General features: G+C 61.7%; 58 protein-coding genes, 1 tRNA gene and 1 pseudogene (2 of these 60 only partly in view). 31 read left to right on the top strand and 29 right to left on the bottom strand.

The features are described 5' to 3' along the window. Positions 1 to 695, top strand: the 3' portion of a protein-coding gene (locus CIW50_RS09595; protein WP_149531004.1) for an NADPH:quinone oxidoreductase family protein. The gene continues 280 nt to the left of window position 1, outside the view; 695 of the gene's 975 nt are visible here — the last part of the coding sequence; its start codon lies off the left edge, out of view; its stop codon occupies positions 693 to 695. A gap of 6 nt (positions 696 to 701) precedes the next feature. Here the strand turns inward: CIW50_RS09595 and CIW50_RS09590 are convergent, their stop codons facing one another. The 8 genes from CIW50_RS09590 to CIW50_RS09555 form a co-directional block, all read right to left on the bottom strand. Then, a complete protein-coding gene (locus CIW50_RS09590) occupies positions 702 to 1,373 on the bottom strand; it encodes an alpha/beta fold hydrolase (protein WP_149531003.1) in 672 nt (223 codons plus the stop codon). A gap of 8 nt (positions 1,374 to 1,381) precedes the next feature. Then, positions 1,382 to 2,272 carry a crotonase/enoyl-CoA hydratase family protein gene (locus CIW50_RS09585; RefSeq protein ID WP_149531002.1) on the bottom strand — a complete coding sequence of 297 codons (891 nt, stop codon included), beginning with the start codon at positions 2,270 to 2,272 and terminating at the stop codon, positions 1,382 to 1,384. Positions 2,273 to 2,455: 183 nt separating this feature from the next. Then, positions 2,456 to 3,616 (bottom strand): M20 aminoacylase family protein, encoded by a 1,161-nt coding sequence (locus CIW50_RS09580; RefSeq protein WP_149531001.1) that lies wholly within the window; start codon positions 3,614 to 3,616, stop codon positions 2,456 to 2,458. Positions 3,617 to 3,627: 11 nt separating this feature from the next. Further along, a complete protein-coding gene (locus CIW50_RS09575; protein WP_149531000.1) occupies positions 3,628 to 5,151 on the bottom strand; it encodes a M81 family metallopeptidase in 1,524 nt (507 codons plus the stop codon). A gap of 30 nt (positions 5,152 to 5,181) precedes the next feature. Further along, positions 5,182 to 6,867: an ABC transporter ATP-binding protein gene (locus tag CIW50_RS09570; protein WP_502707420.1), complete on the bottom strand. Its 1,686-nt coding sequence runs from the start codon at positions 6,865 to 6,867 to the stop codon at positions 5,182 to 5,184. After that, positions 6,864 to 7,748 carry an ABC transporter permease gene (locus CIW50_RS09565; RefSeq protein ID WP_149530999.1) on the bottom strand — a complete coding sequence of 295 codons (885 nt, stop codon included), beginning with the start codon at positions 7,746 to 7,748 and terminating at the stop codon, positions 6,864 to 6,866. The genes CIW50_RS09570 and CIW50_RS09565 overlap by 4 nt, the downstream gene beginning before the upstream one ends. Before the next feature lie 13 nt (positions 7,749 to 7,761). Next, complete coding sequence (locus CIW50_RS09560) at positions 7,762 to 8,703, bottom strand: ABC transporter permease (RefSeq protein ID WP_149530998.1); 942 nt, start codon at positions 8,701 to 8,703, stop codon at positions 7,762 to 7,764. 246 nt (positions 8,704 to 8,949) lie between these two features. Next, positions 8,950 to 10,083 carry a M20/M25/M40 family metallo-hydrolase gene (locus CIW50_RS09555; protein WP_149530997.1) on the bottom strand — a complete coding sequence of 378 codons (1,134 nt, stop codon included), beginning with the start codon at positions 10,081 to 10,083 and terminating at the stop codon, positions 8,950 to 8,952. A gap of 330 nt (positions 10,084 to 10,413) precedes the next feature. On the opposite strand from CIW50_RS09555, the gene CIW50_RS09550 reads away from it, so the two are divergent. Beyond that, positions 10,414 to 12,033, top strand: a complete 1,620-nt coding sequence (locus tag CIW50_RS09550; protein ID WP_149531581.1) for an ABC transporter substrate-binding protein — start codon at positions 10,414 to 10,416, stop codon at positions 12,031 to 12,033. On the opposite strand, the gene CIW50_RS09545 is transcribed toward CIW50_RS09550, so the two are convergent. After that, a complete protein-coding gene (locus CIW50_RS09545; protein ID WP_149530996.1) occupies positions 12,030 to 12,260 on the bottom strand; it encodes a hypothetical protein in 231 nt (76 codons plus the stop codon). The two genes, CIW50_RS09550 and CIW50_RS09545, sit on opposite strands and share 4 nt — an antisense overlap. 169 nt (positions 12,261 to 12,429) lie before the next feature. Between CIW50_RS09545 and CIW50_RS09540 the strand changes: the two genes are divergently transcribed. Then, the gene (locus CIW50_RS09540) at positions 12,430 to 14,055 is read left to right on the top strand and encodes an ABC transporter substrate-binding protein (protein ID WP_149530995.1); all 1,626 of its coding nucleotides are present in this window, start codon (positions 12,430 to 12,432) and stop codon (positions 14,053 to 14,055) included. A 109-nt stretch (positions 14,056 to 14,164) separates the two neighbouring features. On the opposite strand, the gene CIW50_RS09535 is transcribed toward CIW50_RS09540, so the two are convergent. Next, positions 14,165 to 14,728, bottom strand: a complete 564-nt coding sequence (locus tag CIW50_RS09535) for a helix-turn-helix domain-containing protein (protein WP_149530994.1) — start codon at positions 14,726 to 14,728, stop codon at positions 14,165 to 14,167. A gap of 30 nt (positions 14,729 to 14,758) precedes the next feature. Further along, on the bottom strand, positions 14,759 to 14,935 hold the full coding sequence (locus CIW50_RS29010; RefSeq protein ID WP_172980282.1) for a hypothetical protein: 177 nt from the start codon (positions 14,933 to 14,935) through the stop codon (positions 14,759 to 14,761). Between the two features lie 122 nt (positions 14,936 to 15,057). Between CIW50_RS29010 and CIW50_RS09530 the strand changes: the two genes are divergently transcribed. The 8 genes from CIW50_RS09530 (at position 15,058) to CIW50_RS09495 (ending at position 22,953) form a co-directional block, all read left to right on the top strand. Further along, a complete protein-coding gene (locus CIW50_RS09530; RefSeq protein ID WP_149530993.1) occupies positions 15,058 to 15,405 on the top strand; it encodes a RidA family protein in 348 nt (115 codons plus the stop codon). Positions 15,406 to 15,563: 158 nt separating this feature from the next. Beyond that, positions 15,564 to 16,880, top strand: a complete 1,317-nt coding sequence (locus CIW50_RS09525) for an MFS transporter (RefSeq protein WP_149530992.1) — start codon at positions 15,564 to 15,566, stop codon at positions 16,878 to 16,880. Positions 16,881 to 16,965: 85 nt separating this feature from the next. Continuing rightward, positions 16,966 to 17,487, top strand: coding sequence for an MOSC domain-containing protein (locus CIW50_RS09520; RefSeq protein ID WP_149530991.1), 522 nt, complete (start codon positions 16,966 to 16,968; stop codon positions 17,485 to 17,487). Then, complete coding sequence (locus CIW50_RS09515; RefSeq protein ID WP_149530990.1) at positions 17,484 to 18,440, top strand: PDR/VanB family oxidoreductase; 957 nt, start codon at positions 17,484 to 17,486, stop codon at positions 18,438 to 18,440. Before CIW50_RS09520 ends, CIW50_RS09515 begins: the two co-directional genes overlap by 4 nt. Before the next feature lie 286 nt (positions 18,441 to 18,726). After that, positions 18,727 to 19,755, top strand: coding sequence for a 2-keto-3-deoxygluconate permease (locus tag CIW50_RS09510; protein ID WP_149530989.1), 1,029 nt, complete (start codon positions 18,727 to 18,729; stop codon positions 19,753 to 19,755). 1 nt (position 19,756) lies between these two features. After that, positions 19,757 to 21,007 (top strand): four-carbon acid sugar kinase family protein, encoded by a 1,251-nt coding sequence (locus tag CIW50_RS09505; protein WP_149530988.1) that lies wholly within the window; start codon positions 19,757 to 19,759, stop codon positions 21,005 to 21,007. Then, positions 21,004 to 22,005, top strand: coding sequence for a 4-hydroxythreonine-4-phosphate dehydrogenase PdxA (gene pdxA, locus CIW50_RS09500; RefSeq protein ID WP_149530987.1), 1,002 nt, complete (start codon positions 21,004 to 21,006; stop codon positions 22,003 to 22,005). Before CIW50_RS09505 ends, pdxA begins: the two co-directional genes overlap by 4 nt. 186 nt (positions 22,006 to 22,191) lie before the next feature. Continuing rightward, the gene (locus CIW50_RS09495) at positions 22,192 to 22,953 is read left to right on the top strand and encodes a DeoR/GlpR family DNA-binding transcription regulator (RefSeq protein ID WP_149530986.1); all 762 of its coding nucleotides are present in this window, start codon (positions 22,192 to 22,194) and stop codon (positions 22,951 to 22,953) included. A 242-nt stretch (positions 22,954 to 23,195) separates the two neighbouring features. Here CIW50_RS09495 and CIW50_RS09490 read toward each other — a convergent pair whose 3' ends face one another. After that, positions 23,196 to 24,512 (bottom strand): hypothetical protein, encoded by a 1,317-nt coding sequence (locus CIW50_RS09490; RefSeq protein ID WP_149530985.1) that lies wholly within the window; start codon positions 24,510 to 24,512, stop codon positions 23,196 to 23,198. Between the two features lie 158 nt (positions 24,513 to 24,670). On the opposite strand from CIW50_RS09490, the gene CIW50_RS09485 reads away from it, so the two are divergent. Beyond that, positions 24,671 to 24,901 (top strand): hypothetical protein, encoded by a 231-nt coding sequence (locus tag CIW50_RS09485; protein ID WP_149530984.1) that lies wholly within the window; start codon positions 24,671 to 24,673, stop codon positions 24,899 to 24,901. Between the two features lie 99 nt (positions 24,902 to 25,000). On the opposite strand, the gene CIW50_RS09480 is transcribed toward CIW50_RS09485, so the two are convergent. Then, positions 25,001 to 25,086, bottom strand: a tRNA-Leu gene (locus tag CIW50_RS09480). A 149-nt stretch (positions 25,087 to 25,235) separates the two neighbouring features. On the opposite strand from CIW50_RS09480, the gene CIW50_RS09475 reads away from it, so the two are divergent. After that, positions 25,236 to 25,652 (top strand): twin-arginine translocation pathway signal, encoded by a 417-nt coding sequence (locus CIW50_RS09475; RefSeq protein ID WP_149530983.1) that lies wholly within the window; start codon positions 25,236 to 25,238, stop codon positions 25,650 to 25,652. A gap of 9 nt (positions 25,653 to 25,661) precedes the next feature. Here CIW50_RS09475 and CIW50_RS09470 read toward each other — a convergent pair whose 3' ends face one another. Both CIW50_RS09470 and CIW50_RS09465 read right to left on the bottom strand, forming a co-directional pair. Then, positions 25,662 to 26,828: an FAD-dependent monooxygenase gene (locus CIW50_RS09470; protein WP_149530982.1), complete on the bottom strand. Its 1,167-nt coding sequence runs from the start codon at positions 26,826 to 26,828 to the stop codon at positions 25,662 to 25,664. 9 nt (positions 26,829 to 26,837) lie between these two features. Continuing rightward, positions 26,838 to 27,083, bottom strand: a complete 246-nt coding sequence (locus CIW50_RS09465; RefSeq protein ID WP_092146933.1) for a zinc-finger domain-containing protein — start codon at positions 27,081 to 27,083, stop codon at positions 26,838 to 26,840. 229 nt (positions 27,084 to 27,312) lie between these two features. Here CIW50_RS09465 and CIW50_RS09460 point away from each other — a divergent pair. From CIW50_RS09460 to CIW50_RS09445, 4 genes and pseudogenes are all read left to right on the top strand, one after another. Continuing rightward, positions 27,313 to 28,413 (top strand): annotated as a pseudogene (locus tag CIW50_RS09460) (hypothetical protein); the annotation flags it as partial. A gap of 174 nt (positions 28,414 to 28,587) precedes the next feature. Next, positions 28,588 to 29,340 (top strand): alpha/beta fold hydrolase, encoded by a 753-nt coding sequence (locus CIW50_RS09455; protein ID WP_149530981.1) that lies wholly within the window; start codon positions 28,588 to 28,590, stop codon positions 29,338 to 29,340. Between the two features lie 226 nt (positions 29,341 to 29,566). Beyond that, entirely contained in the window at positions 29,567 to 30,394 is an 828-nt protein-coding gene (gene cysE, locus CIW50_RS09450; RefSeq protein WP_149530980.1) for a serine O-acetyltransferase, read from the top strand. 155 nt (positions 30,395 to 30,549) lie between these two features. Beyond that, positions 30,550 to 30,768 carry a DUF3126 family protein gene (locus tag CIW50_RS09445; protein ID WP_068736180.1) on the top strand — a complete coding sequence of 73 codons (219 nt, stop codon included), beginning with the start codon at positions 30,550 to 30,552 and terminating at the stop codon, positions 30,766 to 30,768. Positions 30,769 to 30,846: 78 nt separating this feature from the next. Here the strand turns inward: CIW50_RS09445 and CIW50_RS09440 are convergent, their stop codons facing one another. Both CIW50_RS09440 and CIW50_RS09435 read right to left on the bottom strand, forming a co-directional pair. Beyond that, the gene (locus CIW50_RS09440) at positions 30,847 to 31,497 is read right to left on the bottom strand and encodes a response regulator (protein ID WP_068736182.1); all 651 of its coding nucleotides are present in this window, start codon (positions 31,495 to 31,497) and stop codon (positions 30,847 to 30,849) included. After that, positions 31,494 to 32,873, bottom strand: coding sequence for a sensor histidine kinase (locus tag CIW50_RS09435; RefSeq protein ID WP_149530979.1), 1,380 nt, complete (start codon positions 32,871 to 32,873; stop codon positions 31,494 to 31,496). The genes CIW50_RS09440 and CIW50_RS09435 overlap by 4 nt, the downstream gene beginning before the upstream one ends. A 194-nt stretch (positions 32,874 to 33,067) precedes the next feature. On the opposite strand from CIW50_RS09435, the gene CIW50_RS09430 reads away from it, so the two are divergent. The 3 genes from CIW50_RS09430 to CIW50_RS09420 are packed head-to-tail and all read left to right on the top strand — an operon-like array spanning position 33,068 to position 35,074. Continuing rightward, positions 33,068 to 33,829 (top strand): MotA/TolQ/ExbB proton channel family protein, encoded by a 762-nt coding sequence (locus CIW50_RS09430; protein WP_246664206.1) that lies wholly within the window; start codon positions 33,068 to 33,070, stop codon positions 33,827 to 33,829. Further along, positions 33,826 to 34,464, top strand: a complete 639-nt coding sequence (locus tag CIW50_RS09425) for a hypothetical protein (RefSeq protein WP_149530977.1) — start codon at positions 33,826 to 33,828, stop codon at positions 34,462 to 34,464. The genes CIW50_RS09430 and CIW50_RS09425 overlap by 4 nt, the downstream gene beginning before the upstream one ends. 4 nt (positions 34,465 to 34,468) lie before the next feature. After that, on the top strand, positions 34,469 to 35,074 hold the full coding sequence (locus CIW50_RS09420) for a hypothetical protein (RefSeq protein ID WP_149530976.1): 606 nt from the start codon (positions 34,469 to 34,471) through the stop codon (positions 35,072 to 35,074). A gap of 907 nt (positions 35,075 to 35,981) precedes the next feature. Here the strand turns inward: CIW50_RS09420 and CIW50_RS09415 are convergent. Continuing rightward, positions 35,982 to 36,695 (bottom strand): hypothetical protein, encoded by a 714-nt coding sequence (locus CIW50_RS09415; protein ID WP_149530975.1) that lies wholly within the window; start codon positions 36,693 to 36,695, stop codon positions 35,982 to 35,984. Positions 36,696 to 36,926: 231 nt separating this feature from the next. Between CIW50_RS09415 and CIW50_RS09410 the strand changes: the two genes are divergently transcribed. Next, positions 36,927 to 37,256, top strand: coding sequence for a DUF6949 family protein (locus CIW50_RS09410; RefSeq protein WP_092147243.1), 330 nt, complete (start codon positions 36,927 to 36,929; stop codon positions 37,254 to 37,256). Positions 37,257 to 37,304: 48 nt separating this feature from the next. Continuing rightward, positions 37,305 to 37,835, top strand: coding sequence for a gamma carbonic anhydrase family protein (locus tag CIW50_RS09405; protein WP_149530974.1), 531 nt, complete (start codon positions 37,305 to 37,307; stop codon positions 37,833 to 37,835). Positions 37,836 to 37,879: 44 nt separating this feature from the next. Here the strand turns inward: CIW50_RS09405 and CIW50_RS29860 are convergent, their stop codons facing one another. Both CIW50_RS29860 and CIW50_RS09395 read right to left on the bottom strand, forming a co-directional pair. Then, entirely contained in the window at positions 37,880 to 38,269 is a 390-nt protein-coding gene (locus CIW50_RS29860; RefSeq protein ID WP_149530973.1) for a hypothetical protein, read from the bottom strand. A gap of 11 nt (positions 38,270 to 38,280) precedes the next feature. Beyond that, the gene (locus tag CIW50_RS09395; protein ID WP_149530972.1) at positions 38,281 to 38,562 is read right to left on the bottom strand and encodes a hypothetical protein; all 282 of its coding nucleotides are present in this window, start codon (positions 38,560 to 38,562) and stop codon (positions 38,281 to 38,283) included. A gap of 108 nt (positions 38,563 to 38,670) precedes the next feature. Between CIW50_RS09395 and CIW50_RS09390 the strand changes: the two genes are divergently transcribed. The 3 genes from CIW50_RS09390 to CIW50_RS09380 all read left to right on the top strand — a co-directional run bounded on the left by CIW50_RS09390 (position 38,671) and on the right by CIW50_RS09380 (position 39,809). Beyond that, positions 38,671 to 38,976 carry a hypothetical protein gene (locus tag CIW50_RS09390; protein ID WP_149530971.1) on the top strand — a complete coding sequence of 102 codons (306 nt, stop codon included), beginning with the start codon at positions 38,671 to 38,673 and terminating at the stop codon, positions 38,974 to 38,976. Positions 38,977 to 39,132: 156 nt separating this feature from the next. Beyond that, a complete protein-coding gene (locus tag CIW50_RS09385; protein WP_149530970.1) occupies positions 39,133 to 39,501 on the top strand; it encodes a hypothetical protein in 369 nt (122 codons plus the stop codon). Positions 39,502 to 39,620: 119 nt separating this feature from the next. After that, on the top strand, positions 39,621 to 39,809 hold the full coding sequence (locus tag CIW50_RS09380; protein WP_172980281.1) for a hypothetical protein: 189 nt from the start codon (positions 39,621 to 39,623) through the stop codon (positions 39,807 to 39,809). Between the two features lie 48 nt (positions 39,810 to 39,857). On the opposite strand, the gene CIW50_RS09375 is transcribed toward CIW50_RS09380, so the two are convergent. From CIW50_RS09375 to CIW50_RS09360, 4 genes are all read right to left on the bottom strand, one after another. Further along, on the bottom strand, positions 39,858 to 40,670 hold the full coding sequence (locus CIW50_RS09375) for a dienelactone hydrolase family protein (RefSeq protein WP_149531580.1): 813 nt from the start codon (positions 40,668 to 40,670) through the stop codon (positions 39,858 to 39,860). A gap of 289 nt (positions 40,671 to 40,959) precedes the next feature. Further along, on the bottom strand, positions 40,960 to 41,583 hold the full coding sequence (locus CIW50_RS09370) for a transglutaminase-like cysteine peptidase (protein WP_149530968.1): 624 nt from the start codon (positions 41,581 to 41,583) through the stop codon (positions 40,960 to 40,962). Positions 41,584 to 41,913: 330 nt separating this feature from the next. Then, entirely contained in the window at positions 41,914 to 42,528 is a 615-nt protein-coding gene (locus CIW50_RS09365) for a PilZ domain-containing protein (protein ID WP_149531579.1), read from the bottom strand. Positions 42,529 to 42,677: 149 nt separating this feature from the next. After that, positions 42,678 to 43,235 (bottom strand): PAS domain-containing protein, encoded by a 558-nt coding sequence (locus CIW50_RS09360; RefSeq protein WP_149530967.1) that lies wholly within the window; start codon positions 43,233 to 43,235, stop codon positions 42,678 to 42,680. A 512-nt stretch (positions 43,236 to 43,747) separates the two neighbouring features. On the opposite strand from CIW50_RS09360, the gene CIW50_RS09355 reads away from it, so the two are divergent. Together CIW50_RS09355 and CIW50_RS09350 are read left to right on the top strand one after the other, a co-directional pair. After that, positions 43,748 to 44,521, top strand: a complete 774-nt coding sequence (locus CIW50_RS09355) for a rhomboid family intramembrane serine protease (RefSeq protein WP_172980280.1) — start codon at positions 43,748 to 43,750, stop codon at positions 44,519 to 44,521. Positions 44,522 to 44,758: 237 nt separating this feature from the next. Further along, entirely contained in the window at positions 44,759 to 45,187 is a 429-nt protein-coding gene (locus CIW50_RS09350) for a CBS domain-containing protein (protein ID WP_149530965.1), read from the top strand. Positions 45,188 to 45,198: 11 nt separating this feature from the next. Here CIW50_RS09350 and CIW50_RS09345 read toward each other — a convergent pair whose 3' ends face one another. Continuing rightward, entirely contained in the window at positions 45,199 to 46,251 is a 1,053-nt protein-coding gene (locus CIW50_RS09345) for a patatin-like phospholipase family protein (RefSeq protein ID WP_172980279.1), read from the bottom strand. A 226-nt stretch (positions 46,252 to 46,477) separates the two neighbouring features. Between CIW50_RS09345 and CIW50_RS09340 the strand changes: the two genes are divergently transcribed. Next, complete coding sequence (locus CIW50_RS09340; protein WP_502707417.1) at positions 46,478 to 47,548, top strand: RgsD C-terminal domain-containing protein; 1,071 nt, start codon at positions 46,478 to 46,480, stop codon at positions 47,546 to 47,548. A gap of 239 nt (positions 47,549 to 47,787) precedes the next feature. Further along, positions 47,788 to 50,256 (top strand): putative bifunctional diguanylate cyclase/phosphodiesterase, encoded by a 2,469-nt coding sequence (locus tag CIW50_RS09335; RefSeq protein ID WP_149530964.1) that lies wholly within the window; start codon positions 47,788 to 47,790, stop codon positions 50,254 to 50,256. A 7-nt stretch (positions 50,257 to 50,263) separates the two neighbouring features. On the opposite strand, the gene CIW50_RS09330 is transcribed toward CIW50_RS09335, so the two are convergent. From CIW50_RS09330 to thrS, 3 genes are all read right to left on the bottom strand, one after another. Beyond that, positions 50,264 to 50,830: a nitroreductase family protein gene (locus CIW50_RS09330; RefSeq protein WP_149530963.1), complete on the bottom strand. Its 567-nt coding sequence runs from the start codon at positions 50,828 to 50,830 to the stop codon at positions 50,264 to 50,266. Between the two features lie 117 nt (positions 50,831 to 50,947). Continuing rightward, the gene (locus CIW50_RS09325) at positions 50,948 to 51,157 is read right to left on the bottom strand and encodes a hypothetical protein (RefSeq protein ID WP_246664205.1); all 210 of its coding nucleotides are present in this window, start codon (positions 51,155 to 51,157) and stop codon (positions 50,948 to 50,950) included. 4 nt (positions 51,158 to 51,161) lie between these two features. After that, entirely contained in the window at positions 51,162 to 53,195 is a 2,034-nt protein-coding gene (gene thrS / locus CIW50_RS09320; protein WP_172980278.1) for a threonine--tRNA ligase, read from the bottom strand. A 196-nt stretch (positions 53,196 to 53,391) separates the two neighbouring features. Here thrS and CIW50_RS09315 point away from each other — a divergent pair, with 196 nt between their 5' ends. Then, complete coding sequence (locus tag CIW50_RS09315) at positions 53,392 to 54,516, top strand: MFS transporter (protein ID WP_149531576.1); 1,125 nt, start codon at positions 53,392 to 53,394, stop codon at positions 54,514 to 54,516. Here the strand turns inward: CIW50_RS09315 and CIW50_RS09310 are convergent. Further along, positions 54,513 to 54,899, bottom strand: a complete 387-nt coding sequence (locus CIW50_RS09310; protein WP_246664204.1) for a GrlR family regulatory protein — start codon at positions 54,897 to 54,899, stop codon at positions 54,513 to 54,515. The genes CIW50_RS09315 and CIW50_RS09310 overlap by 4 nt on opposite strands. A 79-nt stretch (positions 54,900 to 54,978) precedes the next feature. Here CIW50_RS09310 and CIW50_RS09305 point away from each other — a divergent pair, with 79 nt between their 5' ends. Further along, a protein-coding gene (locus CIW50_RS09305; RefSeq protein ID WP_246664203.1) for a DUF3574 domain-containing protein crosses the window boundary here: on the top strand, positions 54,979 to 55,334 show its 5' portion. It continues 76 nt past the right edge of the window; 356 of the gene's 432 nt are visible here — the first part of the coding sequence; the start codon lies at positions 54,979 to 54,981; its stop codon lies off the right edge, out of view.

The following is a 55,334-nucleotide window of genomic DNA, read 5'->3' as shown; positions in this document are numbered from 1 at the left end:
GCTATGCGGACGAAGTCGTGGTGACGCCGGCGCAAGTCACTCCACTGCCGTCGACATTCGACTACACGGAGGGGGCGACGTTTCTCGCCGCCCATGGCACCGCGCATCATGCGCTGGTCGATCGCGGGCAGATCAGACCCGGCGAAGTGCTGCTGGTGCATGGCGCCGGCGGCGGTGTGGGGTTGGCTGCGGTGGAGATCGGGAAGCTGCTGGGCGCCACGGTAATCGCGGCTGCATCATCGGAAGAGAAGCTTGCAGTCGCCAAAGCGCGTGGTGCGGATCACGGCGTGCTGTATGGCGCCGGACCGTTCAGGGATGCCGTCAAACGTCTCACGGATGACAAGGGCGCGGATGTCGTGTTCGACCCTGTGGGTGGCGAAATCTTCGAACAGAGCCTGCGCTGCATCAATTGGGGCGCCCGCCTGCTGGTGATCGGCTTCACCGGCGGCATCGGCGTGGCGAAAACCAATCTCGTACTCATCAAAGGCGCCAGCGTGCTCGGGGTCCGCGCCGGCGAGGCGGCGCGGCGCGATCCGAAGATCGGCGAAGCCCGCATCGCGCAGCTCATCGCATGGGCAGAAGCAGGAAAGATCAGGCCAAACGTTTCGCATCGCCTGCCGCTGGAAGATGTGGCGACAGCCATGCGATTGCTGACCGAGCGCAAGGCGATCGGACGCGTGGCGCTGATGATGTAACAGGCTTCAGCGTTTGAAGCGACCGTCACGCAAAAACGCGATGGTCTGGTTGATGGCTTGCGGATTACGGATCATCAGCGCATGCGATGCGGGGATGACGACATGATCGGTCATGCTGTCGAGCTTCGTGCTGGCGACGGTTACGCGGCCGTCGTTCGGACCGGGCAATAACAAGGTCGACGAAATCGGGTCGAGGGTGCGGTTGCCGGCGATGATGCCGAGCGGGTAGTCCACCCGCGGCAGCAGCGCCTCCGTTGCGGCATCGCGGCTGGTGACGAGTTGCTGGCCGGCCGGACCGAAAAACAACCGGTAGGGCAAAAAGCCCCTCAGCCTGTCGGCGATTTCGCTGCCGCCGTTGGGCGTGCCCAGCATCACCACACGGCCCAGACGCGATGGACGGTGGCGCGCCAGATAGGCACGCGCGAGCAAGCCGCCCATCGAGTGGCAGACGAAATGCGTGCAGCCTTCGTTGGCTTCGACGAATGGCGTTATCGCCGGGTGGATGTCATCGGCCAGAGCCGACAGCGCCTTTTGGCGGCTGGGATAGCCGACGTTCCGCGTGGCAAAGCCGGCCGCTTCGATCGCCAGCTGCATCTTGATGAAAGACCGGAACGTCCGGCTGATGCCGTGCAGGAAAACGACGCCCTCGGACGGACGACGAGAGGGCGTCGGATTCATTCGTGGTCCTACTTGTAGCCGCGCTCGTCCCACCACGGGAAATAGCTCGGCATGTCCTTGCTGACCTTGTTCTTGAACTCGGCCGGACGCTTTTCGAGAAAGGCCACGACGCCTTCCTTGACGTCCTCGGAGCGACCGCGCGTATAGATGCCGCGGCTGTCGATCTTGTGCGCTTCCATCGGATCGTCCGCGCCCATCATGCGCCACATCATCTGGCGGATCAGGGCGACCGACACCGGCGCCGTCTTGTCGATGAAGGTCTTGGCGAGCGCACGCGCTGTCGGCAGCAGGTCATCCGGGGCGACCACCTTGCTGACGAGACGGCCTGCAAGAGCCTCCTGCGCCGGGAAGACGCGGCCAGAATAGCACCATTCCAGCGCCTGCGAGATGCCGACCATGCGCGGCAGGAACCAGCTTGAGGCGGCTTCCGGCACAATGCCGCGCTGGGAGAACACGAAGCCGAAACGCGCGGCTTCAGAGGCGATGCGGATGTCCATGGCGAGCTGCATGGTGACGCCAATGCCAACGGCCGGGCCGTTCACCGCGGCGATCACCGGCTTGAGGCATTTGAAGATCCGCAGGGTCACCTGACCGCCGCCGTCGCGCACCATGGGATCGCTGTAATCGACGTCGCCGCTGGCGAGACGCTTCACCGGGCCGCGCCGCGCGTCGCGATCAAAGGTGTCGGCGCCCGAAGAGAGATCCGCACCCGCGCAGAAACCACGTCCGGCACCGGTCACGATGATCGCGCGCACATTGTCGTCCGCATCGGCCTTGTCGAAGGCGTCGATCAGCTCGGCCTGCATGGTGGCGTTATAGGCGTTGAGCTTCTCGGGGCGGTTCAGCGTGATGGTGAGGATCTGCTCCTCGACGCTGTAGAGGATGGTCTCATAGGCCATGGCGGCTTCTTCCCTGTTTTTTGTTTATTGGGCGGTTGCTCGCCGTCGACTTTAGGATGGGTTGCGCGATAGCGAAACCCATCTTGTCATGTGCGTAGTCGTGATAGGTTGCTGCAAAGCAGCTTGCATGGCTGCGCTCAACCCATCCTGCGGAATTATGCAGGCAGCTTTGGCGACCGCTTCTTACACCGGCAGCCGGGTTTCGACGATACGGGCGAACATGCTGGCGCCGATGGGCAGAATTTTATCGTCGAGATAGTAGCCGGGATTGTGCACTGGCACCGAGCCTTCTTGGCCGACCCAGAAATAGGCGCCGGGCACGGCATGCAGCATGTCGGCGAAATCTTCGGAGCCCATTTTCGGCTTCGCGCGGGTGATCACATTCGCGTCGCCGACGATCGTGCGTGCAACGTCTTCGACGGCCTTGGAATGTTCTTCCTGATTGACCAGCACGCTGAAACCGTCGCGGATATCGACCTTGATCTCGCAATCGAACGCCGTCGCCATGCCGGCGGCGAGCGCATGCATCCGCTCGCGGATCTGCATCCGGACCTTCTCGGAGAAGCATCGCACGGTGCCGCAGAGCTTGGCGTCATCCGGAATGACGTTATAGGCCGAGCCCGAATGGATCTGGGTGATCGACAGCACCGCGGATTCGAACGGGTTCACGTTGCGGCTGACAATCGACTGCATTGCCTGGCCGAGCGACATCGCGATCACGACAGGGTCCTTCGAGCGCTCCGGCATCGCGCCATGGGCGCCGTAGCCGCGGATCGTGATGTCGAAGAAGTCAGCGGCCGCCATTGCGGGGCCGGGGAAGATGCCGACCTCGCCGTGATTCATGTCCGGCGCATTGTGCAGGCCGTAGATTTCATCGCAGGGAAACTGCTTGAAGAGACCGTCCTTGATCATCGCGCGCGCACCGCCGAGGCCCTCCTCGGCGGGCTGGAAGATGAAATGCACGGTGCCGTCGAAATTGCGGGTCTCGGCGAGATAGCGCGCGGTGCCGAGCAGCATGGTGGTGTGGCCGTCATGGCCGCAGCCGTGGAAGCGGCCGGGAATGGTCGAGCGCCAGGCGAGGTTGGTGTTCTCTTCCATCGGCAGCGCGTCCATGTCGGCGCGCAGGCCGATGCGCTTGCCGCCCGAGCCCTTGCCTTTCAATACGCCGACGACGCCGGTACCGCCGAGACCGCGATGGACCTCGACGCCCCAGCTCGCGAGCTTGTCGGCGACGATACCGGAAGTGCGGACCTCCTCGAAGCCGATCTCCGGATGGGCATGCAGATCGCGGCGGATGGCGGTGAGTTCGTCGGCGAAGGCGTCGATACGTTCGAGTGTGGGCATAAGTTATCCGTTCACGGCACGAGGGCAGGTGATGAGGTCTGGGGCGTAAATGGTTCGCCATTCGGCTTCAGGCGGATGCCCGGGCGCAGCTTGGTCCATTGCAGCACCGACGTATCCGCCGGCATCGCGCCGGGCGCAGCGCAGATCATAAGCTGGCCGGCGATCGGCTCGAAGTCGGCGCGGAAATGCACGGAGCTCTTGTTGACGAGAATGTTTTGCTCAGTCGGCTCGATGCCGACATAGCGATACATCGACTGGTCGGCGAGCTGTGCCTTGTGCGAGGAGATGACGATGCGAACGTCGTCGATACGCAGACAGGCCGAGAGGCCCATATCCATGTCTCGACCGCCATAATAGGGACCATCGGCGACGAACTTGCCGTCGGACAGTTTCTCGATCACGAATGTGTTCTCATAAGGCGCATCGCCGGGAATGCCCGACTTGCCGCCGACCGAGAGCGTCACCGTGGCGCCTTCGCCAGCTTGATGCGCCGCTGCGGCGGCAGCTGGATCATAGATAACGCCATGCGCGGCTTTCACCGCTTTGTTCTTCACCAGCGCACGCAGCATGCCGGTGGTGTCACTGTCGCCGCCAGCGCCGGGATTGTCCTGGGTGTCGGCGATCACGATCGGTTTGCTGTTGGTCTTCGCCAGCTCCATCGCATGCAGCACGCCTTCGTCGGGCGTGTAAATCTTGCCGTCGAAATCGTTCTCGTGACCCATCACCAGCTTGACCACGGTATCCGCTGCAGCATCGGCATCGGCCTGTGTCACGCCATAGGCGAACACGCTGGGGCAGCAATGCAGGAAGTCGGCGGCGGGAAATCCGGGGCAGAACGATAGTGTTGGAACCTGATCCTGTTCCAACGCGGCGAGCATCTCGTAGATGCCTTTGGTGGGCTGATCATTGGTGCACTGCCAGCTGATCGCGATCATGAACGGCAACTGCCGGAACGCCTTGGCGAAGCGGTTGCCGGCCAGCAGCAGTTCCATGTGGCGCGCGCAGGCGCGGCCGGTGTCGGCCATGTCCACATGGGGATAGGTGCGATAGGCGATCAGCGCGTCGGTGTATTCGACCGTTTCCGGCGAGATGTTGCCGTGCAGGTCAAGGCTGACAACAAAGGGAATATCCGGCCCGATCACCTCGCGGACGCGTCGGGCAATCTCGCCTTCGCCGTCGTCGAGATGCTCGGTGACCATGGCACCGTGCAGGTCGAGATAGACCGCGTCCAGCGGCATGGCGGCTTTGATGCCCTCGATCATCTCGCCGACGATCCGCTCGAACGCGTCCCTGGTGACATGCGCGGAAGGACTCGCGCCGCAGGCAATGGTCGGGATCAGCTCCCAGCCGCGTGTCTCAGCTTCCTCGACAAAGCCGGCAAGGCCGACATTGATGCCACGCATCACCTTGAGAACGTCGGCGCCATGGGTCATCGACGGCCAGCCGCCGCCATGCACAAAGGCCTCATAGGTCGCCTTGGTCGGGGCGAAAGTGTTGGTCTCGTGCAGAAAGCCGCCGACAGCAATTCGGGTCATTCAGAATCCAGGGTCAGTTTCGGTATGGGCTCAGGCCGCCGGCACGGTGGTGCTGCCATCGACCGCGCGGAAGTTGGCGAAATCCCATCCTCGTCCGGGCGCCGCGTCAAGCAGCTGGCGCGTATAGGGCTGTTGCGGATTTGCGAGGACTTCCGCCGCCGGGCCCTGTTCCACCACCCGGCCATGTTGCATTACGGCAACGTCGTCGCAAATCTGGGCGGCGACGCGCAGATCGTGGGTGATGAACAGGATGGCGATGCCGAGCCGGGTCTGGATGTCGTCGAGCAGCCGCAGCACCTGCGCCTGCACGGAAACGTCGAGTGCGGAGACGGCCTCGTCGGCCACCAGAACTTCCGGATCGAGGGCAAGCGCGCGGGCGATGGCGATGCGCTGACGCTGGCCGCCGGAAAACTGGTGCGGGTAGCGCGACACGGCGTCAGGTGGAAGACCGACCAGTTCAAGCAGTTCACGCGCCCTGGCCATCGCCACCGAATGTTTGGTGCCGAAATTGATCGGACCTTCGCAAATGGACTCGCCGATGGTGATGCGCGGATTGAGCGAACGATAGGGGTCCTGGAAGACGATCTGTATCTTCTTGCGGTGCGGCTGCAACGCGTGACGTGACAGGTCGGAGATTTCGCGTCCGGCGAGACGGATGCCGCCCGAGGTTGGATCGATCAGTCGGACGATACAGCGCGCCACGGTCGATTTGCCGGAGCCGCTTTCACCGACGATGCCGAGCGTGCGGCCCTTGCGCAGTGTCAGCGTGACGTCCTGGGCTGCGTGGACCTCGCGTGGTTTCCCGAACATGGAACGCTCGCGATAGACCTTGCCGAGTTCGTTGGCCTCGAGCACGACGGGATTGAAGCCTGCTTCCTCGCGGGCCGCGCGGGGCACAAGGCTCGGCACTGACGACAGCAGGTTACGGGTATAGTCCTGCGTGGGCGCGCTCAGAACATCCTTCAATGCTCCGGTTTCCACCAGCCGTCCATGACGCATCACTGCGACGCGATCGGCGATGTCGGCCACCACGCCCATGTCATGGGTGATGAAGAGCACGGCTGTGCCGTGATCCTTCTGCAGGTCGCGTATCAGCTTGAGGATCTGCGCCTGGGTGGTGACGTCGAGCGCTGTCGTTGGCTCATCGGCGATCAGCAGTTTCGGTTCCAGCACGAGCGCCATGGCGATCATGATGCGCTGGCGCTGGCCGCCCGACAGGCGGTGCGGATAGGACGCGAAGATGCGCTTCACATCGGGAAGCCGCACTTGCTCCATCATGTCGAGAATGCGCGCACGGCGGGCGCTGGCGCCGAGACTGGTGTGGGTGCGTAGTACTTCGTCGATCTGCTTGCCAACGGGGACGACCGGATTGAGCGCCGTCATCGGCTCCTGGAAGATCATCGCCATTGTCGTGGCGCGGAGTTGACGCAGCCGGCGATCGCTGGCCTGCAGCACATCTTCGCCGACCAACTTAATGCTGCCGCCGATGGCTTTGAGTGAATCTCGCGGCAGCAGGCCCATGGTGGAGAGCGAGGTCACTGACTTGCCGGAACCACTTTCGCCGACCACGCAGAGCGTTTCGCCCTGGCGCACCTGGAGAGAAATGCCGTCGATGATTTTCTTGCCGGCGCCACTCTTGCCGACGCCGACGACGAGGTTTTCGATTTCCAGTGCGATGGGGCGGGTATTCACGGTGGGATTCACTAGTTCACTCACTTGCCGGCCTCACGCTGTTGCATGCGGGGATCGAGTGCGTCGCGGGCAGCGTCGCCGATCAGATTGACGGAGAGGATGGCAATCGAGAGCAGTAGTCCCGGCCAGAAGATCAGCGACGGCTTGACCTGGAAGAAGGCGCGACCCTCGGCCATGATATTCCCCCAAGTCGGGGTTTCCGGGCTGATGCCGGCGCCGAGGAACGACAGGATCGCCTCGGTGAGAATAGCGGATGCGGCGATGAAGGTGCCCTGGACGATCAGCGGCGCCACCGTGTTGGGCATCAGATGCTTCAACATGATCTTCGGCATGCTGGAGCCGAGCGAAATCGCCGCCTCCACATAGGGCTCCTCACGCGCCGACAGCACCACGGAACGCACCAGTCGCGCGACACGGGGGATTTCCGGAATAGTGATCGCAATCAGCACCGTCGTCAGGGTGGCGCCTGACAGCGACACGACGGCGATGGCCAGCAGCACGCCGGGCATCGCCATCAGGCCGTCCATGACACGCATCATCACAGCGTCGGCCAATTTAAAAAAGCCCGAGAACAGGCCGATGAACAGGCCGATGACGATACTGGTGACGGCGGCGCCGAGGCCGATCAGGAGCGAGATGCGACCGCCATAGAGGATGCGCGCCAGCACGTCGCGGCCGTAAGCGTCGGTGCCGAGTAGATATTCCGAACTGGCCGGCTTCAGCCGCAAGGCAGGTGCCAGCAATTGCGGATCGTGCGACGTCAGCCACGGTGCGAAGATCGCCGACAGGATCACCAGCGTCAGGCAAATCGTCGCCACTGCGATGATCGGCGTCGCGGTGAGAAAGCCGAACGACGGACCGCTGCGGGAGGGGAGGGCCGGGTTGGGAAGGGATTCGATCGCCATGAGATACAGATTCCTAGTAACGAATTCTGGGATCGAGCAGTGCGTAGGCAAGGTCGATCAGCAAATTGACCCCGACATAAACGCCCGAGGTCAAAAGGATCATGGCCTGGATCACGGGAAAATCCCGCGCCAGCACGGCATCGACCGTCAAGCGACCGATGCCGGGCAGGTTGAACACGCTTTCGGTGACGACGACGCCGGAGATCAGCAGTGCGAAGCCGGTGCCGATCACCGTGATGACCGGCACGGCGGCGTTACGCAGCGCGTGGCGGAACAGCACACCGCTCTCGTTGATGCCCTTGGCGCGCGCGGTGCGGACATAGTCTTCGCCGAGCACTCCGAGCATCGCCGCGCGGGTCATGCGCGCGATGAGCGCGACATAGACAAAGGACAGCGCGATGGTCGGCAGCGTGATGCGCTCAAAGAACGGCCCGAAGCCACGCGAGATGCTGCGGAAACCCTGCACCGGAAACCAGCGCAGCTCGATCGCGAACACCTGGACCAGCACGTAACCGATCACGAACACCGGCACGGAGAAGCCGATCACTGACAGCGCCATCACGAAACGGTCGATCCATGTGCCGTGTTTCCAGGCGGCGATGACACCGAGCGGGATCGCAACAAGGATCGAAACCAGCATCACGCATAATGCAATGCTCAAAGAGGGCTCAATGCGCTGGTTGACCATCTGCAGCACAGGCACGTTGGAGATGAGCGAGGTGCCGAAGTCACCGTGCAGCAGCCGCCAGACCCAACTGAAGAACTGGGTATAGAGCGGTTCGTTGAGGCCAAGCTGCGTCCGGATGCGGTCGAGTTGCTCGGGCGTTGCGTTATCGCCGGCGATGATCGCGGCAGGATCGCCGGGCGTCAGCCGAAGCAGCAGAAAGACAAATAGGGCCACCACGCCCATGACGGGTATGGCCGCAAGAATCCGGCGAATGAGGTATCCGAGCATGGCGCTTTCCTAGTGGTGGTGTTGATCGAACGTAACTGGACCGCGTCGGTCAACCGGAAACGTCACGGGCTCGCTGCTCTTGATCGTCATGGTCCGCGAAAAGCATAGATTTCTCGAGAAACAATGATTCACTGTCGCAACTTGCCTCAACCCGAAGTTCGCTAAACTTAAACGTAATGGTAGCAAGTCCTGTGCCATCCCCCGGTTCACGCCTGCGATGCAGGGCGCGAACCGGGGGACGTTGCATTAATCGAGGGTTGCCAGCAATCCCGCCATCAGGCGGCCGCGGTCAACAAGGCTCTGCGCAACAATATATTCGTTGAGCGTGTGCATATCGGCGCCATGAACGCCGAGGCCGTCGAGGGTGGGGATACCCATCGCGCCGGTAAAATTACCGTCCGAGCCGCCGCCCTTGCTGCCATGGGTCAGTTCGGGTAGGCCGAGTTTTGCGTTGATGGCCTTGGCTTTCTCGAACAGGGCTATGGTTCCTGCATTGGGTTCCCACACCGGGCGGGTGACGCCGCGTGTCACATTGAAGGTCACGTCATTCTCAGTACCTGAGAGAGCGAGCATGCGCTGAACGCCGGCATCGAGGTCTTCCTGGCGCTTGGCCATGCTCAGTGCTTCGCCGGTGCAGGATGAGGCAACGCAATTGACCCATTGTCCGCCATGAACGATGCCGACACTGAATGTGCAATCCGGTCCGGTCATCTCGTCGATCTGCACGATCTTCTTCGCCATTTCGCGAATCGCGGAGCGGCCATTCGACAGCGTGGCGCCGGAATGGCTGGGGCGTCCGATGGTTTCGAGATTGAAGCGGGCGATGGCGTAGCGGCCTGACGTGACGCCGTTGTTGGTGCTGCCGGGCTCCGGCACCAGCACATACTTGTTGCGTGCGGCCTCGGCTTCGATGACGTCGCGCGTCGAGGGGGTGCCGACTTCCTCGTCCGGCGTGAACAGCACGGTGATCGGCAGCGGAGTCGTGTAGGAGATACGTGCGAGCTGGCGGATCGCTTCCAGCGACAGATAATTACCGCCCTTCATGTCGCAGATCGCGGGGCCGTAGCAGAGTTCGCCGTCGCGGCGCCACTTCAGTTTTTCGATGGTGCCAACCGGATGAACGGTATCCATATGGCCCGCGATCAGGATGCCGGGTTCGCCGAATTTCGGGTGTGGAAAACGTGCGCGGATGCAGCCGCCGAATCCCTGACGCCCCGCGATGCGCTCGATGGTCGCACCCATGATCTGCATATCGCGCGCCGCGAGATCGAGCATGCTGTTAACAGCGTTCGCATCCCAAGTGGGGCTCTCGCATTCGACCCAGGTGCGCAGGCCCTGCAACATGTTCTCAAGATCAAACGGAAGTTCGGCGGGGTTCATCAAGTCATTCCTCTTGGATGAGAATTTCGTCACGGATGATTAAGGCGCTCCGTGCGTGCGCACATTCCCAGAGTTCGTTGGCGAGAGTTCGTGCATGACTTAGCAGCAGCGCAATCGCCTTTGCAAATCGACGATGTGCATTGCAATGCATTCTACACCGTGTGGATGTATCGCGTGGAAAACGCGATTGACGCGCACCACGCTTGATGCCAAGCCTTTGAAGCCTAAATGATAAAGGCAATACGCGAAGGCGCCTAAAATTCTATCGCGTTGCATAATCGATCATCGATCGATGATCAGATTCCAGTCAGGAGAGATTGAGTGTCCTACATGTCACGTTGGCAGCATTCTGCGGCCTTCACGAAATTTGCGCTGCCCGGTCTGGCGGTCGCCGTTGCGCTCGCGCTGCCGGTGCTGTCGTCGCCCGCGCATGCTGCAGGCAAGACCATCACTGCAGTGATGCATTCCGATTTGCGCGTGCTCGATCCCGGCATCACGACCGGCTATATTGTCCGCGACCACGGCTATATGGTTTACGATACGCTGCTCGGCATGAACTCGAAATACGAGATCAAGCCGCAGATGGCCGACTGGAAGGTCTCCGACGACAAGCTTGTCTATACATTCACGCTGCGCGACGGCCTGCTGTGGCACGACGGCAAGCCGGTGACCGCGGAAGACTGCGTCGCCTCGCTGCAGCGCTGGGGCCGCAATGACGGCATGGGCCAGAAGCTCATGGACTTCACCAAGAGCATCGAGGCGCCCGACGCCAAGACCATCGTGCTGACGCTGAAGGAGCCCTACGGCCTCGTGCTCGACTCCATCGCCAAGCCGTCGTCGCTGGTGCCGTTCATGATGCCGAAGCGTCTCGCCGAAACGCCGGCAGGGAAGGCGATTTCCGAGCAGATCGGTTCGGGTCCGTTCAAGTTCGTGCAGTCCGAATTCCAGCCCGGCGTGAAGGCGGTCTACGAGAAGTTCAAAGAGTACAAGCCGCGCTCCGAGCCGACCGACTGGCAGGCCGGCGGCAAGGTGGTGAAGGTCGATCGCGTCGAATGGATCACCATGCCCGATGCACAGACCGCGGTGAATGCGCTGCAGTCGGGTGACATCGACTTCATGGAAAATGGTCCCTACGACCTGCTGCCGGTCCTGGCGAAGGACCCGGAGCTCAAGATCGAAGTGCTCAACCCTCTGGGCTTCCAGACCTTCGGCCGCATGAACTTCCTCAACCCGCCCTTCGACAATCCGAAGATTCGCCGTGCCGCATTTCTGGCAATGAACCAGAAGCCGGTGCTGGATGCGCTGGTCGGCGATCCCAAATATTACAAGGTCTGCGGCGCCGTGTTCGGTTGCGACACGCCGAATGCCACCGATGTCGGCTCGGAAAGCCTGGTGAAGGGCAACGGTCTCGCAGAGGCCAAGAAGCTGCTCGCTGAGGCCGGTTACGACGGCACGCCAGTGGTGATCATGGCGCCGACCGATGTGACCACGTTGAAGGCGCAGCCGATCGTTGCGGCGCAGCTGCTCCGCGATGCCGGCTTCAAGGTCGAGGTGCAGGCCACCGACTGGCAGACGGTGCTCAGCCGTCGTCCGAGCCAGAAGCCCGTCAAGGAAGGCGGCTGGAACATGTTCTTCTCGAACTGGGTCGGTGCCGACATTCTCAATCCCATCAGCAATGTCGCGACCTCCGGCCGCGGCAAGAGCAATGGCGGCTGGTTCGGCTGGAGCGAAGATGCCGAGCTGGAAGTGCTGCGTGACAAATATGCGCGCGCGACCACGCCGGAAGAGCAGAAGAAGCTCGCCGCCGAGATCCAGAAGGAAATCTACGACAAGGTGATCTACATTCCGCTTGGCGAATACAAGGTGCCGAGCATCTGGCGCACCTCGCTAACCGGCGTCACCCAGGGCGCTGCCATTCCGATGTTCTGGAACATCGACAAGAAGGACTAACCCGGCACCGCTGCGGCGGTCCGTGTGAAGTAACAAACGCCGGCCTGAGTGATCAGGCCGGCGTTTTTGTTTTTGCGAATGACCTCTCCATGAGCGATGCGTTCGATGGTCGCACCCATGATTGCCATGTCGCGTGCAGCGGGGTCGAGCATGCCGTTGACTGCGAGCGTGACTTGGCAGCAGCAGGCAATCTCCTTTGCAGATTGACGATGTGCATTGGAATGCATTCTGCAGCATGTGGATGTAGCGCGTGGAAAACGCGATTGACGCGCATCACACTTGATGCAAGTCTTTGATGTCTAAAAGATAAAGGCAACGCGTGGTCGCGCCTAAATTTCTATCGCGTTGCACAAGCAATCATCGACCGATGGTCAGTTTCAAGTCAGGAGAGATCGAATGTCCTACATGTCACGTTGGCAGCGTTCTGCGGCCTTCACGAAATTGACGCTACCGGGTGTAGCCCTCGCAATTGCGCTGGCGCTGCCGTCACTCTCTTCGCCCGCGTTGGCGGCCGGCAAGACCATCACTGCGGTGATGCACTCGGATCTGCGCGTGCTCGATCCCGGTATCACCACGGCCTATATCGTGCGCGATCACGGTTACATGGTTTACGACACGTTGCTGGCGATGGACGCAAACTTCAAAGTCCAGCCGCAGATGGCGGAGTACAAAGTCTCCGATGACAAGATGGTCTACACTTTCACGCTGCGCGACGGCCTGAAGTGGCATGACGGCAAGCCTGTTACTGCGGAAGATTGCGTCGCTTCGTTGCAGCGTTGGGGCCGCAATGACGGCATGGGCCAGAAGCTCATGGACTTCACCAAGAGCATCGAAGCCCCCGACGCCAAGACCATCGTGCTGACGCTCAAGGAGCCCTACGGCCTGGTGCTGGATTCGATCGCGAAGCCATCGTCGCTGGTGCCATTCATGATGCCGAAGCGTCTCGCCGAGACCCCCGCCGGCAAGGCCATTCCGGAGCAGATCGGTTCGGGTCCGTTCAAGTTCGTGCAGGCTGAATTCCAGCCGGGCGTGAAGGCGGTTTACGAGAAGAACAAGGACTACGTGCCGCGCTCCGAGCCTGCGAGCTGGGCGGCCGGTGGCAAGGTCGTCAAGGTCGACCGCGTCGAATGGGTCACGATGGCCGATGCGCAGACCGCGGTGAATGCGCTGCAGTCCGGCGACATCGATTTCATGGAGAACGGTCCCTACGATCTGCTGCCGATTCTCGCCAAGGACAAGGAGCTCAAGATCGAGGTTCTGAACGAGCTCGGTTACCAAACGCTGGGCCGCATGAACTTCCTGTTGCCTCCCTTCGACAACATCAAGGTCCGCCGCGCGGCGTTCCTCGCGATGAACCAGAAGCCGGTGCTCGATGCGCTGGTCGGTAATCCTGACTACATGAAGATCTGCGGTGCCATGTTCGGCTGCGGCACGCCGAATGACACCGATGTCGGTGCGGAAACGCTGGTCAAGGGGAGCGGTATGGCGGAAGCCAAGAAAGCGCTGGCCGAATCCGGTTACGACGGCACGCCCGTGGTCATCATGGCGCCGACCGACGTGTCGTCGCTGAAGGCGCAGCCGATCGTCGCCGCGCAGCTTCTGCGCGATGCCGGCTTCAAGGTCGAAGTGCAAGCCACCGACTGGCAGACCGTGGTGACGCGCCGTGCCAGCCAGAAGCCCGTCAAGGAAGGCGGCTGGAACATGTTCTTCACCAATTGGGTCGCTGCTGACATTCTCAACCCGGTTTCCAACGTCTCGACCTCGGGCCGCGGCAAGAATGGCGGCTGGTTCGGATGGTTCGAGGACGGCAAGATCGAAGAACTGCGCGACAAGTATGCGCGCGCAGCGACGCCTGCGGAACAGAAGGCTGCCGCTGCGGAAGTCCAGGCCCGTGCGCTCGAGCAGGTCGCGTATCTGCCGCTTGGCGAATACCGGATCCCCAGCATATGGCGGAAGTCGCTGACCGGCGTGCTGCCGGGCGCCGCCACTCCGGTGTTCTGGAATATCGACAAGAAGGAGTAATCGGCGCCGCTGCGGCGGGCAGGTTTGAATAAGAGAGCGCCGGCCTGGGTGATCAGGCCGGCGTCTTTGTTTTTGCGAATGACCTCGCAATGACGGGGATGGGCCGGTACTACCGCTCGGGCGATGCCGCCGACACCACGAGCAGCACGTCGGCCTTGGGCTTGCCGATGCTGCGCACCCAGTGCGGTGTCTCGCCGGAGAAGTACAGGCAGTCGCCTTTCTTCAGGACGATCTCTTCGTCCTCGATCTTGATCGCCATCCTGCCTGATATGACGAACAGGAATTCCTCGCCCGCATGCGATGCGCGGGGCGCGAATTTCAGCGGCGGCCGGATCAGGAACGGCTCCATCATCTTGCGTGTGCGTCCCGCAGCCAGTGCCAGCAGATCGACGCCGTCGTCCTGCATGGGCGTTTGCTGCTCGTCCTGCCGGAACAGCGTGTAGCGCGGGGCTGGTGTTGGGTTGGGATCGAACAGATAGGTGACGTTGACGTCGAGCGCGGCGGCGAGGCGCAGCAGCGCATTCACCGATGGCGTCTTCAGGCCGCGTTCGACAAGGGAGATATAGCCACGCGTCAACTCGCTCTGGGTGGCGAGCTGATCCAGCGTCAGTCCCTTTGTCGTGCGAAGCTGGCGCAGGTTGAAGCCAACCGCATTCTTGCTGACGTCAAGCAACGTCGATCTCCTGATGAAGTGCTTGTTCTTTTAGATCGCGCGCGGCGACGGTGGAAGGGCTGTCTTGGCCCTCTCCTTGAAAGCGCTCCAGATCGACAGCGGATTGTTTCTGTTGGAAAACATCGCTGCAAATATTTCCAGCACGGGCAAGGATAATTTAGGCAAAAGTGCCGGGAAATGCCGATTTTCCGCCTGCAGCATGTGCATCAGCTGCTTTTTGCCGATTTAGGCATCAGATGCCGATTTTCGTGACGTTGATTTCTGTCAGTAAACATGTTGGATTTTGATGACGGGAATATGTCCTCAGAAAACGACACGAAGGCAGATATATGATCACGCGTTTGAAGCCCGGCAAACGGCTCAGCATGGCCACGGTTCACGGCGGTCTCGTTTATCTCGCGGGACAAGTGCCGGACGATCTGTCTGTCGGCGTCGAGGCGCAGGCCGCCGAAGTGCTCGCCAAGATCGACGCGCTTCTGAGCGAAGCGGGCACCGACAAGTCATCGATCCTGAGCGCCACGGTGTGGTTGCCAAACATCGCGGATTTCGCGGCTTTCAATACAGTCTGGGATGAATGGGTGCCGGCGGGCGCATCGCCCGCGCGCGCCCGTGTCGAAGCACGGCTCGCCAATCCGTCGATCCGCGTCGAGATCGCAGCCATCGCTGCGATTCTCTAGGGAATCGCTGCCATTCCCTAGGCATCACCACCGCCTGCGCTGGGCGACTGAAGCAACAGCGACAATTCACGAGACGACCCGGACTGCGCCGCGAGATGTCGCGGCACGGAACGACCCATTGCGCCTGAAACTGAACATGTCTTTTGAAGGAGTGAACGATGACCGTCGCAGAAGAATTCAATGCAGTGACGACTGCCGACCATCCGGACGATGCGGTGTTGCGCAAGATCGTCTGGTCCAGCGTGATCGGCACGGCCGTCGAGTGGTACGACTTCCTGATCTATGGCGCGGCAACCGCGCTGGTGTTCAACAAGATTTTCTTCGCCGCGGGCGATCCGGCACTCGCAACTATCGCAGCCTTCGGCACCTATGCGGTCGGCTTCCTCGCCCGTCCACTTGGTGCTGCGATCTTCGGTCATTATGGTGACCGTGTCGGTCGCAAGGCGATGCTCGCGATTACGATTATGGTGATGGGCCTCGGCACCTTCGCCATCGGTTTGCTGCCGACCTACGCACAGATCGGCATTGCGGCGCCGATCCTGCTGATCGGGCTGCGCTTCCTGCAGGGCATCGGCCTAGGTGGCGAGTGGGGCGGCGCGGTGTTGATGGTGGTGGAGAACTGCCCGACACATAAACGCGGCTTCCTCGGCAGCATGGTGCAGGTGGGCAATCCCGTCGGCAATCTCGCGGCCATCGGCATGTTCGCGCTGGTCTCGCAACTGCCTGAAGAAGACTTTATGAGCTATGGCTGGCGCATTCCGTTCCTGATCTCGATCCTGCTGGTCGGCGTCGGCCTCTGGATCCGCATGAGCATGGAAGAGACGCCCGCATTCCGCGCGCTGAAGGCGAAGAACGAAGTCGCCAAGATGCCGATCGTGGAAATCTTCAAGTATCACCGCAAACCGTTCTTCACCGCGGTTGGCCTGAAGATCTCGGAAATCGCCTATGCCAGCATTGCCGGCGTGTTCATCATGTCCTATGCGACGTCGAAGCTCGGCCTGTCACGCGGGCTGGTGCTGAACGGTGCCTTCATCGCATCCTTCGTTGCGCTGTTCTCGATCCCGTTCTTCGGCTGGTTGTCGGACAAGGTCGGGCGCAAGATCATGTTCTATGCGAGCTGCGCGTTCTGTGCCGCCTTCGCATTCCCGATGTTCTGGCTGCTCGACACCCGCGATCCGACCATCGTGATCCTGACCATCGTTGTCGCGATCTCGTTCGGCCAGATGGTGATGTTCGGCATCGGCGCGCCCTGGTATTCGGAGCTGTTCACCGCGAAGCTGCGCTATAGCGGTGCGTCGCTCGGCTTCCAGGTCGGTGCGGCCATCTCGGGCGGTCTCAGCCCGTTGATCGCGGCGTCGTTGATGACCTGGGCCGGTGCGACCTGGCCGGTGTCGGTGTTCCTGATCTTCTGCGCCTGCATCACCGCCATCGCGACATCCTTTGCGCCGGAAATGGCGAACAAGGAACTGACCTGACGGCAGCGGGGCGGCAGCACGCCTGCCGCCCACACCCCAGCCCATGAATGACTGCGATGACGACATCTGCAGAAGGAGTTGAGCGATGCTCGATACGTTGACGCCAAATTCCGTAGCCAGCGCCGTGGTCCCGTCATGGACCGGCGTGGTGCGTTATCTCCACATCACGCCGCGCGCGTTCCTGCCGATGCGCGAAATGCCCGAACTCACTTTGATCGCCGGTAAGGGGATCGAAGGGGATCGCTACATGATCGGCCGCGAGGAGGGGTTCTACTCACACAAGCCTGAAGAAGGGCGTCAGGTCACCTTGTTTGAATACGAGACGCTGGTGGCGCTGAAGCGCGATCACAATATCGATCTTGCCCCCGAGGAACATCGCCGCAATGTCACCGTATCCGGCGTGCCGCTGACACATCTTGTCGGTCGCCGGTTCTGGCTCGGCGAGACGCTGCTGGAGTCGACGCGTTTGTCGATTCCGTGCCGGCATATCGAGGAGATCACCGGCAAGGCGATCTTCGATCCGCTGATCAACCGCTCCGGCCTCAACTGCAAGATTTTGCAGGGGGGCACCGTGCGCGTCGGCGATGCCGTGCGGAATGTGCAATGAGCGCGGTGCCGATCACGAAAGTTAGGACCATCGTCGACAAGATCGAGGACGGCGGCCGGGGCATCAAGGTGTTCTCGCTGGTCGATCCCGATCACTGGGAACTGCCGCCGTTCGGGCCGGGTGCGCATATCGATCTGCATTTGCCCGGTGGATTGGTGCGGACCTATTCGCTCTGCAACGATCCGGCCGACGACAAGCGCTATGTCGTTGCTGTGAAACGCGAGGCCGAAGGGCGGGGCGGCTCGATCGTGCTGCATGATGCGGTCAAGGTCGGCGACACCATCGGCGTGACGCTGCCGCGCGGCGGTCTCGATCTGTCTGCGGATGTGACGCGCTTCACATTCATCGGCGGCGGCATCGGCGTGACGCCGTTCCTGTCGGCGGCAGCCTTCCTCAGGCGCATGGGCCGTTCGAAATTCACGCTGCACATGATTGCGCGCGGCGAGCCGCCACTCGCCGATCTCCTCGCGCCGCTGCGCAAGTCCGGTCATGTGGTGATTCACGACACGTCGAGTGGGCAACGCCCGGATATCGCGGCATTGGTCGGCCGGCCACTGTCGGATGTCGCGCTTGCCTGCTGCGGTCCCGACGGCATGATCGACGACTTCGAACAGGCGTCACGCGACTGGCCCGCCGATCGCGTTCATATCGAGCGCTTCGTGCCGCCGCCGCTGCCGATAGATCCCGACGCGAAGCCCTATGTGCTGGCGCTGGCAAAATCGAAACGGGAAATCACCGTCGCCGCAGGGCAGACCATGCTGTCGGCACTCACAGATATCGGCATCGAGGTGCCAGCGTCGTGCTGCGGCGGCATCTGCGGCTCCTGCAAGGTGGACTGGCTCGAAGGACAGCCGGTGCATCGCGACCGCGTACTGTCGCCGGCGGAGCGCGAACGCAGCCTCTTGGTCTGTGTGGCAGGTTCCGCTGGGGATCGCCTGGTTCTCGATCTCTGACGTTCGATTTGACGGCAAACAGGCGGCAACGGATGCACCGTTGCCGCCTGTTTGCGTTTCATGCCGCGCATCGCAAGGCTCGACGTTCCGGTCAGCGGAACGGGGGCTGTGGATGGCTTACAAACATACCTTGATCGCTTAACTAATTTTTAGAAATTGCGCAATTTGCGCAAAAAGTGTTTGATGACTGCGCAATTTGCGCATATCTGGCGATGTGCGCAGGGGCTCCTGAGGGAAATTGCGCAGAATAATCAGTGACGCGCAGGACGCGGGAAGGAAATAGACCATGCAGATTCCAATTAAGCGGGCGATTGAGAAGGTGCCGGGCGGCATGATGACGGTGCCGCTGCTGATCGGCGCGCTGTTCGCGACCTTCGCGCCCACCACCCCGAAGTTTTTCGGTTCGTTCACCGGCGCGCTGTTCTCCGGCGGCGCCCTGAGCATTCTGGCCGTGTTCTATGTGTGCATGGGCGCGAGCATCGACTTCAAGGCGACGCCTTACATCGTGAAGAAGGGCGGCGCGCTGATGATCGTGAAGGTCGGCACCGCAATTATCTTGGGCCTGATCTTCGGCCGCTTCCTCGGTGAAGCGCCGGTCACCGCCGGCATCTTCGCAGGCGTGTCGACGCTGGCGATCGTCGCTGCCATGAATGACACCAACGGCGGTCTCTACATGGCGCTGATGGGTCAGTACGGCCGTCCGCGTGACGTCGGCGCCTATAGCATCATGACGCTGGAAAGCGGTCCGTTCCTCACCATGGTGACGCTTGGCGTTGCCGGTCTGTCGTCGTTCCAGTGGCCCGCGCTCGTCGGCGCGATCCTGCCGCTGGTGGCCGGCATGATCCTTGGTAATCTCGATCGCGAACTGCGCGACTTCCTCAGCAAGGCCGTGCCTGTGATGATCCCGTTCTTCGCCTTCGCGCTCGGCACCGGCCTGAACCTGACGCAGGTCTGGCAGGCGGGTCTGCTTGGCGTCGGCATGGGCGTTGCCGTCGTGATCGTGACCGGCATCCCGCTGTTCCTTGTTGACCGTCTCACCGGCGGCAACGGCGTCGCGGGTGTTGCTGCAGCGTCGACCGCCGGTAATGCGGCCGCTGTGCCTGCGATCGTCGCTGCGGCCAATCCGGCCTATGCGGCTGCTGCCGGTCCGGCGACCATCCTCATCGCGGCCTGCGTGGTCGTGACGGCGATCCTGACGCCGATCCTCACCTCGTGGGTTGCCGGCATCGTCGGCCGTGATGTCGAGCCGGAAGCGGAGGCGACGACGCCTGCTGCGCCAAGCGTCGCATCACCCGCACCAGCGACAGGGCGCTAAGATGGCGGGACGCTGGCTGATCCTCGCCGACGATCTCACCGGTGCAGCGGACTGCGCCATCGCCTTCGGTCGCCGCGGTCTTGCGGCTGCCGTGACCTGGGGCGAGATCGCAAGTGCGGGGGATCGCCAGCATCCGGTTATCTCCTATGATGCAGCGAGCCGCGGCCTCACGGCCGAGGCCGCTGCGCGTCGGCATGCCGACGTTCTGCAACGGTTGATGGAGCCGGGTCGGCTCCTGTTCAAGAAGATCGACTCCACGCTGCGTGGTCAGCCAGCTTCCGAGACGGCCGCTGCGCTGGCGCATCTCAAGGCACAGTCGGGTTCGGCTTTCGGCATATTTGCGCCGGCCTTTCCCGCGACGAACCGCACCACGATCAATGGCCGCGTCGTCGTCAATGGTCGTCCGCTTGAGGAAGCCGAGGTCTGGAAGCGCGATCACACCTACGACAATGCCGACATCGCCGACGTGTTGGCGTCAGCGGGTGTTCGCAGTGAGAAAGTCCTGCTCGCGATCATCCGCGGTGGCCATCTCAAGGCTCACCTCGCGCGTATCGCATCCGGCGACAGCGTTGTTGCGATCTGCGATGCGGAGACCGAGCACGACCTGCATCTGATCGCCGAAGCCAGTCTGAAGATTTCACCGGCGACGCTGTTCATCGGCAGCGCAGGCCTCGCGCATGCGCTGGCGGCGCTCGACGACGCCAGCGCTACCGAAAAACTCGAAATTCCGACCAGCGCCTATGGCACACTGATCGTGGTCGGCTCGCTCGCCGGTGCATCGCGCTCCGCAGCGCGCAAATTGGTCGCGAGCGGCACTGTGACCCATCTGCCGGTCACGCCGGAAGTCCTGCTCGGCGACAAGGCAGGGCAGGCGGCACTGGCCGCACGCGTGACCGAAGGATTGACCGCGGGCGGCGATGTCCTGGTCGAGATCGTGATGGACGACAATCCGAAAATGTCGCTCGGCCCGCAGCTCGCTCAGAATCTTGCCGATGCCCTCACGCCCGTGGCGTCCAGCATCGGCGCCTTTGCTGCAACCGGCGGTGAAACCGCTGCCGCGTTGCTTTCCCGCTTCGGCGTCAACGGCATCCGTCTGGCCGACGAGATCGAACCCGGTGTGTCGCTGGGTCTTACCCTCGGCGCACTATCTGTTCCGATCGCCACCAAGGCCGGCGCCTTTGGCGACGAGGACAGCTTGATCAAAATCCGCGACCGTCTTCACACTGTCCGAACTCAAGGAAGCTTCACATGACCCGTCCGACCATTGCGATCACCATGGGCGATCCCGCAGGCATCGGCCCCGAGGTCATCATGAAGGCCTTCGCGCATCCGGAAATGCTCGCGATGTGCAATCCGCTGGTGATCGGTGACGCCAATCGCCTGCGCAAGGCCGGTGAGATCGTCGGCGCCAAGATCGGCGTGGATTCGCTCAGTGATGCAAAGGCTGCAAACTTTGCGTCGAAGAACGTCCAGTGCGTTGACTTGAAGATCGTGCCCGATGACCTGCCGTTCGGACAAAACTCCCCGATCGCAGGCGAGGCGGCTTACCGCTTCATCGAGAAGGCGGTCGAGATCGTTCAGGCCGGTATCGCCCAGGGTATCTGCACGGCGCCGCTCTCCAAGGAAGCGCTGCATGCCGCCGGCCACAAATATCCCGGCCATACCGAATTGCTCGCGCATCTCACCGGCACGCCGGAAGTGTCGATGATGCTGGTGTCGCCGAAACTGCGCGTGATCCACGTGACCACGCATATCGGCCTGATCGATGCCATCAAGAAGATCGAGCCGGGCCTGGTCGAGCGCGTCATCACGCGCGGCCATGAAGTACTGGTGAAAGCCGGCATCAAGAATCCCAAGATCGGCGTTTGCGCGATCAATCCGCATGCCGGTGAAAACGGCCTGTTCGGTTACGGCGAGGAAGCCGAGAAGATCACGCCGGCCGTAGAAGCCTGCCAGAAGAAGGGCTGGGACGTGCGCGGTCCGCTGCCGGCCGACACGCTGTTCTTCCTCGCCGGTCGCGGCGACTACGACATGGTGGTGGCGATGTATCACGATCAGGGCCATGGCCCGATCAAGGTGCTGGGTCTGGAATCCGGCGTGAACATCACGGTCGGCCTTCCGGTGATCCGCACCTCGGTCGATCACGGCACCGCCTTCGACATCGCCGGCAAGGGCATCGCCGACGAGCGCAGCCTTCTCGAGGCGCTGCGGCAGGCGGTGGATCTCGCACCGGGATCCAGAGCGGCGTAACTCAGCGCTGTCATTCCCAGGCACACCAATTGGTGTGCCTGAGGGTGTGAGCCCTTGCGTGCGACCCTCAGCCACTCCAATAGGAGTGGCGGGGAATCCCGTTGTGCTTGAGCGATGCTAAGGTTCGCCGGCGCGAAGATGCGCCGGCGCCCCGGAACGACGCGTGGTATAGGGGGCTGAAGGTCAATGTCGATGCGGAGCAAGGAGCGTCACGCCCGCCTGCTGGACGCGCTGAATGCTGGAGAGATCGATGTCGACGATCTCGCCCGGCGCTTCGACGTATCGGCATCCACTGTCCGGCGCGACCTGCAGCATCTCTCCAGGAACAATGCGGTGCGCCGCACTTACGGTGGTGCGATTCTCACCGGCCATGTCGCGGAGACGACGCTCGACCAGCGCATCTCGGTTCAGGGCAAGGAAAAGCAGGCCATCGCGCGTGCCGCAATCGACCTGATCGAGGATGGCGACACACTCATCCTTGATGCGGGATCAACGGTCGCGGCATTCGGCAAGCTGCTGTTGCAGCGCCGCTTGCGCATCATCACCAACAATATCGCGTTGCTGCCGTTTCTCGCCAAGGCACCGGCCATCGAACTCGTGGTGCTGGGCGGCGCGCTGCGCGCCACCAGCATGAGCACCCTGGGGTCGCTGGCCAGCGAGGGACTGCGCCGGCTCACGGCCGACCGTGCCATCATGAGCGCTGACGGCGTGGTCAGCACCCGCGGCCTGTGCGAAGCCGATCTCGATCAGGTCGCGCTGAAATCGCTGATGATGCAGCAGGCCAAGGAGGTCATCGTGCTCGCGGACGCCGGCAAGCTCGGCCGCGCCGAACAAGACGCCTGGGCGCCGCTGCCGCCGCGCTGGACGCTCGTGACAGGCGCCGGTGCATCGGCGGATCAGCGTAAGCTGATGGAGAGTGCAGGGGCGCGGATCGTCGTGGCGGCGTAATCGCTGGGCGTGAGGTGAAGCGCAGCGGCGCTATCCTCTCGGATACTCGCCGTTGCGTCCGCCTAGCGGCAATTTACTCGGTTGCCAATCTTTCCTGCCAATGGATGTGCAACTGTTCTCATAAGTCGGGTGGACATTAAGATTCTTCTTGTCACGTTTCGCATCTAGCAGGAATTTCTGAATTACCTGCAGCGTCGCGATCTGCGAACTTGATGTGTATCGATCCGTCATCAATTGTAGTACTATGATATCAATGATCGAGTTTCGTTTGCTCGATCAGGTAAGTGACTCTTGTCATAAATGCTTGCGACAGTATCGAGCGTTCGAGTTGCGGTAACAAGTTCAGTCGAGCTTCCCGATTTCTTCCATTTGCGCAGATGGTGCTCTCCTTTTAGTCTAAGCAAGCTAGTATTTGCGAGCATGCATGTTTTGTTCGTTTTTGCATAAGCTTGTGCCGAGCTGAACTGTTTGGAGAAATTATTCTCCATCTCAAGCTGATCATACCAATCCGCGAGCGTTATCATACTAAATAAAGCCCCCTCTGGATCGCCTGAGTCTTGATCCATCAATACCGCTTCGTTCAAGCCAGCAAGAGGTGTTCTGTTTTCCAGTTGGCGGAGGCGCGTATTAGGATCTGCTCCCATTTCTAAGGCCGATCGTGAAGCATTGTGGAGCGTTGAGCCACCGTTCGAGCCTAGGAATTCATCGTAAATCCTGTTCATCGGGGATTTAATGGCGTCAGACCGATCCTTAAGTATCAGGAAGGGACCACGATAGTTTTTGTGGTGATACCCTAAATGGTTGCGAATTCGATTCCGAATTCCCGGATCGGGCCAAATTCTGTAGACGTTGACCAACTCGCCGACAAAGATGCGTTCTAAAGCATGGTTTCGCGCTTGATAGGCGGCCCATCCGCCAACATAGGCGATAAGGCCCCGGTACATGCAGATCTGTGGCGTGTCTGCCATGCCGATGGACTCGGGTGCGACCGAAAGTATCACATGCAAGGCGTAGGCGGTCTTGATCGCTGACGTGTAGTTTCCTCTTTGACGTTCAAAGAATACCTCGTTGAAGCAGAAGCTCTGGAACGTTTGCTCGCTGGCGAGATTTGATCCGGCCCAGTGTGGTAGCGCGAGGCGCTTGCTAGTCAACTCAAGAGCGCGTTGGAGGTTCATCCTTGGCGCAACGACGTTCTTGTTGATGCGTTGATCCCACTTGCTCATCGCGTTCGAATAAGGACTGAACAATTTATCGAAATCGATTAGCGCGTTTTCACTGAGTATCCTTTCCCGCGTATTGTGGCGTTTTAGTCCTTTCAGGACCGATATGATTTGACGATGCGTGGCTTCGTCGACGGCGCGGAGGGGGATGGTGTCGAGCGGTCGCGTGACAAATTCGGTGTAGTGGTTCTCCAGGCCTCTATGGCCCTGGAAAAGGCGGTACGGCTTGATCGGAATCGCTTTGACCTGAGTCGAGGCAGTGGTGACGAGGGCATCGAGCATTTCGGTATATCGGGCGATTGCCGGATCCAGTTTTGTCGGTATCGACATCCAAATCATGGTCTTTCTCCATCGGCTCGCGATCCATGCTGATGCATTCTGATTTTGTTGCAAGGGCGATCTTCCCCAAACTCAACTGAGATTGTGGGGTCACGTTCGCTTGTCGGAACGTCGACGAAGGATAGAAGCTGCGGACATTCCTATGTGGGAGATGTCCGATGAGCGGCTTGTTTCACAGTTTGAACGCCCATTCCAAAGCAGGGGATGCCGGTGGGGGAGGGCATCTTCTCCCGGAGTGGATTTATGCGAGTGGTTGCTGCCTCCTCTTGCTGACCTTCGTTCTTGTGGTCGGCGTGGCGGTTATGACGACGAACAGGGATCGCGCGAATATTGCTTGTCGCTTGGCGATTGCGCTCGGAACCATCGCCGTCCTGGTTCTTCTCCGATGATCGGACAAGCGCCAGACGAGGCAGAAGCCGTTGTTCTGCCTCTGCTTTATTTCCTTGTCGTAAGAGAGGTGCAGTGATGGATTCGAGCTAGGTCGCGCCTGGTGCCCCCTGCCGGACTCGAACCGGCACGCCCAGAGGACTCAAGATTTTAAGTCTTGTATGTCTACCAATTCCATCAAGGGGGCAGGCCGCGCTTCCTTACCTTTAAATTCGCCGGCCGCCAAATCGCTTGCTGGATCAGGCAAATGGTGGGGAGGGATGGCAGATTCAGCCTCAATCCGGCCACCGGCTGCTGCTTTACGCAACGTCAATCATGCCCGGCTAGAAAGTCCAGATGATCGACCGTCACCCTCGTTCCTGCCTGCCGACGCGCGCTGCTGCGATGGCGTCCCTGCTTGTTCTTGCCGGCTATCTCGGCGGCTGCGCCAGCATGGGCGATGGCATGGTGTCCGGCGCCTTTGTCGACCCCGCGAAATATGACCTCTATGACTGCCCGCAGCTTGAGACCGAGCGCAAGACGCTTGCGACGCGGACGGCCGAATTGCAGGGGTTGATCGACAAGGCCCAGACCGGTGCGGGTGGGGCGGTGGTCAGCGAACTCGCTTATCGCAACGATTACATCTCGACGCGGGCGCAGGCCAAGCTGGCGGAAGAGAACTGGCAGAAGAGCAAGTGTGTGGCCAGTCCGCCGAAAGCGCCGGCGGCGTCAGAACCCATTGCGCCGCGCAAGCGCGCCGGCGCCCGCTCCTGAGCCGTCGACTCAAAGTCTCCAGTTATAGATCCAGTCCTGCCGCGCCTGTAGACGTTGCGCACCGAGCGCGCGCATGGCGAGGTCGCGCGCCAGCGCCATAGGGCCACGCAGGTGATAGATCCGGCCGGACTGCGTTGCCGTGCGCTGGATGCGGATGACACGCGGCTGGCGCAAGGCCGCGTAGCGCGCCAGTGCTGGCGCAATCGCTGCCGCATCGTCGCCAACCGTGCCAATGCATTGCGCGAGTACTGCCGCATCTTCGATGGCCATGCCTGCGCCTTGCGCGGCAAACGGGAGCATCGCATGCGCGGCATCGCCGAGCAGCGCCACGGGGCCTTCATGCCACATGCCGCCATCCGGGATGGTGAAGAGCGGCCAGCGCCGCCAGTTGTCGATGCTGTCGATCATGGCGCGTGCATTGGCGGGCCAGCGCGACGCTGCAAAATGTCGGCTGATCTCGCTGGCGTCGCCTTTGTCGCTGCCGCCGGGCGGCAGTGCCGCGCCGGGCATGATCGCGACCATGTTGATCCGCTCGCCCGATGACACCGGATAGACGACGAGATGTGCCTTCGGTCCCATCCAGAGCTGGACGCCCCGGGGGATCAACGCGCTGCCCAATCGGCGCGTCTCCAACGTCCCGCGCCAGGCGATCAGACCGGAGAAGTGCGGCTGCGTTTCGGGAAACAGTTGTCGTCGCACGAAAGACCACGCGCCATCGGCGCCGATCAAGGCCAGCGCCGGCTCACCGTTGACCGTGATGCCGGCGTGCGTGGTGCGGAGGTTGTCCACGGGACAGCCGAGGCGCAATTCGATGTCGGGATGTGCGGCGACCGCGCCAAGCAGGGCCGATTGCAGATCGGCCCGGTGCACCAGCCAGTAGGGCGCATGATCGTCTGCGCTGCCCAGTGGAAGGCTGATCACCTCACCACCGCTGCGCGCGGTCATGATGCTCACACTGGCCGGTGTCGTGACATGGGGCGCAAGGCGCGGCTGCAGGCCAAGGCCGATCAGCACGCGGGTCGCATTGGGCGAGAGCTGCAATCCGGCGCCGGCCTCTTCAAGCCGTCCGGTCTTCTCGCAGATGAGGATGCGAAAGCCGCGGGCGGCCAGCGCCAACGCGGCCGTCAGTCCGCCGATGCCCGCACCAGCGATGACGATGGTGCGCGGCGCCGTCACGGCCGGGAATCAGGCAACCTTGTCTTTCACCACGCATTCCGGCGGACGCGACTGGCCGGCAGCGAGATCGGCGGCAAAGCGATACAGGGTTGAGCAATACGGGCAGATGATCTCGTTGTCGTTGCCGAGATCGAGGAAGACATGTGGATGATCGAACGGCGGATTGGCACCCACGCACATGAATTCCTGCGAGCCGATCTCGATGATCGGAACGCCGGCGTCATTGTGAAAGTGCGGAACCACGTGGTCGGACATCTTCTCTACCTTTGCTCGCAACAGCTGCGGATAATTCACGTCCGCGCGCCATTCAGTGCGACGCACCATACTGGTCTGGAACCATGATTCCTAGACCACGCAGGGGACATTAAGTCGTGCAAATTCGACACAATTCGGGTGTCTCCGAATAGCCCTTCTTTCGTCGGGGCGGTTGTGCCTTGAAAAAGGCGCACCACTTCTGGAGCGGTGTTTGAATAAGGTTTTTGTCATGTGGTTCCGGCTGGATACAGCTTTGACGGGGGTAGCGGTCTGCGCGACTGCCGGCTTGTTGTTGTTGCCGCATGCGCGCGATGCCGGAGCCGTTCTGGCCGCGCAGGATGACCCTGTCGCTCTGGCCGATGCGCAACTCAACTCTGCATTGCGTAATGATCCCGCGGTGCTCGCGCGCAATATCGAAGTGGCAATCGCGGGCGGGGATGCGGACCTCGCCAAGAGTTTTGCCGATGTCGCCGCCGCAAAAAATGTTCAACTGCCGGATGATCTCTCCAGGCGTGTGACGGATGCTGTTGCTGACGAGAATTCCGCGTCCCATTTCGCCAACCGCTTTGCGACCGGTTTTGTCACCGGCAATGCCGACGACGTCGGCAGCCTGTCCGGCACCGTCGCCGGCGATCTCTTCGTATTCGGAGATATTCGCGACGTAGTGCGCGAAGGCAAACACATCGCGATGGGTGAGGATACCGATCACTTGATCCTCGGCCTTGCCGCGGCTGGTCTTGCGGTGACAGCTGCGACCTATGTCAGCGTTGGTGGCGTCGCGCCGGTGCGTGCGGGTCTCACGCTGGTCAAGGATGCCCGCAAGGTCGGGCGGATCGGCGAGGGTCTCACCGCCTGGGTCGCACGCTCGGCGCGCGGCGTGGTGGATGGTCCGATGCTGCGCGCCGCCGTGGCCGATGCCTCGGTGCTGCGGCCGGGCCAGACCATCACCGCGGTGAAGGCGGCGTTTCGCACCGAGAAGGCAGGCGGCATCGTGCGTCTTGCCGGGGATGTCGGCCGCGTCGGCGAGAAGGCCGGCACGCGCGGCGCGCTCGATACGCTGCGTATCGCCCAGAGCCCAAAGGACGTTACGCGTGCGGCGGGTCTGGCCACGGCCAAGGGCGGCCAGACCCGCGCGATCATGAAGATGTTCGGTCGCGGCGCGCTGCTGCTGGCGGCTGGCGCATTCAATCTTTCGATGTGGGTGTTCTGGGCGCTGTTCGCGCTGCTTGGATTTGTCGTGTCGATCAAGGCAACCACCGAGCGCATTACCTGGTCCTGGCTGCAGCGCTCCAAGGCGAAACGCGCGCGCCGCGACCTGGCGGTACGACAGGACGCTCTGCTGCAGGATATCTCACGCAAGGACGCATTACTCAGGGACATGGCTCTCCGCCATCCGGCACCGGCTCACTCACTGGCGCCGGTGCTCGTCCACGGGTAAACTACGCGCTTCCCGCCACATTCATTCTCTCAATCACCGATCTTCTCAACAATAACGGAATTCTGGATGCCGAGCTTTCACAACGGCGCTGTCGAAATTGCTTATCTCGATGAAGGCGAGGGCGATCCGATCGTTCTCGTGCACGGCTTTGCGTCGAGCAAGAACGTCAACTGGGTCTATCCGACCTGGGTGTCGGAATTGAAGAAGCACAATCGTCGCGTCATTGCGCTCGACAATCGCGGCCATGGCGAGTCCAGCAAGCTCTACGATTCCGAACAGTACAGCATCGGCGCGATGGCCGCCGACGTGCGCGCGCTGCTCGCGCATCTCGGCATCGTCAGAACCGACATGATGGGCTATTCGATGGGCGCGCGGATCACTGCCTATATCGCCTACAGCCATCCGGAACTGATCCGCAGCGCGATCTTCGGCGGCCTCGGCATCGGCCTCATCAAGGGCGGTGGTCCCGGCGAGAACGTCGCCCTCGCGCTCGAAGCGGACTCGCTCGATGACGTCACCGATCCTGTCGGTCGGACGTTTCGCGCCTTCGCCGACCAGACCCGCTCGGATCGCCGCGCGCTCGCAGCCTGTCTGCGCGGGTCGCGCCGTTTGATGAGCAATGATGAGGCTGCGTCCATCAAGGTGCCTGTGCTCATTGCGGTCGGTACCACCGATGACATCGCGGGCTCGTCGCACGCGTTGCAGAAGGTCATTGCCGGCTCCGAAGTGCTGGACATTCCGAACCGCGATCACATGCGGGCGGTGGGCGACCGCGTCTACAAAGAAGGCGTGCTGGATTTCCTGTCGCGTCGGCCGTGATGACAATTGGCGAGGGGCGCACCTTGTTTTGATCACACGAGCGCCCACTTCTGATGCACGCCCGGTTTGTGGGCGAGGTCGGTTCGGGCCGGGAACGCGTGCGTTCTCAACGTGTTAGCAAGTGAATGCCGGGTAAGCCGGCGTTCACGATGGTAGGAGGCGTGTCACGACAGCGACGCGTCTTGTGCTATAATCGACGCTGTATTCAGGAAATTGCGAGTCCGCCATGGCCGTGCAGAGCATCAACCCGCAGAATTCAAAACTCGCAACGCTGGATCCGATCTGGGATCGCATTCGCACCGAGGCGGAAGACATCGTCCATCGCGAGCCCGAGCTGGCATCCTTCATCTATTCGACCGTGCTGCACCACAATCGTCTCGAAGACTCGGTGGTGCACCGCGTTGCCGAACGTCTCGATCATGCTGCGCTGTCCGGCGACCTGATCCGCCAGACCTTCGACGAGGCGCTGCGCGACGAGCCCGACCTGGGTAACGCCTTCCGTGCCGATCTCGTCGCCGTGTTTGACCGCGATCCCGCCACGACGCGCTTTATCGATCCGCTGCTGTACTTCAAGGGATTCCACGCCATCCAGGCGCATCGTCTGGCCCATTGGCTCTACAACAAGGGCCGCAAGGACTTTGCATGGTACATGCAGAGCCGCTCGTCGGCCGCCTTCCAGACCGACATCAATCCTGCCGCGAAAATCGGCCGGGGAATCTTTCTCGATCACGCGACCGGCTTCGTCGTCGGCGAGACTGCGGTCATTGAAGACGATGTCTCGATCCTGCATGGCGTCACGCTTGGCGGCACTGGCAAGGAAAACGAGGATCGTCATCCGAAGATTCGCCGCGGCGTGCTGATCGGTGCCGGCGCCAAGATTCTCGGCAATATCGAGGTTGGCCATTGCGCGCGTATCGCGGCGGGTTCGGTCGTCGTCAAGCCGGTGCCGCACAATGTCACCGTCGCCGGCGTGCCTGCGAAGATCGTCGGTGAAGCAGGTTGTGCGGAGCCGTCACGCACCATGAACCAGATGCTGAACGCCATTGGACTTTGATCTGGGTTCTGATTTTCGGGCCCTGATATCGCACGCGTTTTCGTTCACTTGTGGGATGGCGTGATTTTTCGAGAAACGGCCTAGCCGTCGACGCCATCTCGCATTAAAGCTTCTCTCCATCAGCTCAACAGACATCAACTGCATTGGAGACACCTGTGGACGTTCAGGAAGTCAGAAAGCTCGACGCCTATCTCAAGCGCGTGTTCGGCAACCAGAAGCTTCGCGTGGTGCCGCGCCCGAAGAAGGACGACTCCGCTGAAGTCTACATCGGCGAAGAATTCATCGGTGTGCTGTTCGTCGATGACGAAGACGATGATCGCTCGTTCCAGTTCCAGATGGCGATCCTGGAAGAAGACCTCGTCGATAACGGCTGAGGATGCACCTTGCCTCCGCTTGGCGGCGGCGAGATCAGCCCAAACGCTGCGCGGGCCTTCGCGCTTTGGCACCACACGCTAGGCCGCGTTGTCCGGCGCAACCAGGCCGGCGGCGGTGGCAAGCCAGACCAGGTGCGCGTCGGTGCGCGCGCCGATTTTCGATTTGATCTGGTAGTGATAATTCTGCACGGTCTTGGTGCTCAGATTGAGCGACGTCGCGATCTGCTCCGTGGTCCAGCCTGACGCCACCAGCCGCAGGATTTCCGTTTCGCGCGGCCCGAGATCTTCCACCAGCGACCGTTCGTTGCCGAGCCGCTCGCTGGCGATTTCACGCGCGATGTCTTCGCTCAGTGCGCGTCCGCCGCGGGCGACGGTGGCGATGGCGCGCACCAGTTCGTGCGGCGCACTGCTCTTTGTGATGTAGCCGCAGGCGCCAGCCTCGAACGCTTTCAGAGCGAACGCGGCGCTCGCATGCATGGTGAATACCAGCAGGCGCGCGGTGCGATCCCATTGCCGGATATGCCGGATCGCTTCCAGCCCGCCGGGGCCGGGCAGCGACAGATCCATGACCACCACGTCCGGGCGCTCTGCCTGATAGGCGCGATAGGCCGCAGCGGCATCCTCGGCCTCGGCGCTCACGCGAAAACCGACCTGCCGCTCCAGTAGCCGGCGATAGCCTTCGCGCACCACCGGATGGTCGTCGACCAGCAGGATGCTGACGGCGGTCATGCCGCCGCTTGTCGTGGCAGCAGCGGAATCACCGCGGCCACGCGGATACCGTGTGCCGCCGGGGCGATCGACAGGCTGCCGCCAAGCGCTGCGATGCGTTCGCGGATGCCGAGAATGCCGTGGCCGGAGGCGGTGTGGGCCTGCGTGGCGTCGCCGCCGCCGTCATCCTCGACACTGACGGCGACGGCGTCGCGGACCTCTTCCCCATGGCTGACGCGGAGATGAACGTGCTGCGGCCGGCCGTGGCGTGCGGCGTTGGTGAGGCACTCCTGCGCGATGCGGTAGATATTGACGGCGGCTTCTGCGGGGACGGCGGTGAGATCGCCGGCTACGTCGAGATGAAACACGGCGCGCCGCGTTGTGCTCGCATTCCACTGCGCCACCAGTTGCACAAGGCTGGCCTGCAATCCCAGTTCCTCGAGATCCTGTGAGCGCAGTCGCGCCAGCGCGCTGCGCAGCGTCGTCATCATCTGGCCGGTGATGCGGGCGATAGCGCGGGCATCGTCGGCCAGATCGGAACGGGACGGCGTGGCGCCGGTCTCGATGGCCGCGGCGAGCGCCGCGGTGGCGGTGAGGCACTGGCCGAACTCGTCGTGCAGATCGCGCGCCAGTGCGCGGCGTTCTTCTTCCTGTACCTGAAACAGTCGCTTGGTCAGCGCGACGCGTTCGGCGGTGGTGGCCGCGAGACGGCCGGCGAGATCGTTGACGGCGCGGGCGATATGGCTGAATTCGGTGGCGCCGAAAGCGGGCAGGCGATGGCGGTGGTCACCATGTTCGAGGCGGCGCAGGCCGCGTACGATGCTCCGGGCCGGCATCAGCGCATGGCCGATCAGGAGGATCGCGAGCACGCTGATGCCCAGCGCCATCGCCGCGGCGATGCTGACCATCACGGTCACCTGCCGCCATGCCTGACGCACGGCGGCGGCGGGGTCGACACGGGCTTGCACGGTGCCTGCATCGCGCTGCCGCACGGTAAGGGCCCGCGTTTCCGTGGCATGTGGCCCGAACAGCGCCCCGTAGAGACTGACGAACCATGATGGCGCGGGGCTGCCGATGTCTTCGGTCTGGCTGCACAGGTCGAAAGGCGGTGCGCTGCCGAGCCGGAAGTCAATGCACACGCCCGGTGCGATCACCTTCATGGTGGCAATGGATTTCCAGTCCGGCAGCGGCAGCAATGCATCGCGGTAAGTGCCGTCGCGCCACAGCAATTCGCGCCAGTACAGGTTCTGCAGGGTTGCCGCCGCGCGGTCGGCGGAGGCGGCAGTGTCGGCCTCGATGGTGCGGTGCGCATCGACCAGAATCCAACCGATCGTACAGGCCAGACAGAGCAGCACCACGGCGACGAGACGAAGGACGAGATGTATCAGCAGGCGCATGATCGCATTCCCCGCGGTGAGACATTGATATTAAAGCGGCACGCGCCGCGGTCTGGCAAGCGGTTCTGCATCGTTTGGGCAATTTGCCCGGTATGTCGCGGGTGCGATGCCCTTGGAGGCTCAGTCGTATAGGCGGCAGATTGAAGCCAACCGCCGATCGTGATCGGTGAAACAACCAGCAGGAGGGACATGTGGTGAGCCGGCATCATCTCGATCCGGCAGATCGCGCGCCGCTGCTGCACTGGTTGATCTTTACCGGGCTCTGCCTGTTTGCCGCGATTCTGCTCTGGCACTATGGCCTGGTGCGGCAAATGCTTGCCGTCGATCGCACCTATATCTCGTCGGTGATCGTGCTGCTCTATTTCGGTGCGTCGCTGCATTGCCTGTGGCGCTTGATCGCGGTGTCGCGCGAAGCCGATGCGGCGCGGGGTGCAGCGCAGCTGTTCGCGCAGGGCGGCCAACGCGTCGTCGTGGCCGGCGACGGTGTGGCGATCGACGGCGTGGGCATGTTGCCGAAAGGCCTGATGGCGTCGCATATCCGCGATCTCGCCGTGAAGTCCGCGCTGCAAAGCGGGCGGCGGCTCGACCAGACGCTGCTGCTGCGTCGTCTCGCCGGCAATCTGCGCGGCTCCAACGGCTTCGGCGGCTTTGCGGGCGACACGCTGATGAAACTCGGCCTGATCGGCACGATAGTTGGCTTCATCATGATGCTGGCGCCGATCGCCGGCCTCGACACCGGCAATCAGGGCGCCATCAAGGCCTCCATGAACCTGATGAGCGAGGGCATGGCGGTGGCGATGTATACCACGCTGGCAGGGCTGATCGGTTCGATCCTGATCCGCATCCAGTATTACATGCTGGAGGACGCAACCGCCAAACTGTTCGCCTTTGCCGTCGGCGTCATCGACGTCCACGCCGTGTCGCTGCTCGAACGTGAAGCGGAGCCCGCGAGGTGATCGACGAATTCGAATTCGAACCTTCTGCGGTGCCGTTCGATCCGCTTGGCGTCATGCTGTTCAAGGCGCTGCAGGTGATCGCGTTCTTGTTCTTCATCGCGCTGCTGGCGATCAAGACCCATGACGATGAAGGCAAGGTCGATCCCAAGCTGGAGTTTTTGATCACGGTGAGCTGGCCCGACAAGCACCCGGACGACATCGACATGTTCGTGCAGGACCCGATCGGCAATATTGTGTGGTACCGGCGGCGTGAGACCGGCTTCATGGTACTCGACCGCGATGATCGCGGCGGGCTCAACGATTTCATCATGGTCAACGGCCAGAAGGTGCTCTCGCCGATCCGGCAGGAGATCGTCAGCCTGCGTGGCATCGTGGCCGGCGAGTACATCGTCAACATCTACCATTTTGCGGCGCTGACCGGACAGCCAGTGCCAGTGACGGTCAAGGTCGAGAAGCTGAATCCGAAAGTGCAGGTGGTGCACTACGACACCGTCAATGTCGATCATGGCGGCGCCGAGACAACCGCGGTGCGCTTCATCATGGACAAGGCCGGCAATGTTACCGAGGTCAATCACGACCAGACATCGCTCGTGCAGATGCTGAACAAGCGGAACAGGGAGCGCAAGGCTGGATGAAGCGATGAGCCTGCAAACCAGCATTATCGGTCTGTCGCTCGGCTACGTGCTGCTCGGCCTGTTGCTGTTGCTGGCGGTGGTACGGACGCGGCTGCCGTGGCCGGTGAAGGCCGGCGCGGTGGTGGTGACTTCGGCGTTTTACGTGCTGGTGTTCTTCCGCACCCAGGGCCTGCTCGGCTGGTCGGCGGACGATCCGCTGCCGCCGAACTTCCAGTTGTTGTGGGTGCGCAGCGTCGAGCCCAACATCGCCCAGGGCGAGCCCGGTGCCATCCACATGTGGGTCGAGGCCCTCGACGACGACAATCTGCCGAGCGGGGCGCCGCGGGCCTATCGGCGGCCTTATTCCACCGCGCTGGCGCGCAAGGCCGAGCGTGCGCGCACTGAGATCGCCGCGGGTCATCCGCAAGGCGGGCGCGCCGCGCAATTCGGATCCGGCGAGGGCGAGTTGCCACCAGGGGGTCCACAGGGCGCGTTGTTCGCCAGCGGCGAGCCCGGCGGAGATCCGTCCGGCGGTGGTCTGCTGGACCCCGCTTTCATGCGCGGCGACTCCCAGTCCATCACATTCGCCCCGCTGCCCGTGCCCGTCCTGCCGTCCAAAGACGCGCCGTAGCGGCGATGGCCACCGCGAACGTTAGCTCCGCTTGGGGTGGCGGGGCCTGATCCAAGCTCGTCATTCCGGGGCGCCTGATTCACACTCGTCATTCCGGGGCAGGACGGACCGCTAAGCGGGCCGGACTGAACCCGGAATCCCGAAGTGTTTTGCGCTGAACAGGTCGGGATTCCCCGCCACTCCAATTGGAGTGGCTGAGGTGCGTCTGCGCGAAGGCGCGCAGCCGCCCCCAGGCAAACCAATTGGTTTGCCTGGGAATGACAGTTTGGGGCGATATACAGAACCAAACATTTTTTCCTATCTCGCGTTGACAATATCCCCGCCTTGATTATATTCCCCTTCGTCCTGCCCCACCGAGAGGGGCGATCGCGATCGTCACGTTCGCGGGGTGGGATGCGGTGGGCGCCGGAGATGCGGCGTCACGCGGTTTGGGGGTGACGTCTGTCTTCGGGCAGGACGGATCTGCGCCAGCACTGCCACTGGCAAGGAGACGGCCGGCCTTCGGATCGACAAACCTCTGGACAGTGTGACGGACGACTTCACCCGAGGCGTTCGGTTCTTGGCTGCGCTAATCCGACTCATCGCAATGAGTCAGACAATGGTGATCTGAGGATTCATCTGGAAAGACGGGCACCCCGTCAAACACCGCGTGCGGAACGCTGGGCACTTTCTTGCCCTGCGCCTCCGAAAGTCCTGATGCATTCACTATTGCGGAAGACCGCATCGCATCAGGCCCAAGGGTGCAACGGGCACCCGGCGTTCCGCACGCCCTCTCACAGGAGGGCGGGAATGCAAGCGACGACGGCGCCCCCACGCCGCAAACAACAGGGGTGATGACGCATGTCTGATGGGGAGTGGCTGTTTGACAATGACATCCGATGATCGACGCAAATGACGCCGCAAGCGATCAGCGCAGCCCGCTGAGCTGCGTCGTCAGGCGATCCATCGCATTGCCGACATCGCGCCATTGCTCGAGCCAGCTACGTGGGAAGCGGAAGCTGAGATCGGCGCCGCCGATGCGGCGTTCGCTCATGCACATGCCGGGCGTGGCGCCGTCGCGCGTGCAGCGCGCCACCAGCGCCGGCGTCGTGCCGAGAAACAGATCTTCATTGCTGTAAGGCGAGTTGTCGCGGAATGGCTGCGTGGTCAGGCCGTCTTCGCTTGATGTCGCGCGGTCGATATAGCGCGGATAGATCGTACGCATGCGCGCGTCTGGCGAGGTCGCATCGTGATGCGCCGAGATCGAGACGAAGATGCGATCGATGGGCTGGGCGTTCTCATCGAAATTCTCGACGCTGACATGTCTCGGCAGGTTGCTCGCCTCGAGCGAGGGATAGACATAGCTGAGATCGACGCGCTCCTGCGGCCCCGAATGTTTCTGCACCTTGCGGCGGAAGGCATGGGTCGGGACGTTGAACAGCGTGGCGCCGACGCTCACCGGAATGCGGTCAGGATCGCCGGGCTTCTGGCTCTGCCAGGTCGGCCACAACAGATAGGCCACCACCGCGATAGCAGGGGCTGCCAATGCGGCACCGATCAGCATCGGCACGACGTGGTTACGGCGGTGGCGGTGGCGACGCCGCGGCCGCGTCGTCGGGTGGGTCGGAAACAGCAGAGACATGCGCACGCTAAATTGGAACTGGGACACGGTGTAACGGGTGGGCGAATCAACCGCGAATATGCCAGCCGATGGTTAACGGCCTCGCGCGCCCCGCCGCGGGCGGTCGCCCGGAGCCATGCACGGTGCGCAGTTCCCGACCGTGCCGTTAACCCTTTATTAACGTTATGCTGGCGGGGAGCTTCGCATTTTGCGATGCAGGGCGGTGTCTGTATGTGCCGTGAAAGAGCTTCGATGTCCCCCGATGCGTTGAATTCATTCTTCCAGCTATGCATTGGCTTCGCGCTCGCTGGCGCCATTGCAAGCGCCTATCAGGCCTTTGCCAAACGTCCCCCGAGCTTCAGCCTGCTCCAGCAGGGGCCGTCCCCTGAAGCCTTCGCAGCCGTGCCGCTGCTCGTTTTCACGGCGCCCTTCATCATCATGCGCAATACGCTGCGCAACGGCGCGGCCGAGCAGCATCGCATTCAGTTCGTCATGATCGCGACGGTACTGTCGGGTATCTGGAGCCTGATGTCGGGCACCTTCATCGTGATGACCCTGGAAGCGCTGGGCATACTGGCCTAAGCGCAAGAATCCATGGCAGTGTCTCCCGCAAAGGGAGACGACTAAATCATGGCAATCTACGAACTCGACGGGCAGGGACCGGATCTTCCGGCCAGCGGAAATTACTTTATCGCCGACACGGCTGACGTGATCGGCAAAATTCGTTTGCTTGAGCAGGCGAGCGTCTGGTTCGGCGCGGTGCTGCGTGGCGACAATGAATGGATCGAGATCGGCGAAAACTCCAACGTGCAGGACAACTGCACGTGCCATACCGACAAGGGCTTTCCCCTGACGATCGGCAAGAACTGCACCGTCGGCCACAACGTTATCCTGCACGGTTGCACCATCGAGGATGGCGCGCTGATCGGTATGGGCTCGATCGTGATGAACGGTGCAAAGATCGGCAAGAACAGCATCGTCGGCGCCGGCTCGGTGATTACCGAGGGCAAGGAATTTCCGGAGAACTCACTGATCATCGGATCGCCGGCACGCGTCATTCGCACGCTGTCGCCCGAGCAGGTGACTGCCATGGGTAGCGCTGCGCGGTTCTATGCAGCGAACGGTCCGCGCTTCAAGACGGGAATGAAGAAGATCGGCTAACGCCGATCTTCCTTTCGATCACGTTCCTTCGGACTCATTCGCCTCTATCGCGCCGGCGACACGCTCGTGGCCCGCGCTCCACAACGAATGTTCTTCGCTGCCGTCCTGATAGGGATTGGCCTCCGCGGGGATGCCTTCACCAGCGGCGCGTTCGCCTTCCTCAAAGGGATCTTTTTGCGGATCGTTTGGCATGGGGCTTCTTCCTGGCTGGACGTGACGGGGCGCATCGTAGTTTTGCGACTTGATGTGGATGATGGGCCTGCGGCCTTTGCACTCTTGCGCAGGGCATCCTTGAGATCGATGGGAATGCAATGTTTCTTCAAAAGGTCGGCAAAGGCTTCGTCGGCCAGTTCTTGCGTCGTCGCCATGCGGTCGCGGCCGAGCTGGATCAGCTTGTCGAGCGTCTCGTCGTCAAAGTCGATCAGCTTGCGCATGAGGATATCCGCTAACCGCGGCGTTGCTTGTGCCAATGGGATTGTTTGCGCGCGGGATCGAACACCTTTTCCTGATGGCGATGCAGCGCCTGTGCAATGCCGAGCCGGGCGAAACTGACAGGGCCGCCGTAGTCAGCCGCCTCGATCAGGCAATGCATCGCGGTCTGCCATTCCTTGGCATCGTGTTCGGATTGCGGAAGCTGCGTAATGTAAACGCCGGCGTCGCGCAGGGACACCAGTGCGTTGCCGTCAGGTAATTCGATTGGCTCGCGAAACGGCTTGTCCCAGGACACGCAGGCTTCTCCTCGGCAATGTCGGAGATTCAAGCCGCCGGCGCCGAATTCGTTCCCACCGCGGAACCCGTTTCCGCTTGTCTCGTTGAACGCCTAAGGAGATTTCCAATGGCGCATTCCTCGAAACTCATAGCAACCGCAACGGCAACCGTGCTGTTGTCTTCAGTCGCGGCGTTCGCCCAATCCAGCGGTGCGAGCACGGCGGGCGGCGGTGCAACAGGTGGTGCCGCCGGCACCAATAGTGCAGGTAAGGCGAATTCCAGCGGTGGGCGTGGCGCGACCGGAATCACCACGGGCGCGAGCGGTACGGGACAGTCGTCATTCGACGGCAAGCCCGTGACGGGCGATCCGCAGGTCGATGCCCAGGATCGCGCGGTTGATAAAAAGGTGAAAAGCATCTGTAAGGGCTGTTAGCAGAGACGGCTCAGCAGCAGGGGGCAGCAACACGCCGTAACCGACAGTCGCGAACAAGTGACGGCGATTGATCGTCATACCGTGGCGGTTCGCAAACGAAAGAGCTACCTATCCAGAATGGCGACGCTGGAAGTGACCCGTGACGGAGTGTAGTTGATGTTACGCAAATTGGTGTTTGGTCTGATGACCGTTGCCGCAGTCGCGCTGGTCGCCCCGACAGCCGCATCGGCACGCGGTGGCGGCGGACACGGTGGCGGCGGAGGCTTTCACGGTGGTGGTGGCTGGCATGGTGGCGGCGGTGGCTGGCACGGTGGTGGATGGCGCGGTGCTGGTATCGGCTTCGGGCTGGGCCTCGCCGGCGCCGGTCTTTACGGCGGCTACTACGGCTACGGCCCCTATGCGTATTACGGCGGGTACCCCTACGCTTATGGCGGTTATGATGACGAGGGCGGATGTTACATAACGCGTAAACGCGTACGAACACCGGCTGGATATCGAGTGCGTCGTGTCGAGGTTTGCGACTGATCGGCAGCTTTGGGCCGCACCATCCGAATACCTCATCGGCTCCAGCATGGCTGTGCTGGAACCAGTTCATGGCTGGCTCGGTTGTCTGGTACGCGTTTTGCTAAATCAGAACGATGACCATGACACTCGATATCTCCCATCTTACCCTTCTGTTCGTCGCCACCGTTTTTGCGCTGGCGACGGCTTTCGTCTGGATGTTTTGTGAGTTCGAGCGCCGGTTCGGGAAGCGGTTGACGGCGATTGCACTCGTGCGCTTTGGCTATCGGCCCGACGGCACCATCGACCGAAACGCAAACCGCCACGACTAGCGCGGCGACTCCGTCGTCATGTGATGTCTCTCAGAGGGAGCTCTGAGATCAGCCCAGTACTTTGTACTTCGTGAGCCAGGCCTGCATCTGCTTCCACGCGTCGTCGGCCGCTTCCTGCCGATAGCTCGGGCGATAGTCGGCATGGAAGCCGTGCGGCGCGCCGGGATAAATCTTGAATTCGGCGGTCTTGCCAGCAGCCGTCAGCGCCGCCTTCATCGCTTCGACCTGCGCCACGGCGATACCCGTATCCGCTTCGCCATAGAGGCCGAGCACTGGTGCCTTTATGTCGGGCGCGAGCTGCGTCGGGCTCTTCGGCCAGACCGGGTTTGGCGCATCGACCAGCGGGCCGTAAAAGGCGACCGCCGCCTTGAGCGTCGAACTATGTGCAGCATATTCCCAGACGTTGCGGCCGCCGCGGCAGAAGCCGATCATGCCGAGCCTGTCGGTATTGCCACCCTGCGCCTTGGCGAAGGCGACCGTCGCATCGAGATCGGTCATCAGCTCGGCATCCGGCTTGGAATTCACCAGCGGCAGCAACTGCGACATCTCGGTGATCTTGGTGAGATCGGTGCCCTTACGGAAATAGTAGTCCGGTGCGATCGCGAAAGCGCCGAGCTTGGCGAGGCGCCGGGTGACGTCCTTGATGTATTCGTGCAGGCCGAAGATCTCCATCGCCACGATCACGACGGGTGGATTTGCGATGCCCTTGGGCCGGGCGAAGTAGCCGGGCATCTCGCCATCGGCGACCTTGATCTTCACATCGCCGGTATCGAGCCCGGTCGTGTCGGTCTTGATGACTTCGGCGCGTACGGGACCGGCGGCCAGCGTGTAGCCCGCAGCGACGGCGGCCGACGCGGTCATGAAGCCGCGACGTGACAATGGTGCGACTTTGGTGAGGCCGATCACATCGGCGTCAAGCATGGGGGCGTCGAGGATAGGCTCGGCAGTCATGGACTCTCTCCGGTGAAAAGTGACCGCATTGAGCAGAGAAATTCGGCGAGGGGCAAATCACCGAAGCGCGAGAAGTGGCGCGAGCAACACCCCCACAAAAAGTTGCGGCCAGCCTTGGGGGAGGCTGGCCGCGCGCGATCCGGTCTGGGACGGGGAGGGGTGGGGATGTGACCGGGTCGCGTGTCTCCAATTCGTTTGCTTAGCGATCCCGCGCGCTGGCCGTAGCCACTGCAGGACGGTTGTCGCCGAGCGAGACCCACACATTCGGATCGCTCTGTGACTGACGTTTGACGAAGCGGTAGCCTGTCTCGGTCCAGGCGAGGACGTTCTCATTCTGGTTGTCGAGAACGTATTCGCCCTTGTCGGTCTTCACCGTAAGCACGGCGTGGCCTTCGCCTTTTTTGTCGCGTACCACGGTGATCAGCAGTGCCTCGCGTGGCCAGCCTGCTTCAATCAACATCTTGCGCTTCAGGAGCACATAGTCCTCGCAGTCACCGTAGCCATCTGATGGCAGCGACCACTTTTCGATGACGCCCCAATGATCCATATCGGTCATCGGCTTGATGGTCTCATTGACCCAGCGATTGACCCGCACCAGATCCTTCCACGCAGTCTGCGTGATGACGATGTCGCGTGGTTGCGTCGCACCGCCCCGGCAGTCGGTCGGACTATCTGAACAGAACTCGACCCAGCCGATCGGTGCGCGCGTGTTGTCGCCCAGGCTTGCGTAGAGCTTTTCGTTGCCGGCACGTGCCGACGATGTGACTCCAAGAAGGACTGCCAAGACTGCCAGTCCGAAGTATCGCCCCTTGCTACCAAACATTGTGGCCCCCGTTTCTTGTTGGGACCATGTTTCACACAAAGGATTTTCGTCGCCGCTAAATCGCCCAAGTACAATTGAAGCGATTACAAGTAAAAGACGCTGCGAATTCGAACTATACTTGAATCGAATGCGATTCAAATTTTAGCTAATTACATTTGATTCAAATTTTACGCGTTAATGGCTTGAATGCTGCAATTCAGGAACTTGCGCAGGCAAAGCCGCGTGAAATTAACCGCTCGCGACCGCGTGCAAATGACGCGCAACGGTATCCACTGGCGCGGATGGCGCCTTCAGGGCTTTGAAAAATCGGGATTGGGGGCGTTCCGCCGTTTACCGGGCGTTGACGCTGTCTTCGAGCGTCTCTGCCAACTGCTCGTGGAAGAACTCCAGGGCGAAGCCTTCTTCGAGATGGCGGACCACGCGGGACTGGATCCGGCCGAGCATGACGATCGAGTTCAGCGGTGGGCGCTTCTCTGCCGCGATGGCGGCGCCGGACAGCGACAGGTCGATAATCCGCCCGTTCATCTGGACGCCATCCTCAAGGGTAAGGAGCACCATCGGATTGCGCGGCACGATACGGTCGTGGCGGCGGTCTTCCGGCAGATTGAGAATGTCACGGTTGGCCAGCCAGGTCAGCTGGGCGGCCAGCTTGTCCCGCTTGCGCGGTGTCGCACCCACGGTCATGGCAAAACCGTTGTCGATGATCCGGGTGATCTTACCTTCGACGCGGCCGATATGATCGAGATAGGCGATGACGCGGTCGCCCACATTGCCGATGCCGGGACCGAGCAGGGCGAGGCCGCCGGGCGACATGTTGATGATCTGACACGGAAATTCGCGGCGATCCGGCAGCATATAGCGGCCAAGCAGGTGCACCTTCACCCGCTGAAAGCGACGGCGTTCTTCTGCAGACGGAAGAATCGATTTTGTTTGCGCGAACGCCATCAGTGCCGTGCCGGTCATACGGGTCGAATGTGGACCGACCCTACGGTCCGCAGGGTTAATGCCGCGTTAGCAAATACCGATGTGGCGCAACCAGGTGGCGTGCATGTGCTGTGCGACACCTGCAGTGGGCGAGGCGCATGGAAGGCTGTTTAGCGCAGCCCTTCATAGACCATTAGGCCGCGGGCAGCCTGCAGCTTGCGCAGGGCGCGCGGCGCAAAGCGCTGCGGCTGGTGAGCGACATAGCGGAAGGATGTGAGCTGGAATGCACCGAGCCGGCCGCGGACCTCATACATGGGCGCCAGCAGGCCGGTCAGGCTGATGGGGGAATGCGCGCGCGCCGCGAATGGCAGCAACAGCAGCTCCAGATGCGCCTTCTGGCCGAATTCGGTCATTGCGGTCACGCCTGCAACGGCGACGAGCTGTTCCTCGGACACGACGGTGATCATGTCCCGGATCTCGTCGCGGCATTCTGGCGCGAATAGCAACGGGAATGGCTGGTTCTTCAGGTCGCGACCGAGCAGGGCACAAACTCTTGTGCCCGCCACGCGGAACGGGAATTCGACGGGCTGGTCATAGGACAGCACGAAGATGTCACCGAGCAACTCGCGCACGGGACCGGGTTCGAGCTCGCTCCGATCGGGAGCGCGCGCGAAACCGCGCTTGTCGTCCCAATAGGCGAAGAACGCGCGACTGGATGGATGTTTCATTCGCCTGATCCTGACCCGGCTTGCGGTGGATTGAGGACATTTCTGTCCCGAATCCATCCACCGCTCGCCGCTACATGTTGTGCAGATCAGTCATTGCAGCGTCCATGCCGAAGGCGCGTTTTCCACCGCGTTCGGGCGGGTATCCCGAATTAACGTTAAATTAAGCATATTCTTGCGGTCGGCCGGATCATAGGTAGGATCGTCTCACTCCAGAGCGGAGCGGACTGTCTCCAGCAGTTCGTGATGCGCTTCGATAAACAGGTGGCTGAAAACAGAATTGGTCGTCATGCGGGGAGGGGTGGGGATGTCGGCTTGTCCGGCAACCGGGACATCCATCCGCGGGAAAAGATCAAGACGGACCCGGGGAGAGCCTTTCTCAGAGGCTCTCCCTTTTCTTTTCAAGCGGGTTTGCTGCCTTGCGGCAATCCCGAGCTTGCGCGGTACCGGCAAAGCCGACTATCTGGAGCATCGCTCGCCAGAGCCGCTGACAGGCCGTTATCCCCTTGGACACCTTGGATTCCCCCGCTCCCCCGCGCGAACCGATCCTGACCCTGCCGGGCGCACTGACCGCCTATGTCGGGCTTCTGGCGATCATTCACATCATTCGGATGTTGCTGCCGCTGGATCTGGAATACTGGACCATCGAGGTCTTCGGTTTCATTCCCAAGCGCTACGACCAGACGCTGCTGTCGATGCCGTTCCCCGGGGGCAACGGTGCCAAAGTCTGGAGTTTCGTTACTTACTCCCTGTTACACGCCAATCTCAGCCATATCGGCTTCAACGTGTTGTGGCTGCTCCCGTTCGGCAGCGCGCTGGCGCGGCGCTTCGGCGCGGTCCGCTTCTTCATCTTCATGGCGGTCACGGCTGTGGCTGGTGCCGCCGCGCATCTGGTCACCCATGAACACGCGCTCGGCCCGATGATCGGTGCCTCGGCTTCGGTTTCCGGCGCGATGGCCGCGGCGATCCGTTTTGCCTTCGTGCGCGGCAGTTTCCTGTCGTTCAACCGCGGCGACGCCGACGAAGCTGCTCGGGTTCCCGCTCTACCGCTGCTGCGCGCGCTGCGCGATCCGCGCGTCATTGGGTTTTTGGCGGTCTGGTTTGGCGTCAACATCATCTTTGGCGTTGGTTCGATTGCGATCGGCGCGGAAGGGGCGAGCGTTGCATGGCAGGCGCATATCGGCGGCTTCTTCGCCGGGCTGCTGCTGTTCTCGCTGTTCGATCCCATTCCGCGGTTGCAGCGTACGGGTTCGCAGACATCGTCTCCGGACATGTCCGATCTGCATTGAGGGCGTATCGGCTTCTTGCGAGGCCGGTCCATTTCATTCATCATCATTTATTCGACAGGTGACTCACGTCGGCAGGTTCGGCCCTTGTGGTCGATCCCGTTGCCGGTGTGGCGGTGTATCAGTTCGATCACCACATCTGAACGACTGTTGAAATGCGCTGTTACACTGCATCTGTCTGACGACCCAAGAATGAAAGACCGCGCCCGACAAAGGGCGGGGTCGACGTAGGAGGCGACAATGACGGTACGTGCAATTCTCGATTCCAAAGGCCACCAGATCATCAGCGTTTCGCCGAACGACAAGGTCTCGTCGGCGGTGCAGCTGCTGTCCCAGCGAAAAATAGGCGCCGTGCTGGTGATGAGCCACCACCACATCGATGGTATCCTGTCCGAGCGTGATATCGTGCGCGTGATCGGAGAGCGCGGCGCCGGGGCGCTGGATGAAGACGTAAGCGCTGTGATGACGCGCAAGGTCATTGGCTGCAAACCGTCCGATACGGTCGGCGCCATCATGGAAAAGATGACGACCGGAAAATTCAGGCATCTACCCGTTATCGAGGACGAAAAGATCGTTGGCCTGATCTCGATCGGTGACGTCGTCAAATTTCGTGTGCGCGAATTCGAACGCGAACAGGAAGCGTTGCGCGAATATATTGCGACAGCCTGAGCCTGCCGCGCTCAGCTCTGCGGAGTGGTCGGCTTTTGCGCAACGACGGGCGCAGGCGAGTTTGCCACTTCGGGGGCGAGGATTTCGATCGCCTCTTGAATGGACTCGACAGCGCGTTCTGCAGCGCGTGCGCCGAGCGTGATCATTTCTTCGGCGCGGTGGAAATCGAACCAGCCGATGCGACCAACGCGTGGTGCGATCAGGAGATCCGGTGGATCGCCGGCAAGGCGCGCACGGGTAATCCGATCCTGCATGATGTTGAAGGCGTCGACCATCACGGTTGAGATGCCCGGTCGTCCGCCGCCGCCGAAGAATTCGCGCTTCATGGTGCGCTCGGCCGAGAAGAACTTGCTGAAACCGCGCTTCGGCTCTTCGACTTCGATGATGGGCTCGGCTACTTCCGGTCCCGTGCCATGGTCGAAAATCGTGGTCGAATGGCCAAACACGTCATTGCTGAGGTTGGCTGCGATGACGATCTCGGCGCCGAGAGCACGCGCCGCCGATACCGGCACCGGATTGACCAGCGCGCCATCGACCAGCCAGCGATCGCCGACCAGAACCGGTGAGAAGATGCCGGGCAGCGCATAGGATGCGCGCATCGCATCGACCAGGCGACCATGAGTCAGCCAGATTTCATGGCCGGTGCGAACCTCGGTAGCGACGCTGGCGAATTTCAGGGGCAAGTCTTCGATCAGCGTATGGCCCAGCGACGCTTCGAGCTGCGCGGCCAGCTTGTTGCCGCCAATCAGGCCGGAACCGTTCAGACGGATGTCGAGATAGCTGAGAATATTACGGGGCTGCAGACCGCGGGCCCATTCCTCGAGCGTATCGAGGTGGCCGGCGGCGTAGGATCCGCCAACCACGGCACCGATCGACGTGCCCACCACGACATTCGGGACGATGCCATGGGCAAGCAACGTGCGAAGGATGCCGATATGGGCGAAACCGCGCGCCGCACCTCCGCCGAGCGCCAGACCGATGATCGGACGTCGAACGCTTCCCAAACCAGGCTTGTCGCGACCGTTCGCGCCATTCTGGCCGCGCCCCATCAAAATCTCCAGCACACAAAACTCCTCGACGCTGCCGATATTAAATCCAGCAGCGCCATCATTCCAGACGGTAGCTAATTCATGATTTATGTCGCGTTTGCGAGGTTTAGGCACCAAATGTGACTGCAGAGCGACCCGTTCTCGCACGGTGCACCGGTTCCAGGGGGCCTCACGCGATTGTGGGTCTGGCGGCAAGACAGCCGCGTCAAGGCTTGAATTTGTCACGTTTTCGGTGAAAAGCATGACGATGATTGCATGGGGCCATGATTTGCGAACATCCGGCCGGAGTGGACGGCTGGCTATGGTGCTGGCCCTCGCTCTGCTGCAGGCTGTCGCCTTGCCCCGGACCGCATCCGCGCAGTTTTTTTCGGACCGTCCGGCACCGATTCCGCCGGGCTCGATCCCGGATGTTCCGTCGGGTCCGGCCATCAGCCTCGCGCCGTCGTCCGGTCCTGCTTCCACCCCGCTGTTGCCAGCGCCGCTGACGCAGCCGCCGGTTGCCAATGTCGCCCCGCCTGTGCCTTCGCCGGTTCAGGCTGCTCCGACGGGGCCGGCACAGGGCGTGCTGGCGCTGACGGCGCGCTATGGCAAGGATATGCCAGTCATCAATAGCGGGCTGGTCTGGCGGGTCTATTCCGACCGGCCGGACGAGACCGGTGCCTTCAGGCTGATCCGCGAGGATCGCGGCGCCACGCCCAACATCGTGCTGCCGCCGGGCAGCTATGTGGTGCACGTGGCGCTCGGCCTCGTAAGTGCGGTGCGGCCGGTGACCATCAAGTCCGATACCGATCGCGAGGCGTTCGTGTTGCCCGCCGGCGGATTGCGGATCGAGGGCCGCGTCGGCACCACGAAGATTCCGCAGAACCAGATCTCGTTCTCGATCTACAAGGGCAGCCAGTTTGAAGGTGGCGAGCGTACGCCGCTGCTGCCGAGTGTTCCTGCCGGCGACGTCGTGCTGCTGCAGGAAGGCACCTACTACATCATCTCGAATTACGGTGACGCCAATTCGGTGGTGCGCTCCGACATCCGCGTGCAGGCGAGCAAGCTCACCGACGTGACGATCACACATCGTGCCGCGGTCATCACCATGAAGCTGGTGAGCGACAAGGGCGGCGAGGCTCTGGCCAACACCGCATGGTCGGTGATCACGCCGGCGGGTGACGTCATCAAGGAATCAATCGGCGCATTTCCGCGCGTCACTTTGGCGGAAGGCGAATATCGCGCTATCGCCAAGAATGAAGGCAAGGTGTTCGAGCGCCCGTTCAACGTCGTGAACGGCGTCGATGGCGAGATCGAAGTCGTCGCGCGCTAACTGCTGCTCGCAAGCTACTCAACAATCTTCCAGATCAGCTATCTCGTTGCAGACAACACGCTACAAACGCGAATGAATTGTCATGCGCGTGTCATGGTCCTGAATCGCCAACTAACCATCGTGCCAGTTTGTCGCGCTACAACACGTCGTTGCTGCGCGCGGCGGCGGAACGTTTACATGGCGTTAATCCCCGTAGCCCGAATAGCAAGCATCGCTACAAGTGTTCCGAAGGGGATGTCGTGACCGCGGCCAGACAGTTATCCGGAAGCCCGGACGTCAAGTTGTTCGACGACATTCCCGCCTTGCAACGCAAATGGCGGGCGGCCGTTCGTCCCGGACAGATTTTGCCCGGCTATGAAGAAGTGATGCTCGGCAGTCTGGGGCGTATGGCTGATCACATCGTCCTGCTCAAGGTCGAGGGCGAGACGCTCGAAGTGTCACGCAGCGGCCGTTATGTGCAGCAGTGGCTGGGCGACGATCGCTGGGACATTCCGCTCGACGTGCTGGCGCCTGATTGCGTGCGTGCGCTAACGGAAGCCGCGAACTGCGCCTTGCAGGCCAACCGGCCGCATCTGATGGTGGCGCATTGCGTGCGTGACGGTCTGGTCCACACCTATGACATTTTGGCGCTGCCGACAGCGTCACGCTGGGGTGGCCGGTTGGTCGGCGTCTATGTCAATGAGCAGGGCACACGTTACAATCTGGTCGATGCGATCTTCTCGTCGACTGATGAAGGCATCGTGTCGCTTGCGGCGATCCGGGATTCCGCGAGCCAGGCCTTCGACTTCCAGATCGTGCATCACAATCAGGGCGCATCGCGCTTACTGAAAGTATCACCCACCGACCTTCAATGGCGTAAGCTGAGCGCAGGCGGTCACGCATTGTCGCTGCCGAGCGTGACGCAATGGCTGCTGTCCATGATCGCCAACGGCCAGAGCGGCCAGCTCGAAATTGATAGTGACGACCGCAATCTGCGGCTCAGCGCGACGGCCTTCGGCGATCTCGTGTCGCTCACGGTCTCCGACGTTACCGACATCAAGCGGCGCGAAGCCTCCTTCCGGCTGCTGTTCGACAGCAATCCGATGCCGATGTGGGTGTTCGATGCGGAGACGATGGACTTCCTCAGCGTCAATGACGCGGCGGTCGCGCATTACGGATATGATCGCACCACCTTTTTGCGGATGCAATTGAACGAAATCTGGCCGCGCGATGAATGGGAGATTCACACGCGCGCGTTGATGCAGCTTGGAGATATCTATCAATCGGATCGGAACTGGCGCCACCTGAAGGCCGACGGAAGCGAGATCGAGGTGCTGACCTATGGTCGCCGCGTGATGTTCGAAGGCCGCGACGGCTTCCTCGTGGCTGTCGTCGACATCACCGAGCGTCGCAAGGCCGAGGCGCGCGTGGCGCATATGGCTCATCACGATGCGCTGACGGATCTACCGAACCGTGTCTTCTATCAGGAGCGTCTGGCCCAGGCGCTCGATCACGACGACCCGAACAAGCATGTTGCGGTGCTGTGCATCGATCTCGACCTGTTCAAGAATGTGAATGATTCATTCGGTCATCCGATGGGTGACCGGTTGCTGAAGATGGTCGCGGCGCGTATGCGCGCCGAGGTCCGCGGCAACAATCTCGCAGCTCGACTCGGCGGCGACGAGTTTGCTGTGGTGCTGGCTGCCGATATCACGCCCAATGAAGCTAATGATTTTGCCGCGCGGCTTATTGAGATTGTCAGCGCACCCTATGACATGAACGGTGTCGAGGTCGTGATCGGCGCCAGCATCGGTATTGCCATGTCGCCGGGCGATGGTGATACCAGCGAAGAGCTGATGCGCAATGCCGATATGGCATTGTACCGTGCGAAGTCGGAAGGCGGTGGCGTGCATCGCTTTTTCGAGCGCGAGATGGATCGTCAGGCGCAGAAGCGCCGCGACATGGAGCTCGACCTGCGCAGCGCTTTCGCTGATGGCGATTTTGAATTACACTACCAGCCGTTGGTGGATCTGGCCGCCGACCGCATCACCGGTTTCGAAGCGCTGCTGCGCTGGAAACATCCCGACAAGGGCATGATCTCGCCGGCGGATTTCATCCCGGTTGCTGAGGACATCGGCCTCATCGTCACGTTGGGCGAGTGGGTGCTACGGAAGGCCTGCGCGGAAGCCGCCAAGTGGCCGGATGACATCAAGGTGGCGGTCAATCTCTCGCCGGTGCAGTTCCGCAGCCGCAATCTGGTGCAGGTCGTGGTGGCCGCGCTGGCCTATTCCGGTCTGTCGCCACATCGCCTCGAGCTGGAAATCACCGAGTCTGTATTTCTCGCCGAAACCGAAGCCAATCTGGCTATCCTGCATCAGCTCCGCGCGCTGGGCGTTCGCATCTCGATGGATGATTTCGGCACCGGCTATTCCAGCCTGAGCTATCTCAGGAGTTTTCCGTTCGACAAGATCAAGATCGACCGATCATTCGTGAAAGATCTGATTGAGCGCCCTGACTGTGTCGCCATCGTGCGCGCGATCTCAGGGCTCGGTCGCAGCATGAACATCATCACAACGGCCGAGGGCGTCGAGACGATCGATCAGCTCGACTGGCTGCGCGCGGAAGGTTGCAACGAGGTGCAGGGCTTTCTGTTCAGCCCCGCGAAACCAGCGTCGGAAATCGAAAATCTGTTGCGCCGGTTTGGTAACCGGGCGTCGCAGGCTGCCTAGCTAAAACCTAGAACCGCGTCACGAGCTCATTGAGCTCGGGGCGTGGTCGGTCCTCGATCACCTTGTCGGGCTTTCCGCCAATATGGATGAAGCCTGCCAGTTTTTCATTGACGGCGAGGCCGAGGCCTTCGAGCACGTCGCGATCATAGGCCATCCAGCCGGTCAGCCAGTTGGCGCCATAGCCCATGGCTGTGGCGGCCGACACGATATTCATGCAGCTCGCACCTGCAGACATTTCCTGCTCCCATGGCGGGATCTTCGGGTGCGGCTTGATCACGCTGACGACGGCGATCACCAGCGGCGCTTCCGTCAGCTTGTGTTTCTGCGCCTCGATATCCCCGACCGGTGCATCCGGATTCTTGCGTGCGAACACGGTGGCGATGACGTTACCGGCGCGTTTGCGGGCGTCGCCCTCGAAAATGATGAAGCGCCACGGCGCCAGCTTGCCGTGGTCCGGCACGCGCGCGCCGATGGTCAGGATGGTCTCGAGCTCGGCGGAGGAGGGACCGGGGCCCGACATCTCGCGCGGCTTGACGGAGCGGCGGATCTTCAGGAAATCGATGGTGTCGGGCACGGGCATGTCTCGCAACTGAGGGGTTGAAAGACCGCTTAGCACGCGAAAAGGCCCGCCACGAGGCGGGCCTTGCTGATTTAGACGGATTGTGACCGCGATCCCGTGATCGAGCCCCGCTTAACTGGTTTTGCGCTCCGGCATCTTGGAGGCGCGATCGAGAAGATCCTTGCCGAGATCCTCCAGTACGGCGCGCGAGGCCAGATAGAGGCTGTGGCCACGCTCCGTCTCGAAGGCAATCGCAACCACGTCCGGCCGATTTGGATCGGCAATCACCTGGTAGGATCGGAGCGGGTAAGCTTCGATCTCCATCTCGTCATCGTCGCTCATTGGCTCAGGCCTCCAACTTCGCGCGCTTCACGTCCGGTGGCGTTGCCTCATCGACCAGCGCGGCGAGCGCCTCTTCGAGCGAGCTCACCTTCTGGCCATCGCTGCCGAGACGGCGCACTGAGACTTGGCCGGTTTCGGCTTCCTTCTTGCCGACCACGAGTAGCGCCGGGATCTTGGCCAGCGAGTGTTCGCGGACCTTGTAGTTGATCTTCTCGTTGCGCAGGTCGATCTCGACGCGAAGACCGGCACGGCGTGCGGCGGCGGCAACCACCTTGGCGTATTCATCGCCTTCCGAGGTGATCGTGGTGACCACGACCTGCACCGGCGACAGCCAGAGCGGGAAGTTACCGGCGAAGTGTTCGATCAAAATGCCGATGAAGCGCTCCATAGAACCGCAGATCGCGCGATGCACCATGACCGGCGCCTTCTTTGAACCGTCGGCGTCGATATAGAACGCACCGAAGCGTTCCGGCAGGTTGAAGTCGACCTGCGTGGTGCCGCACTGCCAGTCGCGGCCGATGGCGTCGCGCAGCACATATTCGAACTTCGGTCCGTAGAACGCGCCTTCGCCCGGGCTGATCTCAGTCTTGATGCGACCGCCGGACTGGCTCTCGATCACCGACAGCACGGTGGCCATCACACGCTCGGCGTGATCCCACATCTCGTCGGTTCCGACGCGCTTCTCCGGTCGGGTCGACAGTTTGACCACGATGTCGCCGAAGCCGAAGTCCGAATAGGTCGACAGGATCAGGTCGTTGATCTTGAGACATTCCTCGGCGAGTTGCGCCTCGGTGCAGAACACATGGGCGTCGTCCTGGGTGAAGCCGCGCACGCGCATCAGGCCGTGCATGGCGCCTGACGGTTCGTAGCGATGCACCACGCCAAATTCGGCGAGGCGCAACGGCAGGTCGCGGTAGCTCTTCAGACCATGCTTGAAGATCTGCACATGGCCGGGGCAGTTCATCGGCTTGAGCGCAAACCAGCGCTTGTCCTCGGCTTCGTCACCGGCGGACTGCGCCGCAAACATGTTCTCGCGGTACCACTCCCAGTGACCTGAGGTCTCCCACAGCACCTTGTCGAGGATCTGCGGGGCGTTGACCTCAGCGTAGTCTCCATTCAGACGACGACGCATATATGCGATCAGCGCCTGGAAGATGGTCCAGCCCTTGGGGTGCCAGAACACGACACCCGGGCCTTCTTCCTGGAAGTGGAAGAGGTCGAGTTCGCGGCCCAATTTACGGTGGTCGCGCTTCTCGGCTTCCTCGATCTGCTTGAGGTAAGCATCGAGGTCTTCCTGCTTGGCGAAGGCGGTGCCGTAGATGCGCGTCAGCATCGGATTGTTGCTGTCGCCGCGCCAATAGGCGCCGGCCACCTTCATCAGTTTGAAGGCGTTGCCGACCTTGCCGACCGAGGTCATATGCGGGCCACGGCACAGATCGAACCAGTCGCCCTGGTAGTAGATCTTGATCGGCTCGCTGCCGGGGATGGCGTCGACCAGTTCGACCTTGAAGGCCTCGCCCTTATCGCGGAACACCTGCTTGGTCTTTTCGCGATCCCAGACGTCCTTGGTGAACGGTTTGTCGCGCGCGATGATCTCGCGCATCTTCTTCTCGATCGCGCCGAAGTCTTCGGGCGTGAACGGCTCCTCGCGGAAGAAATCGTAATAGAAGCCGTTCTCTATGACAGGACCGATCGTCACCTGCGTCGTTGGCCACAGGGTCTGCACTGCTTCGGCCAGCACATGCGCGGCATCGTGCCGGATCAGCTCCAGCGCGCGCGGGTCATCGCGGTTGATGAAATCGATCCTGGCATCGGCCTCGATCGGATCGTTCAGGTCGGTGACGGTGCCGTCCAGCCCCATGGCGACGGTGCGCTTGGCCAACGACGGTGAGATGCCCTTGGCAATCTCAAAGCCGGTCGTGCCCTTCGCGAATTCGCGCTTGGCACCGTCCGGGAAAGTCACGGTGATGTTGTTGGTCTCGGCGGGGGTGAGGTTGGCGAGGCCGAACTTGAATCCCGAGCCTTCATTCTCTGTCATATCTTCTCTCCTATGGCTCACTCCTGCACACGGGCGCAGGTAAGCGGACGAGCGGTATAGCAGCCGATTCGGGCGTTGCAACACCAGTCTGGCCGACCTGAGTTGCGCGCTTGGCTTACGGTTTGACTTGCATGCAATTGCATCCATAAGATGCGGTATCTTGACAGTTTCCCGCCCTTACGCCCCCACCGCACTCATGATCGGCAATTTCGTCACCGGCATCGGCCTGCTGGGGCCGACGGCGATGCTCGGCGAGTTGTCGGCCGGTCTCGGCGTCACCATCCGCGAGGCGGGACTGCTCATCACCTTCGGCGCAGTGATGCTGTGCATCTGCTCGCCCTTGATGTCGTGGCTGACCAGCCGGATCGAGCGGCGGCACATGTTGATCGGCGTCATCGCGGTCGTGGCCGTGTGCAATCTCGCTTCGGCTCTTGCGCCCAATTATGCCGTGCTGCTCGCTATCCGACTTGTGATGTGCATCGTTGCGGCACCGTATACGCCGCAGGCGGCAGGCGTGGTCGGCATGTTGGTGCGGCCGGAGAAGCGCGGCAGCAGCGTCGCTTACGTCTTTCTCGGCTGGACTCTTGCCGCTGCGGTCGGTCTGCCGCTGGTGGCGTTCATTGCCAGTCGCTTCGGCTGGCGCGAGGTCTATGGCTGCGTCGGCGTAATGAGTTGCATCAGTCTTGTGTTGCTGGTGTGGCGGATTCCGCGCGGGCTGTTCGGCGCCACCGTCGATCTCAGCACATGGTCGTCGCTGGCGCGCAACCGGCTCGTGCTGTTGTTGCTGTCGATCACTATGCTGCAGATCGCCGGGCAGTTCTCGATCTTCACCTTCATGGCGCCGCTGCTCGAACGTCTCGCGGGCGCAGGGCACGATGCAGCGGCATCCGTCTTCGCGATCTACGGCGCCTGCGGTTTTCTTGGCATCATGACGGCGACGCGGATCGTCGATAGCTGGGGGCCGCTGAGGACTTCCATTCTATCGACGTCGCTGGTGTTGGTTGGCATGACGGTCTGGACGCTCGGCGCAGGCCATCTGCCGGTGATGGCGCTCGGTGTCGCGATCTGGGGGCTCGGCTTCGGCGCCATCACGTCGATGCAGCAGGTGCGCTTGATCATGGCGGCCCCGGCGGCGGGAGCGGCGTCAGTCTCGCTCAATACGTCGATGCTCTATGTCGGCCAGGCGATCGGATCGGGCATCGGTGGTGCGCTGTTCGCCGGCGGATACTTCCACGCGTCGGGGTTTGTCGCGATGGGGTTCCTGACGACGGCACTGGTGGCCATCGTGTTCAGCCGTAGAATGTCGGGACGGGACGCTTAGTCGCAGATACGGGTCAGTTGCGCCTTGAACGGCACGCCGGGCAATTGCAGCGCACTGCCTTCGAAATCGAGCAGGTCACCATTGACACGGCCGGTCAGTGCCAGTGTGACACCTTCAAAGCCGAAGACTGACTTGACGCTCTGATCCGGGTTGTAGCGTTTCGATGATACCTTGACGGAGATGGTTTCGCCTTTGTTTTGATAGTTGCCCATGAAGGCGAAAGCGGAGTTTCCACCGCGCAGCTTTCCGCCGATTGCATAGACGACGCCGGTTCCGATGCCATGAATAGTGTGAAAATGTACTTCGTATAGGCCGTCTTCCACCTGCGTGCCCCGGGCAATGATGTTGAGTGAAGATGAATTGGCGAGATAAAGTGGTAGCACCCTATGGTATCAGGTGTTGTTCAACAATCCCGTCGACCGACATTCTCGTAGAAATGGCTATGATCGTTTGGGGTTTCCGGTGCTGCGACATATCCGCCAACTGATTTCCGCATGCATTGCTGCATTAACGGTCAGTATGCTGATGAGCGGCTGTGCATGGCTGCCGCAAACGTGTCTGCCACCGTCGCATACGATGGTTTCTGCGGAGATGATCTTCGGTCGCAACGTTGGGGATCGGCCTGGCGTCAGCGAATCTGCATTTACAAATTTCGTCGCAAGGGAAATCACGCCCCGGTTTCCCGATGGTCTCACCGTCATCGATGGAGACGGGCAGTGGCGCGATGGCGCGCGCAATGTTGATGTCCGGGAGCGAGCAAAGGTCGTTCTGATCACTTTCGTGGATGACGCACAGAAACGCGCCGGTCTCGTTGCCAT

It is taken from the genome of Tardiphaga sp. P9-11, assembly GCF_008329525.1.
Classification (GTDB): Bacteria; Pseudomonadota; Alphaproteobacteria; order Rhizobiales; family Xanthobacteraceae; genus Tardiphaga.
Note: the sequence above shows the minus strand (reverse complement) of the source record. Positions and strands in the feature narration are given on the sequence as shown.

What these genes read in the sequence shown, in the direction of transcription:
- CIW50_RS09590 (WP_149531003.1), bottom strand. Translation starts at nt 1,373, where the DNA reads ATGAATCCGACGCCCTCTCGTCGTCCGTCCGAGGGCGTCGTTTTCCTG.
- CIW50_RS09585 (WP_149531002.1), bottom strand. Translation starts at nt 2,272, where the DNA reads ATGGCCTATGAGACCATCCTCTACAGCGTCGAGGAGCAGATCCTCACC.
- CIW50_RS09580 (WP_149531001.1), bottom strand. Translation starts at nt 3,616, where the DNA reads ATGCCCACACTCGAACGTATCGACGCCTTCGCCGACGAACTCACCGCC.
- CIW50_RS09575 (WP_149531000.1), bottom strand. Translation starts at nt 5,151, where the DNA reads ATGACCCGAATTGCTGTCGGCGGCTTTCTGCACGAGACCAACACTTTC.
- CIW50_RS09565 (WP_149530999.1), bottom strand. Translation starts at nt 7,748, where the DNA reads ATGGCGATCGAATCCCTTCCCAACCCGGCCCTCCCCTCCCGCAGCGGT.
- CIW50_RS09560 (WP_149530998.1), bottom strand. Translation starts at nt 8,703, where the DNA reads ATGCTCGGATACCTCATTCGCCGGATTCTTGCGGCCATACCCGTCATG.
- CIW50_RS09555 (WP_149530997.1), bottom strand. Translation starts at nt 10,083, where the DNA reads ATGAACCCCGCCGAACTTCCGTTTGATCTTGAGAACATGTTGCAGGGC.
- CIW50_RS09550 (WP_149531581.1), top strand. Translation starts at nt 10,414, where the DNA reads ATGTCACGTTGGCAGCATTCTGCGGCCTTCACGAAATTTGCGCTGCCC.
- CIW50_RS09545 (WP_149530996.1), bottom strand. Translation starts at nt 12,260, where the DNA reads ATGCATTCCAATGCACATCGTCAATCTGCAAAGGAGATTGCCTGCTGC.
- CIW50_RS09540 (WP_149530995.1), top strand. Translation starts at nt 12,430, where the DNA reads ATGTCCTACATGTCACGTTGGCAGCGTTCTGCGGCCTTCACGAAATTG.
- CIW50_RS29010 (WP_172980282.1), bottom strand. Translation starts at nt 14,935, where the DNA reads ATGCACATGCTGCAGGCGGAAAATCGGCATTTCCCGGCACTTTTGCCT.
- CIW50_RS09530 (WP_149530993.1), top strand. Translation starts at nt 15,058, where the DNA reads ATGATCACGCGTTTGAAGCCCGGCAAACGGCTCAGCATGGCCACGGTT.
- CIW50_RS09525 (WP_149530992.1), top strand. Translation starts at nt 15,564, where the DNA reads ATGACCGTCGCAGAAGAATTCAATGCAGTGACGACTGCCGACCATCCG.
- CIW50_RS09520 (WP_149530991.1), top strand. Translation starts at nt 16,966, where the DNA reads ATGCTCGATACGTTGACGCCAAATTCCGTAGCCAGCGCCGTGGTCCCG.
- CIW50_RS09515 (WP_149530990.1), top strand. Translation starts at nt 17,484, where the DNA reads ATGAGCGCGGTGCCGATCACGAAAGTTAGGACCATCGTCGACAAGATC.
- CIW50_RS09510 (WP_149530989.1), top strand. Translation starts at nt 18,727, where the DNA reads ATGCAGATTCCAATTAAGCGGGCGATTGAGAAGGTGCCGGGCGGCATG.
- CIW50_RS09505 (WP_149530988.1), top strand. Translation starts at nt 19,757, where the DNA reads ATGGCGGGACGCTGGCTGATCCTCGCCGACGATCTCACCGGTGCAGCG.
- pdxA (WP_149530987.1), top strand. Translation starts at nt 21,004, where the DNA reads ATGACCCGTCCGACCATTGCGATCACCATGGGCGATCCCGCAGGCATC.
- CIW50_RS09495 (WP_149530986.1), top strand. Translation starts at nt 22,192, where the DNA reads ATGTCGATGCGGAGCAAGGAGCGTCACGCCCGCCTGCTGGACGCGCTG.
- CIW50_RS09490 (WP_149530985.1), bottom strand. Translation starts at nt 24,512, where the DNA reads ATGATTTGGATGTCGATACCGACAAAACTGGATCCGGCAATCGCCCGA.
- CIW50_RS09485 (WP_149530984.1), top strand. Translation starts at nt 24,671, where the DNA reads ATGAGCGGCTTGTTTCACAGTTTGAACGCCCATTCCAAAGCAGGGGAT.
- CIW50_RS09475 (WP_149530983.1), top strand. Translation starts at nt 25,236, where the DNA reads ATGATCGACCGTCACCCTCGTTCCTGCCTGCCGACGCGCGCTGCTGCG.
- CIW50_RS09465 (WP_092146933.1), bottom strand. Translation starts at nt 27,083, where the DNA reads ATGTCCGACCACGTGGTTCCGCACTTTCACAATGACGCCGGCGTTCCG.
- CIW50_RS09455 (WP_149530981.1), top strand. Translation starts at nt 28,588, where the DNA reads ATGCCGAGCTTTCACAACGGCGCTGTCGAAATTGCTTATCTCGATGAA.
- cysE (WP_149530980.1), top strand. Translation starts at nt 29,567, where the DNA reads ATGGCCGTGCAGAGCATCAACCCGCAGAATTCAAAACTCGCAACGCTG.
- CIW50_RS09440 (WP_068736182.1), bottom strand. Translation starts at nt 31,497, where the DNA reads ATGACCGCCGTCAGCATCCTGCTGGTCGACGACCATCCGGTGGTGCGC.
- CIW50_RS09435 (WP_149530979.1), bottom strand. Translation starts at nt 32,873, where the DNA reads ATGCGCCTGCTGATACATCTCGTCCTTCGTCTCGTCGCCGTGGTGCTG.
- CIW50_RS09420 (WP_149530976.1), top strand. Translation starts at nt 34,469, where the DNA reads ATGAGCCTGCAAACCAGCATTATCGGTCTGTCGCTCGGCTACGTGCTG.
- CIW50_RS09415 (WP_149530975.1), bottom strand. Translation starts at nt 36,695, where the DNA reads ATGTCTCTGCTGTTTCCGACCCACCCGACGACGCGGCCGCGGCGTCGC.
- CIW50_RS09410 (WP_092147243.1), top strand. Translation starts at nt 36,927, where the DNA reads ATGTCCCCCGATGCGTTGAATTCATTCTTCCAGCTATGCATTGGCTTC.
- CIW50_RS09405 (WP_149530974.1), top strand. Translation starts at nt 37,305, where the DNA reads ATGGCAATCTACGAACTCGACGGGCAGGGACCGGATCTTCCGGCCAGC.
- CIW50_RS29860 (WP_149530973.1), bottom strand. Translation starts at nt 38,269, where the DNA reads ATGCGCAAGCTGATCGACTTTGACGACGAGACGCTCGACAAGCTGATC.
- CIW50_RS09390 (WP_149530971.1), top strand. Translation starts at nt 38,671, where the DNA reads ATGGCGCATTCCTCGAAACTCATAGCAACCGCAACGGCAACCGTGCTG.
- CIW50_RS09385 (WP_149530970.1), top strand. Translation starts at nt 39,133, where the DNA reads ATGTTACGCAAATTGGTGTTTGGTCTGATGACCGTTGCCGCAGTCGCG.
- CIW50_RS09380 (WP_172980281.1), top strand. Translation starts at nt 39,621, where the DNA reads ATGACACTCGATATCTCCCATCTTACCCTTCTGTTCGTCGCCACCGTT.
- CIW50_RS09375 (WP_149531580.1), bottom strand. Translation starts at nt 40,670, where the DNA reads ATGACCGCGTCGGCCGCCGTCGCTGCGGGCTACACGCTGGCCGCCGGT.
- CIW50_RS09370 (WP_149530968.1), bottom strand. Translation starts at nt 41,583, where the DNA reads ATGTTTGGTAGCAAGGGGCGATACTTCGGACTGGCAGTCTTGGCAGTC.
- CIW50_RS09365 (WP_149531579.1), bottom strand. Translation starts at nt 42,528, where the DNA reads ATGGCGTTCGCGCAAACAAAATCGATTCTTCCGTCTGCAGAAGAACGC.
- CIW50_RS09360 (WP_149530967.1), bottom strand. Translation starts at nt 43,235, where the DNA reads ATGAAACATCCATCCAGTCGCGCGTTCTTCGCCTATTGGGACGACAAG.
- CIW50_RS09350 (WP_149530965.1), top strand. Translation starts at nt 44,759, where the DNA reads ATGACGGTACGTGCAATTCTCGATTCCAAAGGCCACCAGATCATCAGC.
- CIW50_RS09340 (WP_502707417.1), top strand. Translation starts at nt 46,478, where the DNA reads ATGACGATGATTGCATGGGGCCATGATTTGCGAACATCCGGCCGGAGT.
- CIW50_RS09325 (WP_246664205.1), bottom strand. Translation starts at nt 51,157, where the DNA reads ATGAGCGACGATGACGAGATGGAGATCGAAGCTTACCCGCTCCGATCC.
- thrS (WP_172980278.1), bottom strand. Translation starts at nt 53,195, where the DNA reads ATGACAGAGAATGAAGGCTCGGGATTCAAGTTCGGCCTCGCCAACCTC.
- CIW50_RS09315 (WP_149531576.1), top strand. Translation starts at nt 53,392, where the DNA reads ATGATCGGCAATTTCGTCACCGGCATCGGCCTGCTGGGGCCGACGGCG.